This is a genomic window from Polaromonas sp. (genome assembly GCF_012927455.1).
Taxonomy (GTDB): Bacteria; Pseudomonadota; Gammaproteobacteria; order Burkholderiales; family Burkholderiaceae_C; genus Polaromonas.
Map to the genome: position 1 here is coordinate 1 of NZ_JABBPE010000022.1, position 55,943 is coordinate 55,943.

General features: G+C 61.1%; 55 protein-coding genes, 1 tRNA gene and 1 pseudogene (1 of these 57 running past the window's edge). 21 read left to right on the plus strand and 36 right to left on the minus strand.

Going from position 1 to position 55,943, the window contains the following annotated elements:
- Positions 1-284 precede the first annotated feature (284 nt).
- Positions 285-602: a flagellar hook-basal body complex protein FliE gene (fliE, locus tag HHJ18_RS20410; protein WP_296918308.1), complete on the minus strand. Its 318-nt coding sequence runs from the start codon at positions 600-602 to the stop codon at positions 285-287.
- Positions 603-892: 290 nt separating this feature from the next.
- Between fliE and fliF the strand changes: the two genes are divergently transcribed.
- The 13 genes from fliF (at position 893) to fliR (ending at position 12,140) form a co-directional block, all read left to right on the plus strand.
- Positions 893-2,596 (plus strand): flagellar basal-body MS-ring/collar protein FliF, encoded by a 1,704-nt coding sequence (gene fliF, locus HHJ18_RS20415; RefSeq protein WP_296918310.1) that lies wholly within the window; start codon positions 893-895, stop codon positions 2,594-2,596.
- A complete protein-coding gene (fliG, locus tag HHJ18_RS20420) occupies positions 2,593-3,588 on the plus strand; it encodes a flagellar motor switch protein FliG (protein ID WP_296918312.1) in 996 nt (331 codons plus the stop codon). Before fliF ends, fliG begins: the two co-directional genes overlap by 4 nt.
- Positions 3,581-4,372, plus strand: a complete 792-nt coding sequence (gene fliH, locus HHJ18_RS20425) for a flagellar assembly protein FliH (protein ID WP_296918314.1) — start codon at positions 3,581-3,583, stop codon at positions 4,370-4,372. The genes fliG and fliH overlap by 8 nt, the downstream gene beginning before the upstream one ends.
- On the plus strand, positions 4,365-5,786 hold the full coding sequence (gene fliI, locus HHJ18_RS20430) for a flagellar protein export ATPase FliI (RefSeq protein ID WP_296918315.1): 1,422 nt from the start codon (positions 4,365-4,367) through the stop codon (positions 5,784-5,786). Before fliH ends, fliI begins: the two co-directional genes overlap by 8 nt.
- A 30-nt stretch (positions 5,787-5,816) precedes the next feature.
- A complete protein-coding gene (gene fliJ, locus HHJ18_RS20435) occupies positions 5,817-6,281 on the plus strand; it encodes a flagellar export protein FliJ (RefSeq protein WP_296918317.1) in 465 nt (154 codons plus the stop codon).
- Between the two features lie 14 nt (positions 6,282-6,295).
- Complete coding sequence (locus HHJ18_RS20440; RefSeq protein WP_296918319.1) at positions 6,296-7,639, plus strand: flagellar hook-length control protein FliK; 1,344 nt, start codon at positions 6,296-6,298, stop codon at positions 7,637-7,639.
- Positions 7,640-7,769: 130 nt separating this feature from the next.
- Positions 7,770-8,246, plus strand: a complete 477-nt coding sequence (fliL, locus tag HHJ18_RS20445; RefSeq protein WP_296918321.1) for a flagellar basal body-associated protein FliL — start codon at positions 7,770-7,772, stop codon at positions 8,244-8,246.
- A 22-nt stretch (positions 8,247-8,268) separates the two neighbouring features.
- Complete coding sequence (gene fliM / locus HHJ18_RS20450; RefSeq protein WP_296918323.1) at positions 8,269-9,282, plus strand: flagellar motor switch protein FliM; 1,014 nt, start codon at positions 8,269-8,271, stop codon at positions 9,280-9,282.
- A complete protein-coding gene (gene fliN / locus HHJ18_RS20455) occupies positions 9,275-9,727 on the plus strand; it encodes a flagellar motor switch protein FliN (protein ID WP_296918325.1) in 453 nt (150 codons plus the stop codon). Before fliM ends, fliN begins: the two co-directional genes overlap by 8 nt.
- A complete protein-coding gene (gene fliO / locus HHJ18_RS20460) occupies positions 9,724-10,251 on the plus strand; it encodes a flagellar biosynthetic protein FliO (RefSeq protein ID WP_296918327.1) in 528 nt (175 codons plus the stop codon). The genes fliN and fliO overlap by 4 nt, the downstream gene beginning before the upstream one ends.
- 89 nt (positions 10,252-10,340) lie before the next feature.
- Positions 10,341-11,045: a flagellar type III secretion system pore protein FliP gene (gene fliP / locus HHJ18_RS20465; protein WP_296918483.1), complete on the plus strand. Its 705-nt coding sequence runs from the start codon at positions 10,341-10,343 to the stop codon at positions 11,043-11,045.
- A 31-nt stretch (positions 11,046-11,076) separates the two neighbouring features.
- The gene (gene fliQ / locus HHJ18_RS20470; protein ID WP_296918329.1) at positions 11,077-11,346 is read left to right on the plus strand and encodes a flagellar biosynthesis protein FliQ; all 270 of its coding nucleotides are present in this window, start codon (positions 11,077-11,079) and stop codon (positions 11,344-11,346) included.
- Positions 11,346-12,140, plus strand: coding sequence for a flagellar biosynthetic protein FliR (fliR, locus tag HHJ18_RS20475; protein WP_296918331.1), 795 nt, complete (start codon positions 11,346-11,348; stop codon positions 12,138-12,140). The genes fliQ and fliR overlap by 1 nt, the downstream gene beginning before the upstream one ends.
- 132 nt (positions 12,141-12,272) lie before the next feature.
- On the opposite strand, the gene flgL is transcribed toward fliR, so the two are convergent.
- The 12 genes from flgL to flgB form a co-directional block, all read right to left on the minus strand.
- Entirely contained in the window at positions 12,273-13,196 is a 924-nt protein-coding gene (flgL, locus tag HHJ18_RS20480; RefSeq protein ID WP_296918333.1) for a flagellar hook-associated protein FlgL, read from the minus strand.
- Positions 13,197-13,217: 21 nt separating this feature from the next.
- A complete protein-coding gene (gene flgK, locus HHJ18_RS20485) occupies positions 13,218-15,203 on the minus strand; it encodes a flagellar hook-associated protein FlgK (RefSeq protein ID WP_296918335.1) in 1,986 nt (661 codons plus the stop codon).
- Positions 15,204-15,354: 151 nt separating this feature from the next.
- Positions 15,355-17,475: a methyl-accepting chemotaxis protein gene (locus HHJ18_RS20490; RefSeq protein ID WP_296918337.1), complete on the minus strand. Its 2,121-nt coding sequence runs from the start codon at positions 17,473-17,475 to the stop codon at positions 15,355-15,357.
- Between the two features lie 347 nt (positions 17,476-17,822).
- Positions 17,823-18,800, minus strand: a complete 978-nt coding sequence (gene flgJ, locus HHJ18_RS20495; protein ID WP_296918339.1) for a flagellar assembly peptidoglycan hydrolase FlgJ — start codon at positions 18,798-18,800, stop codon at positions 17,823-17,825.
- 8 nt (positions 18,801-18,808) lie between these two features.
- On the minus strand, positions 18,809-19,981 hold the full coding sequence (locus HHJ18_RS20500; protein WP_296918340.1) for a flagellar basal body P-ring protein FlgI: 1,173 nt from the start codon (positions 19,979-19,981) through the stop codon (positions 18,809-18,811).
- 2 nt (positions 19,982-19,983) lie between these two features.
- Positions 19,984-20,679, minus strand: a complete 696-nt coding sequence (locus tag HHJ18_RS20505) for a flagellar basal body L-ring protein FlgH (RefSeq protein WP_296918342.1) — start codon at positions 20,677-20,679, stop codon at positions 19,984-19,986.
- Positions 20,679-21,461 (minus strand): flagellar basal-body rod protein FlgG, encoded by a 783-nt coding sequence (gene flgG, locus HHJ18_RS20510; protein WP_296918344.1) that lies wholly within the window; start codon positions 21,459-21,461, stop codon positions 20,679-20,681. Before flgG ends, HHJ18_RS20505 begins: the two co-directional genes overlap by 1 nt.
- Before the next feature lie 82 nt (positions 21,462-21,543).
- Entirely contained in the window at positions 21,544-22,287 is a 744-nt protein-coding gene (locus tag HHJ18_RS20515; protein ID WP_296918346.1) for a flagellar basal body rod protein FlgF, read from the minus strand.
- Positions 22,288-22,348: 61 nt separating this feature from the next.
- Entirely contained in the window at positions 22,349-23,596 is a 1,248-nt protein-coding gene (gene flgE, locus HHJ18_RS20520; RefSeq protein ID WP_296918348.1) for a flagellar hook protein FlgE, read from the minus strand.
- A 61-nt stretch (positions 23,597-23,657) separates the two neighbouring features.
- Positions 23,658-24,323 (minus strand): flagellar hook assembly protein FlgD, encoded by a 666-nt coding sequence (locus HHJ18_RS20525; RefSeq protein ID WP_296918350.1) that lies wholly within the window; start codon positions 24,321-24,323, stop codon positions 23,658-23,660.
- A gap of 41 nt (positions 24,324-24,364) precedes the next feature.
- Positions 24,365-24,781, minus strand: coding sequence for a flagellar basal body rod protein FlgC (flgC, locus tag HHJ18_RS20530; protein ID WP_296918351.1), 417 nt, complete (start codon positions 24,779-24,781; stop codon positions 24,365-24,367).
- A 30-nt stretch (positions 24,782-24,811) separates the two neighbouring features.
- The gene (gene flgB, locus HHJ18_RS20535) at positions 24,812-25,210 is read right to left on the minus strand and encodes a flagellar basal body rod protein FlgB (RefSeq protein WP_296918353.1); all 399 of its coding nucleotides are present in this window, start codon (positions 25,208-25,210) and stop codon (positions 24,812-24,814) included.
- A gap of 351 nt (positions 25,211-25,561) precedes the next feature.
- Between flgB and flgA the strand changes: the two genes are divergently transcribed.
- The 3 genes from flgA (at position 25,562) to HHJ18_RS20550 (ending at position 27,079) form a co-directional block, all read left to right on the plus strand.
- Entirely contained in the window at positions 25,562-26,275 is a 714-nt protein-coding gene (gene flgA / locus HHJ18_RS20540; RefSeq protein WP_296918354.1) for a flagellar basal body P-ring formation chaperone FlgA, read from the plus strand.
- A 79-nt stretch (positions 26,276-26,354) separates the two neighbouring features.
- Positions 26,355-26,624, plus strand: coding sequence for a flagellar biosynthesis anti-sigma factor FlgM (flgM, locus tag HHJ18_RS20545; protein WP_296918356.1), 270 nt, complete (start codon positions 26,355-26,357; stop codon positions 26,622-26,624).
- Positions 26,621-27,079 (plus strand): flagella synthesis protein FlgN, encoded by a 459-nt coding sequence (locus tag HHJ18_RS20550; protein WP_296918358.1) that lies wholly within the window; start codon positions 26,621-26,623, stop codon positions 27,077-27,079. Before flgM ends, HHJ18_RS20550 begins: the two co-directional genes overlap by 4 nt.
- Before the next feature lie 117 nt (positions 27,080-27,196).
- Here HHJ18_RS20550 and HHJ18_RS20555 read toward each other — a convergent pair whose 3' ends face one another.
- The 12 genes from HHJ18_RS20555 to HHJ18_RS20610 form a co-directional block, all read right to left on the minus strand.
- Complete coding sequence (locus HHJ18_RS20555) at positions 27,197-27,940, minus strand: RNA polymerase sigma factor FliA (protein ID WP_296918360.1); 744 nt, start codon at positions 27,938-27,940, stop codon at positions 27,197-27,199.
- 56 nt (positions 27,941-27,996) lie between these two features.
- Complete coding sequence (locus HHJ18_RS20560; RefSeq protein WP_296918362.1) at positions 27,997-28,692, minus strand: MinD/ParA family protein; 696 nt, start codon at positions 28,690-28,692, stop codon at positions 27,997-27,999.
- A 10-nt stretch (positions 28,693-28,702) separates the two neighbouring features.
- A complete protein-coding gene (gene flhF, locus HHJ18_RS20565; RefSeq protein WP_296918363.1) occupies positions 28,703-31,129 on the minus strand; it encodes a flagellar biosynthesis protein FlhF in 2,427 nt (808 codons plus the stop codon).
- On the minus strand, positions 31,126-33,216 hold the full coding sequence (gene flhA / locus HHJ18_RS20570) for a flagellar biosynthesis protein FlhA (RefSeq protein ID WP_296918365.1): 2,091 nt from the start codon (positions 33,214-33,216) through the stop codon (positions 31,126-31,128). The genes flhF and flhA overlap by 4 nt, the downstream gene beginning before the upstream one ends.
- The gene (gene flhB / locus HHJ18_RS20575) at positions 33,213-34,355 is read right to left on the minus strand and encodes a flagellar biosynthesis protein FlhB (RefSeq protein WP_296918368.1); all 1,143 of its coding nucleotides are present in this window, start codon (positions 34,353-34,355) and stop codon (positions 33,213-33,215) included. Before flhB ends, flhA begins: the two co-directional genes overlap by 4 nt.
- Positions 34,356-34,484: 129 nt before the next feature.
- On the minus strand, positions 34,485-35,126 hold the full coding sequence (gene cheZ / locus HHJ18_RS20580; protein ID WP_296918369.1) for a protein phosphatase CheZ: 642 nt from the start codon (positions 35,124-35,126) through the stop codon (positions 34,485-34,487).
- Position 35,127: 1 nt separating this feature from the next.
- On the minus strand, positions 35,128-35,526 hold the full coding sequence (cheY, locus tag HHJ18_RS20585) for a chemotaxis response regulator CheY (protein WP_296918485.1): 399 nt from the start codon (positions 35,524-35,526) through the stop codon (positions 35,128-35,130).
- 79 nt (positions 35,527-35,605) lie between these two features.
- The gene (locus tag HHJ18_RS20590) at positions 35,606-36,691 is read right to left on the minus strand and encodes a chemotaxis response regulator protein-glutamate methylesterase (protein WP_296918371.1); all 1,086 of its coding nucleotides are present in this window, start codon (positions 36,689-36,691) and stop codon (positions 35,606-35,608) included.
- Positions 36,688-37,356: a chemoreceptor glutamine deamidase CheD gene (cheD, locus tag HHJ18_RS20595; protein WP_296918373.1), complete on the minus strand. Its 669-nt coding sequence runs from the start codon at positions 37,354-37,356 to the stop codon at positions 36,688-36,690. Before cheD ends, HHJ18_RS20590 begins: the two co-directional genes overlap by 4 nt.
- Positions 37,353-38,222: a CheR family methyltransferase gene (locus HHJ18_RS20600; RefSeq protein ID WP_296918375.1), complete on the minus strand. Its 870-nt coding sequence runs from the start codon at positions 38,220-38,222 to the stop codon at positions 37,353-37,355. The genes cheD and HHJ18_RS20600 overlap by 4 nt, the downstream gene beginning before the upstream one ends.
- Positions 38,223-38,497: 275 nt before the next feature.
- Positions 38,498-39,697, minus strand: coding sequence for an HDOD domain-containing protein (locus tag HHJ18_RS20605; RefSeq protein ID WP_296918377.1), 1,200 nt, complete (start codon positions 39,695-39,697; stop codon positions 38,498-38,500).
- 682 nt (positions 39,698-40,379) lie between these two features.
- Positions 40,380-40,455, minus strand: a tRNA-Arg gene (locus HHJ18_RS20610).
- A gap of 227 nt (positions 40,456-40,682) precedes the next feature.
- On the opposite strand from HHJ18_RS20610, the pseudogene HHJ18_RS20615 reads away from it, so the two are divergent.
- A pseudogene (locus tag HHJ18_RS20615) lies at positions 40,683-41,555 on the plus strand (c-type cytochrome); the annotation flags it as partial.
- The gene (locus HHJ18_RS20620) at positions 41,541-41,876 is read left to right on the plus strand and encodes a c-type cytochrome (protein WP_296918487.1); all 336 of its coding nucleotides are present in this window, start codon (positions 41,541-41,543) and stop codon (positions 41,874-41,876) included. The pseudogene HHJ18_RS20615 and the gene HHJ18_RS20620, both read left to right, overlap by 15 nt.
- Positions 41,877-41,976: 100 nt before the next feature.
- Here the strand turns inward: HHJ18_RS20620 and HHJ18_RS20625 are convergent, their stop codons facing one another.
- The 4 genes from HHJ18_RS20625 to HHJ18_RS20640 form a co-directional block, all read right to left on the minus strand.
- On the minus strand, positions 41,977-42,534 hold the full coding sequence (locus HHJ18_RS20625) for a DUF2946 family protein (protein WP_296918379.1): 558 nt from the start codon (positions 42,532-42,534) through the stop codon (positions 41,977-41,979).
- A 4-nt stretch (positions 42,535-42,538) separates the two neighbouring features.
- A complete protein-coding gene (locus HHJ18_RS20630) occupies positions 42,539-43,726 on the minus strand; it encodes an alpha/beta fold hydrolase (RefSeq protein ID WP_296918381.1) in 1,188 nt (395 codons plus the stop codon).
- Positions 43,727-43,741: 15 nt separating this feature from the next.
- On the minus strand, positions 43,742-44,188 hold the full coding sequence (locus tag HHJ18_RS20635; protein ID WP_296918383.1) for a nuclear transport factor 2 family protein: 447 nt from the start codon (positions 44,186-44,188) through the stop codon (positions 43,742-43,744).
- Positions 44,189-44,314: 126 nt separating this feature from the next.
- Positions 44,315-44,737, minus strand: coding sequence for a hypothetical protein (locus HHJ18_RS20640; RefSeq protein WP_296918385.1), 423 nt, complete (start codon positions 44,735-44,737; stop codon positions 44,315-44,317).
- 106 nt (positions 44,738-44,843) lie between these two features.
- On the opposite strand from HHJ18_RS20640, the gene HHJ18_RS20645 reads away from it, so the two are divergent.
- The 3 genes from HHJ18_RS20645 (at position 44,844) to HHJ18_RS20655 (ending at position 46,931) form a co-directional block, all read left to right on the plus strand.
- Complete coding sequence (locus tag HHJ18_RS20645) at positions 44,844-45,443, plus strand: LemA family protein (RefSeq protein WP_296918387.1); 600 nt, start codon at positions 44,844-44,846, stop codon at positions 45,441-45,443.
- Between the two features lie 76 nt (positions 45,444-45,519).
- The gene (locus tag HHJ18_RS20650; RefSeq protein ID WP_296918489.1) at positions 45,520-46,395 is read left to right on the plus strand and encodes a TPM domain-containing protein; all 876 of its coding nucleotides are present in this window, start codon (positions 45,520-45,522) and stop codon (positions 46,393-46,395) included.
- A gap of 5 nt (positions 46,396-46,400) precedes the next feature.
- Positions 46,401-46,931, plus strand: a complete 531-nt coding sequence (locus HHJ18_RS20655; RefSeq protein ID WP_296918388.1) for a TPM domain-containing protein — start codon at positions 46,401-46,403, stop codon at positions 46,929-46,931.
- Positions 46,932-47,063: 132 nt separating this feature from the next.
- Here HHJ18_RS20655 and pdeM read toward each other — a convergent pair whose 3' ends face one another.
- The 7 genes from pdeM to atpG form a co-directional block, all read right to left on the minus strand.
- Positions 47,064-47,747: a ligase-associated DNA damage response endonuclease PdeM gene (pdeM, locus tag HHJ18_RS20660; protein WP_296918390.1), complete on the minus strand. Its 684-nt coding sequence runs from the start codon at positions 47,745-47,747 to the stop codon at positions 47,064-47,066.
- On the minus strand, positions 47,747-50,794 hold the full coding sequence (locus tag HHJ18_RS20665) for a ligase-associated DNA damage response DEXH box helicase (RefSeq protein WP_296918392.1): 3,048 nt from the start codon (positions 50,792-50,794) through the stop codon (positions 47,747-47,749). Before HHJ18_RS20665 ends, pdeM begins: the two co-directional genes overlap by 1 nt.
- Entirely contained in the window at positions 50,791-52,467 is a 1,677-nt protein-coding gene (locus HHJ18_RS20670) for an ATP-dependent DNA ligase (protein ID WP_296918394.1), read from the minus strand. Before HHJ18_RS20670 ends, HHJ18_RS20665 begins: the two co-directional genes overlap by 4 nt.
- Entirely contained in the window at positions 52,464-53,522 is a 1,059-nt protein-coding gene (locus tag HHJ18_RS20675) for a ligase-associated DNA damage response exonuclease (protein WP_296918396.1), read from the minus strand. The genes HHJ18_RS20670 and HHJ18_RS20675 overlap by 4 nt, the downstream gene beginning before the upstream one ends.
- Before the next feature lie 266 nt (positions 53,523-53,788).
- Complete coding sequence (locus HHJ18_RS20680; protein WP_296918398.1) at positions 53,789-54,205, minus strand: F0F1 ATP synthase subunit epsilon; 417 nt, start codon at positions 54,203-54,205, stop codon at positions 53,789-53,791.
- 22 nt (positions 54,206-54,227) lie between these two features.
- Entirely contained in the window at positions 54,228-55,634 is a 1,407-nt protein-coding gene (gene atpD, locus HHJ18_RS20685) for a F0F1 ATP synthase subunit beta (RefSeq protein WP_296918400.1), read from the minus strand.
- A gap of 49 nt (positions 55,635-55,683) precedes the next feature.
- Positions 55,684-55,943 carry the final stretch of a F0F1 ATP synthase subunit gamma gene (gene atpG, locus HHJ18_RS20690; RefSeq protein ID WP_296918402.1) on the minus strand. 607 nt of this gene lie beyond the right edge of the window, so 260 of the gene's 867 nt are visible here — the last part of the coding sequence; its start codon lies off the right edge, out of view; its stop codon occupies positions 55,684-55,686.

Genomic DNA, 55,943 nt, shown 5'->3' on the forward strand with positions numbered 1-55,943 from the left:
GGCCCCCAAAAACCCGGATCCAGACTGCGGGTCGCTTTTGGGTGTTCGCATAACTTCGCTTTGCGAAGTTATGCGAACACCCATCACGAGAACTTTGCTTACTTTCTTTGGCGAAGCAAAGAAAAGTAGCTCGCCTGCCGGGGCGACTCCCGACCAGCCCAGGCCAGCAGAGCAAAAAAACCGATTAAATAGGGCTGTAGCCCAATAGTGACGGGCGCAAGCAGCTATTAATAACATAGCAAAACAACGTGCGATGCGGCCGCCCGGCGACCCCCGGCAATGCTTCAGGCCGGCATGTTCATGATTTCCTGATATGCCGCCACCATCTTGTTGCGCACCTGCAGGCCCATCTGAAAGCCGATGCCTGCCTTTTGCAGGTCGACCATCACGTCGTTCAGCGCGATGCCGGGTTTGCCAAGCTCAAACGCCTCGGCTTGGCTGGAAGCGCTTTGCTGGGCGTCGCTGATGCGGTCCAGCGACTTTTTCAGCTCGCCGGCAAAGCCGCCGCTGGCGAGCTCGCCGCTTGCCGTGGCGGGGCGGTCGGCGGCCTGGGTCAGCGCGCGCATCTGTTGCAGCACGGATTCAATAGAGGTGATCGCCATGGTGTTTTCCTTGGGGCGGCAGGCGCGCCCGTTGCCTGAGTCAATGCCGCAAGCGTAGCAGCGGGCCCGGCGGCGCATCGTGGCAAAAGATGGCAAAAGCCCCGGCTATTCGGCCGATCAAGCGCCGCAACGCACTCGGACAATCAGAGCCAAGGCCCCAGTGCCCTGGCCACAGCCGCCGGGCCAGGCCTTTCACCTTTTTGCCCTCTTTTCCAACACCTGCCGCTGCCGTAAATTTATGCCCTCTGCCCCTTCACTCGTTCCAGCCGCTTCGCCGGACCGCTGAACCCATGAGTACTGCCGCACCCGGCTCCATGCTCGATCAGCTGCGCGCCAACCCGCGCCTGCCGCTGGCCATCGGGGTCTCGGTGGTGGTGGCGGCCGTGGCGGCGCTGTGGTTGTGGAGCCGCACGCCAGACTATGGCGTGTTGTACAGCAATCTGTCCGACCGCGATGGCGGCGCCATCATCGCCTCGCTGCAGCAGATGAACATTCCCTACAAATTTGCCGAGGGCGGCGGCGCCTTGATGGTGGCGGCGGGCAAGGTGCCTGAAGCGCGTCTGCGGCTGGCCTCGCAGGGCTTGCCCAAGGGCGGCTCAGCCGGTTTTGAGTTGATGGACAACCAGAAGTTTGGCACCAGCCAGTTTGTCGAGCAGGTCAATTACCAGCGCGCGCTTGAAGGCGAGCTGGCGCGCTCTATCAATTCCATCTCGGCGGTGGACTCGGCGCGCGTGCACCTGGCGCTGCCCAAGCCTTCGCTGTTTGTGCGTGAACAAAAAAGCCCGAGCGCCTCGGTGGTGCTGACGCTGCACCGCGGGCGCAGCATTGACGAGGGCCAGGTCAGTGCCATCGTGCATTTGATTTCTAGCAGCGTGCCCGAGCTGTCGGCCAAGGCCATCACCGTGGTAGACCAGGCGGGCAACCTGCTGTCGGCGGCCAATTCGGGCGCCCGCGGCCTGGATGTGAGCCAGCTCAAATACACCAACGAAATCGAGCAAGGCTTTATCCGACGCATTGAAGCGATTTTGCAGCCCATGGTTGGCCCGGCCAATGTGCGTGCGCAGGTGACGGCCGATATCGATTTTTCCGTGGTCGAGGCAACCGACGAAAAGTACCGGCCGAACCAGGAACCGGGCACGGCGGCGATTCGCAGCGAGCAGTCAAGCGAGTCAGCCCAGCCGGGCAACAATACGCCAAGCGGCGTGCCGGGCGCGCTGACCAACCAGCCGCAAGTCAACCCCGTCGCGCCGATTTCAACCGTACCGCCGGTTGCCCCCAAGCCCGGCGCTGCGGCTGTGGACCAAATGAAGATCAGCACCGAATTGGGCAACCTGGGCAACCTAAGCAGCCTGGGCGGGCTGGCGCGCAGCGGCGGCAGCGGACGCAAGGACGGCACCACCAACTACGAGCTGGACCGCTCGATCCGCCATGTGCAGCAGGGCGCGGGCGGCATCAAGCGGCTGTCGGTGGCGGTGGTGGTCAATTACCGCTCGGCCGCAGGCGCGCAAGGCAAGCCCACGGCGCAGGCGCTGTCGGCGGCCGAACTGGAGCAGATCCAGAACCTGGTCAAGGAAGCGATGGGCTTTAACCGCGAGCGTGGCGATTCAGTCAACGTGGTGAACAGCCTGTTTGCAACTGAGGTGGTCGAGACGGTTGACGTGCCGGCATGGCGCCAGGCGGGGAATATAGAGATGGCAAAAACTTTGGGTCAATACCTGCTGCTGGGGCTGGCTGCACTTTTTGTCTGGTTTGCCGTGCTGCGGCCACTGCTGCGCAAGCATCTGCAACCGGCAACAGCCGTGGCGCCGCCACTCGGCAAGCAGGAGCCACAGCCTGACATTACCGGCGCCCCAGGCGTTGCCAGCGTGCAGGCGCAAGCCGCACAGCGCGAAGGCCAGCGCCATCTGGACAACGTTCAGTACGCGCAGGACGCCTCCGCCAATGACCCGCGCATGGTCGCCATGCTGATCCAGAACTGGATGGATAAAAAATGATGGAAGTCGGCACACGAAAAAGCGCCATCTTGCTGATGTCGCTGGGTGAGGAAGGCGCTGGCAGCGTGCTGCGGCTGCTGCCGCACAGCGCCGTGCAGGCCATGAGCGAGGCTATGGCCACCCTGTCGCAGGTCAAGCGTGACGAAGTCAGCGCGGTACTGGAAGAGTTTCGCGTGGAAACCGAGCAGTACTCGGCGCTGCATCTGGACTCGGGCAGCTATTTGCGCGCGGTGCTCAACAAGGCACTGGGCGATGACCGCGCCGCCGACCTGCTGCAAGACATTGCCCAGTCCAGCGCATCGGCCGGTGGTATTGAGCGGCTGAACCAGCTGGAGGCCACCGAGGTGGTGGAGATCATTCACGACGAACACCCGCAGATCATCGCCACCCTGCTGGTGCACATGGACCGCCTGAAGGCAGCCGAGGTGCTGGAAAAACTGCCGGAACGGGTGCGCCACGATGCCGTGCTGCGCGTGGCTACCTACGGCGGCGTGCAGCCGTCCGCACTCAAGGAGTTGACCGAGGTACTCAACGACATGCTGTCGGGTGAAGGCGTCAAGCGCGGCCGACTCGGCGGTGTGCGGGTGGCGGCGGAAATTGTCAATTTGATGAGCAGCACGCAGGAAGACGGCGTCATCAAGCATGTGCGTGAACACGACGAGGCGCTGGCGCAAAAAATGATCGATGAGATGTTCCTGTTCGAGAACCTGCTCGAACTCGAAGACCGCAGCGTGCAGCTGCTGCTGAAGGAAATCGAGTCGGAGTCGCTGATCATTGCGCTGAAAGGTGCGGCGCTGGAGCTGCGCGAGAAGTTCCTGAAGAACATGTCGCAGCGTGCCGCCGAAACGCTGCGCGAAGACATCGAAATGCGCGGCCCGGTGCGGGTCTCTCAGGTCGAGAAAGAGCAGAAGAGTATTTTGCTGATCGTGCGCCGCCTGGCCGACGCCGGCGAGCTGGTGCTGGGCGGAAAAGGCAGCGACGCTTATGTCTGACAAGCCCGCCTTGGCTAGAGGGGCGGATGCCGAGAAGTTCGCGCCGCTATTTCCGGACGCGCGTCGTAGCGGCGAAGCCCCGGTGAAGCTGAGCGCCTGGCAGCGCTGGGAAATGACGTCGATTGTCGGCGGTTTGCAGGCTGCTAACACTGGCTTCAGCAACGCTGGTGGCGCGACGCTGGAGCCGCTCAAACCGGTCTTGCTGATTGACGAAGCCGAGCTGACACGTTTGCGGCTGCTGGCCCAGCAGGCCGGCGACAGTGCCGGTCACCGAGAAGGATACGCGCGCGGACTGGCCGACGGCCACGCCGCCGGACTGGCAGCAGTGCAGGCGCAAGCCGCGCAGTTGCAGGCATTGACGCTATCGCTGCCCGGCGCCTTGCGTGGGGCTGATCACGATGTTGCCGACGACCTGCTGGCCCTGGCGCTGGACCTGGCGCGCCAGTTGCTGGGCCAGGCCTTGAAGGCAGAGCCGCAAGCCATGCTGACAGTGGTGCGTGAGCTGCTGCAGGCTGAGCCGGTGCTGATGGGTATGCCGCAGCTGCTGCTGCACCCGGATGACGCGGCGTTGGTGAAAGAACATTTGCCCGACGAGCTGCAGGCCGCTGGCTGGCGCATACGCGTCGATGCCACGCTGCAGCGCGGCGGCTGCCGGGTGCTGGCCAGCAGCGGTGAACTTGACGCAACTTTGCCGACGCGCTGGGAGCGCGTGGCCGCAGCGCTGATCCGCAACGTGACGCCAACCGCTACCTCTTTAGCTTCTACAGGCGCCGGTCATGGCTGACACACCCCGCCCTGTTGCCGCCAACCCGCACCTGGCCGCTTGGCAGACGGCGCTGGGCGAGGCGCGCCACGCGGTCGGCCTGAGTGTGCCGGTGCGCAGCTACGGCCGGCTGACCCGGGCGGTCGGCTTGGTGCTGGAAGCGGTCGGCCTGCGCCTGCCGGTGGGCAGTGATTGCCTGATCGAACTGCCGCCCGGCTATGCACAAAAAACCGCCGAGGCCGAAGTCGTCGGCTTCGCCGGAGATCGCCTCTTTTTAATGCCGCAAAGCGCGGTGGACGGCCTGCTGCCGGGCGCCCGCGTTTACGCGTTGGAGTCGCCGATGGGCCACGGCAAAGGCGCTGGCCCCCGGACCAAGCGCCTGCCGGTTGGTGACGGCATGCTGGGCCGGGTGGTGGACGCCGCCGGGCGGCCGCTCGACGGACTCGGTCCGTTGAAATTTGACCTGGAAGTTCCGCTGGCGGCGGAACCCATCAACCCCTTGACGCGCGCGCCGATTGACCAGGTGCTCGATGTTGGGGTGCGCGCCATCAACGCCATGCTGACTGTCGGTCGCGGCCAGCGCATGGGCCTGTTTGCCGGCTCCGGCGTGGGCAAGAGCGTGTTGCTGGGCATGATGGCGCGCTACACCAGTGCCGACGTGATCGTCGTCGGGCTGATTGGAGAGCGCGGCCGCGAGGTCAAGGATTTTATCGAGAACACGCTGGGCGTTGAGGGCATGGCGCGCGCGGTGCTGGTAGCGGCGCCTGCCGACACCTCGCCGCTGCTCAGGCTGCAGGGCGCCGCCTACGCCACCTGTCTGGCCGAATACTTTCGGGACCGCGGCAAAAACGTTTTACTGATCATGGATTCGCTGACGCGCTACGCCATGGCCCAGCGCGAAATTGCGCTGGCTGTGGGCGAGCCGCCAGCCACCAAGGGCTACCCACCGTCGGTCTTTGCCAAACTGCCGGCGCTGGTGGAGCGCGCTGGCAACGGTGCGCGCAATGCAGAAGGTTTGGGCGGGTCCATCACGGCGTTTTATACGGTGCTGACTGAAGGGGACGACCAGCAGGACCCGATTGCCGATGCGGCGCGCGCCATTCTGGACGGCCACGTCGTGCTGTCGCGCAGCCTGGCCGAGGCCGGCCACTACCCGGCAATCGACATTGAAGCGTCGATCAGCCGCGCCATGACGGCGCTGATTGAGCCCGAGCAATTTGAAGCGGTGCGCAGCGTCAAGCAGATGCTGTCGCGCTACCAGCGCAACCGCGACCTGATCAGCGTCGGCGCTTACGCCCCGGGCCATGACGCGCAACTCGACAGAGCCGTGGCGCTCTATCCAAAAATCGAAACTTTTTTGCAGCAGGGCATGCAAGAGCGCGCCGACTACGCCGCCTCTATTGACCAGCTGCAGGCTTTGTTCCATGCGGGCTAACCGCCTTTCGCATCTGCCAGAGAAAACACCATGACCAAGCATCTACCGCTAGACACCCTGATTGAACTGGCTCAAAGCAAAACCGACGAGGCGACGCGCCGTCTAGGCCAATTGCAGACCGCACAGACCGGCGCCGCCGGCAGGCTAGACATGCTGCTGCAGTACCGCCAGGAATACCTGGACCAGTTGCAAGTGCAGCTGCGCGCGGGTGTGGCGGCGGCGCAACTGCGCAACTTTCAGCATTTCATTGGCACACTTGATGCCGCGATTGAACAGCAACGCGCCGTGACGCTGCAGGCCGACAGCCGTCTTGCCAGCGGGCGCAGTGACTGGCAGCACAGCAAACGCCGCCTCACGTCCTTTGATACGCTGGCTGACCGCGCGCGCCAGCAGGCGCTGATAACCTTGAACAAGCGCGAGCAGAAAGACAACGACGAGCGCACGTCGCGTCGTTTCTACTCTACGCGCAACACCAACTTCGGCCAGCTGGCCTGACCTAAGGAAACGCGATGTCCTTGATTCTTCCGTCCAGCAGCGCGCCGCGCCCATCAGTCCACCCGGCACCCAACGCGCCAGCGCGCGGCGACGCGCCAGCCGAAGACGGCGCTGGCAGTTTTAGTGCAGCCTTGTCGCGTTCGCTGGAACCGGCCGGGAAGGTAGCCGACAAAGACAGTGACAAGGCGGCGCCGGCCAAGCGCCAGGCGGACAAGGCCGAGAGCGGCGTGGAAGATCTGATCAATGCCATGGCCACTGGCCTGGTGCCGTTGGAAAGCCGCATCGTGAAGGCTGTGCCAAGTGAGGGTGGTGCGGCGGCAACGCCGGCCAAAACCCTTGCAGCCAGCGCCGCGTCTGCGCTGGCAGGCCTGACTACAAGCGTCGGGGCAAATGGGCCGGCGGCTGCGGCAGCATTGAACATGGACACCGCCCGACACACCACCCTGGCACCCGCACTGGCCACGGCCATCGCGCCCGCAGCGGGCCCAAACGTCGTAACCAGCGCAAAGGCTGCCGGGCCCAGCGCGCTCACCGCCGTGGCCGACAATGCTACCCTCGCGCTGATTCCCGGCGTCGTTGCAAGCCAGAACGCCGCGCCCGAAAGCGGCTTGGGAGGACGGTCGGAAAAACGCGACAACCAGGGTGTCATTGAATTGACCGGCATGCGTGCCGTCAAAGATGCGAGCGTCGATTTGACAACCGTTCAACCGCATAGCACTGCCAAGGTTTCCGCTGACTTGTCAGCGCCCGCCAGCGAAAGCGTTGCCATCAGTGTGGCCAGCAGCCAGGCTCCAGACGCAGCAAGGGCGGGCACCGATGCCACTTTACCGGGCGCGACCCTGCATGCGCCGCTGCCAGGCACTGCCGCCCTTGCCGGCGCGGGCGCGCCCGAGGCCGCCAGCACAGCGTCGATTGCGCCTGACATGGGCAGCAGCGAATGGGGCAAAGCGCTGGGTCAGCACGTTGTGCACATGGGCAAGGCGGGGCAGCAGGTTGCCGAACTGCAGCTCAACCCTCCCGGACTGGGGCCACTTAAAGTCACGCTAAGCATGAACGACCAGCAAATGCAGGCGAGCTTTGTGTCGGCCCATGCATCGGTGCGTGTGGCGATTGAAGCGGCCTTGCCGCAATTGCGCAGCACGCTGGCGGACAGCGGCATCAGCTTGGGCAACACCTCGGTGAGTTCCGGCAGCCAGCAGCAGCAAGCCTTTGCCGATAGTCCAGGCGAGCAGGCCAGCCAACGCAGCTACCGTACCATCAACGCGCCGGACGCACCCGCACTGGCCACACGCGTTGCCGCCGCGCCGCTGCCCCAGCGCAGCGCAAGCAGTGGAATCAGCGTAGACACCTACGCCTGAACGGGCACCGCGGAGGGCGCTCAAGGCGCCTCGCAAATGCCGGAGTTGACGCGCTTTCCGCCTTGTTTTCGAGCGATGCCTGCAGGCGCTTCTGACCAACAATTACTGTTCAAACTTACACCGCACCCTCATGGCTACCAGCACCCCCGAAGTTACTCCCCCCAAGAAGCGCAAGCTCGGCCTACTGCTGCTTTTGGCGGCGCTTGGCTTGGGGACTGCTGGCGCGGCGGGCGCTTATTACTACTTTTATTATTTGAATAAAGCCCGCACGCCAGTCGTCGCGGCGCCAACCGCGCCTATTTTTGTCGCGCTGGAACCCTTTACCGTCAACCTGCAGCCGGGTGGCCGCAGCCGCTTTCTGCATGTCGGTGTGACGCTCAAAGTGACTGATGCCAAGTCGCAGGCGCTGATCGTGCAATACCTGCCTGAAGTCCGCAGCCGGGTCCTGACCGTGCTGTCCAATCGCCAGGCCGATGCCTTGGTGGCGGCGGCGGACAAGGCACAGCTGGCAGTTGACCTGATGGCTGCGTTGAACCTGCCGTTTGCCCCCACCATGGCGCCGCAAAAAATTGCCAGCGTGATGTTTACTGCGTTCATGCTGCAGTGACGCGGCGCCATGAAATTTACCAATGGCCTTTGAACATGAACTCTCTCAGGAAGAAATAGACGCCCTGTTGCAGGGTGTGACGGGTGAGACCGAGTCTGCGCGGCCAGCCGCCGCAGCGGCGCCCGAGGGACCGCTGGCTTACAAGCTGGGAACCGACGAGCGAGTGGTGCGCGGCCGCCTGCACACGCTGGAGGTCATCAATGAACGCTTTGCGCGGCAACTGCGCAGTGCCATGCTGGTCTTCATGCGCCGCAGCGCTGATATTTCGGTCGGTGCGGTAGAAGTGCAGAAGTACGCCGAGTTCGTGCGGCATCTGCCAGTGCCGGCCAATATCAACATGATCCAGATGAAGCCCTTGCGCGGCACGGCCTTGTTCGTGTTCGATCCGAAGCTGATCTTTCTGGTGGTAGACAATTTGTTTGGCAGCGACGGCCGTTACCACGTTCGGGTCGAGGGCCGCGACTTCACGCAGACCGAGCAGCGCATCATCAAGCGCCTGCTGACGCTGACGCTGGAAAGCTACGGCAGCGCCTGGAATCCGGTTTACCCGCTCGACTTCGACTATGTGCGTTCGGAGATGCACGCCCGGCTGGCTAATATTGTCGAACCCAACGAAATGGTGATTGTCACCACCTTTCAGATCGAGTTCGGCCCGATAGGCGGGGCGCTGACTGTCTGTATCCCTTATTCGATGATCGAGCCGATCCGGCCGCTGCTGTCCAACCCGCTGCAAGACGGCTTTGAGGTGGACAAGCGCTGGGTCAAGGATCTGTCGCAACAGGTGCAAAGCGCCGACCTGGAACTGCGCGCCCATTTCCTGACGTTCCAGTCGAGCATTGGCCAACTGCTGAAACTGCAGGTCGGCGATGTACTGCCCGTCGAGATTCCAAGCACCATTGTGGCCAAGGTCAATGGCGTCCCTGTCATGGAATGCGGCTACGGCACCTCCAACAGCCACTATGCCCTGCGGGTGAAAAAGATGATCAACCACCAGGGCAGTGACCCGAGCAAGGACAAGGAAAGCGATCATGAGTGAAGTCAACAAGCACAACGCCGAGGTTGAGGCAACAGACGCAATGGATGACTGGGGCAGTGCGCTGGCCGAACAAGCGTCGTCACCAGCAGCCTCACCGGTGCAGACCGCCGCGGCAGCATCGCGCGCCGCCGGTGAGCGCGTGTTTCCGCCGCTGCAGGGCAGTTCGGCCACCAACATTGCCCCGGGCGACATTGACCGGGTGATGGATGTGCCGGTGCAGCTGACCGCCGAACTCGGTCGCACGCGCATCACCATCAAGAATTTGTTGCAGCTGTCTCCCGGCTCGGTGGTCGAGCTGGACGGGCTGGCGGGCGAGCCTATGGATGTATTTATCAACGGCTACCTGATTGCGCAAGGCGAAGTTGTGGTGGTGAATGAAAAGTTCGGCATTCGCCTGACCGATATCGTCATGCCGGCCGAACGTATCCAGAAGCTGAACCGATGAAGCCACGCCACCTTGCGCAATTGGTGCGGCTGGCGGCTGCTCTGCTAGCCGGCCTCAGTTTTGCTGCCAGCGCGGCGCTGCCGACGGTGCCCACGCCCGCGCCTGAGCCGGTCCGCTCATTCGCCGCAGCCGGCCTGCTGCAGGCTGGCTTCGGCCTGGCGCTGGTGCTGGCGCTTATTTTTGCGTGTGCCTGGGCGGCGCGACGTTTTGGCCTGTTGCAGCAAGCCGGCAGCGGCCGCCTGATCAAGGTAGTGTCCAGCGCCATGGTCGGTCAGCGTGAGCGCGTGGTGGTGGTCGAAGTGGGCAGCACCTGGCTGGTGCTGGGTGTGGCGGCCGGTCAGGTCCGAGCGCTGCACAGCATGCCGGCCGAAACCCTGTCTGAAGCGCATGGGGCTGCGGCCGTGAACGCCACAAGTGGCATGAGCGGGCGCTTTGGCGCAGGCGTTTTTTCACAGAAGTTGCTGCAATCGATGGACAAGCTGAGCACGCTCAACAATCTCAACAAGCTCAAAAAACAGGACTGAAAAGCATGCTGCCGGTTTATTCCCAGCCCGGGAGGTGCTTTTTTTGGCGCGCTCGTCTCGCCTGGCAACTCTTCACGCTGACGCTGCTGATGGCACTGCCGCCGCTGGCGTCCGCCCAGGGTCTGCCGGGCATCGTCAACACGCAGGGGCCGGGCGGCAGCCAGACCTGGTCGCTCAGCGTGCAGACACTGGTGCTGCTGACCTCGCTGTCTTTCCTGCCGGCGCTACTGCTGTCCATGACCAGCTTCACGCGCATTCTCATCGTGCTGGGGCTGCTGCGAACGGCCATGGGCACCCAATCCGCGCCGCCCAACCAGATTCTGGTGGGACTCTCGCTGTTCCTGACCTTTTTTGTTATGTCGCCGGTCTTTGACAAGGTGCACAGCGAAGCCTACAAGCCGTTTTCTGAAAACCGCATCTCGGCAGAGCAGGCGCTGGAACGGGGGGTTCAGCCTTTCAAGCAGTTCATGCTCAAGCAAACCCGGGAAGCCGATCTGGCGCTGTTTGCAAAGCTGGCCAAGGTCCCGCCCATGGAAGGGCCGGAGCAAGTGACCTTGCGAATTTTGCTGCCAGCCTTTGTGATCAGCGAACTCAAAACCGCTTTCCAGATCGGCTTCACCATCTTCATTCCCTTCCTGATTATCGACCTGGTGGTCGCCAGCGTACTCATGTCCATGGGCATGATGATGGTGCCGCCGGCCACCATTGCACTTCCGTTCAAGCTGATGCTGTTTGTGCTGGTGGACGGCTGGCAGTTGCTGATAGGTGCGCTGGCCCAGAGTTTTTACACCTGAGCCCGGTTCCCCCTAAAAAGAACGCACTGAAATGACACCTGAATCAGTCATGTCGATGGGCTACGAGGCCATGAAACTCTCGTTGCTGTTGGCTGCGCCCTTGCTGCTGGTGGCGCTTGTCACGGGCCTGATCATCAGCCTGTTTCAGGCAGCTACCCAGATCAATGAAATGACGCTGTCTTTCATCCCCAAGCTGCTGGCGGTGTTTGCCACGCTGGTGATTGCCGGGCCGTGGATGCTCAACCTGACGCTCGACTACATGCGTAATCTGTTCTCCTCGATTCCGCAACTGGTGGGCTGATGCCCGCCGTTTTCTCGGTCACTTCAGAGCAGCTGGGCATCTGGATGGTGGCTTTTCTCTGGCCATTTGTGCGCATGCTGGCACTGATTAGCACAGCACCAATTTTCAGCGAGGCCGCCGTGCCGCGCACCGCCAAGGTAGGCCTGGCTGCCCTGCTGGCGATTGCCATCGCGCCCACGCTGGGCGCCCTGCCCGCAGTCCCGCTGGTGTCTGCGGGCGGCTTCTGGATTTTGATTCAGCAGGTGCTAATTGGCGCGGCCATGGGGTTTTCGATGCGCCTGGTCTTTGCCATGGTGCAGGCCGCCGGTGAATATGCCGGTCTGCAAATGGGTCTGTCTTTTGCATCCTTTTTTGACCCCACCAGTGGCGGCACGACGATGGTGCTGGCACGCCTGCTCAACGCCTTGGCGATGCTGCTTTTTCTGGCATTCGACGGTCACCTGATGCTGATCATGACGCTGGCCGAAAGCTTTCACGCGTTGCCGATTGCCGACGCACCACTGGCCGCTGGCGGCTGGTTTTTGCTGGTGACGGCAGGCAGCCAGATTTTTTCGGGCGGCCTGATGCTGGCGCTGCCTCTGATTGCCACCTTGCTGACCATCAACCTGGCCATGGGCATCCTGAACCGGGTGTCGCCGCAGTTCAGTATTTTTTCCGTGGGCTTTCCGGTCACGCTGCTGGCCGGCATGTTTCTGCTGCAATTGTTGATGCAGTACCTGGCACCCTTTCTCGCGCCGCGCTTTGCCGCCGGCTTTCCCTTCATGCTGGAGTTTTTGCAAGGCCTGCGGCGCTAGCGCCCACCGCCGAAGGTCCAGCCGCCGCCCCGGGTTGCTACGTAATTAATAGCTGTTTACGCCCGTCAGATATGGGGTAGAGCCCTATTTCATTAGGAAAATTGCGGTGTAGCACGTTCAGCAAGCGGCAAGCTACAAGTAGTTGAACAAAGCAATCTGCTGAATCTTGACAAAGGTTTGCTGGCTCGCCTGCAGCGCGGTCTGGCGCTGGTAAAACTCGGCTATCGCGCTGGCATAGTCCAGGTCCTGCAAGTCAGACAGATAGCTCTTGTCGAAAAGCGTGCGGCTGTCGCCCGTGACGTCCAAGGCATCGAGTTCCTGCAGGCGCGAGCCGACCGAGGAACGCACCGTCAGCACGTTGTCGTGCGCCATGGTAATTTCGCGGTTGGCCTTGCCCAATGCATCCATCATGTTCTTCTGAGCTAGTGCGCCGGCATTGTCCACAGGTGTTTTCAGTGCGGCGATCACCGTGTCGAGGGTCGCGAAAACGTCGGCACCGGCACTCTGAAAAATACTGCGCCCATCGTCCGTACCGGCCATCTGCCGCGACACATCCACTTGCATCAGACGTTGGCCCTGGTCGCCAACATAGCTGACGCCGACGGGACTTGGCTGGCGCACGAATGGCGCTGTGCCGCTCTTGAAACCGGCGAACAAAAACTGTCCATTGCCGTCGTCACTATTGGCCAGTCCCTGCAACTGGTCCAGATTGCTTTGCAAGGTGGTGGCTATGGTCGCGCGATCGGCATCGGTCAGCGTGCCGCCGGCCTGGATTAGCTGCGTCTTGACGGTTTGCAAGACAGTCGTGACGCTTTGCAAGGCGTTTTCTTCCATCGACAGCGTCTGCCTGGCCTGCGCCCGGCTGGCCGCGTACTGCGCATTCACCGCGATCGACTGCGACACCGCCAGCACACGGGTGGCGCCCAGCGGGTCGTCCGACGGCGCCAGAATCTTGGTGCCGGCGCCAAGCTGCTGCTGCACACGCAACAGGTTGTTTTGCTGCGCGCCCATGGCGGTGCGGCTTTGTTCGTAAAAAGACTGGGTGCTGATACGCATCGTGAACTCCTTAGGTAGCGCTTAGTTGATGCCAAGCACCGCGTCAAACATGCTTGAGGCGGTCTGTATCACTTTGGCATTGGCCTGATACATCTGCTGAAACATCAGCAAATTAGCGGTTTCTTCGTCCTGATTGACCCCCGACACCGACTGCTGGGCAGAGCGGATTTGCGTTGCCAGGCTGGTCTGGGCAGCGCCAGAAATCTGGATCTGCCGAGCTTTGTTGCCGACCGTGCTTACCAGTTGCCCGTAGGCGTCGTTGAAGCTGGCGGAACTGTTACCGATAGTTTTCTTGTTTTGCAGCGCCCCGAGCAAAAGGGCATTGCTTCCATCGGACACGCCACCGGTGTTTGCCTCAATGGTGAAGGTGTCGCCGTCGGCTGGCGTACCGCTGAATTTAAACGTGATGCCGCCGAAGCTCACCGTGGATCCGGCCGAATAGGTCACCGGCGTACCCGCCGCATACGGGCTGCCGGCAGCGGGCGCGCCATTTGCCAGCGTCACCGTGACGGCCGCTCCTGCGGGAAACCCCGACAGCTGATTCAAAGCGCCGTCATAAGTCAAGGTCACCTTGGCAGCGAGAGGCGTGGGCAGGTAGTTCGCGTCTACCGTTCCCGCGCTGATCGATGCGCTGCCCTTGTTGCCAAACGTACTGCCTGTGACGACGGGCGAGGCGGCTGCCACCTTGGCCGGATCGGAAATCAGAACCGCCAGATCGCGCGCACCGGTGCGGGTGGGCTGGATCAGGAATGAATCACCGGCTGCGGCAGCGCCGCTGCCCAGAGTAAGCGTTATGCCGTCAAAGCGGGTGGTGTTGGCAGGCGCTGCGCCCGGAAAACCGGCCGTAAGAGGAATATCCTGGTTGTCCGACAGTCGCGTAAGTTTGTAGGCGGGTCCGGCCGTAACGTCCAGCCGATAGTCGCTGGTGGTCAATTGACTGCTGTCTGCAAACGACGGCGTCAATGCGAGGTTGCCGGTGTTCCTGCTGTTCGAAAGAACACCCGGAGTTGCCTGGGAAAAGAAGTCGCTTCCCAGCACACCCTTGAGATCAACCCCGAGTTTTTGCTGCGCATTGAAGGAGTCTGCCAATGCAATGGCGATGCGGCCCAGGGAATTTTGCGCAGTCGCCAGCGTCTCGTTGCGAAATTGCATCAACCCGCCCAACGTGCCGCCGGAGACCATGCTGCTCTGCAATTCCACAGCCTTGCCGGCGGCATTCACCGCTGCCACGGTAGTTCGGCCCGGATCGCTTGATGAACTGACGGCGGCCAAAACGGTAGCCTTGTCGCCCAGCACCAAGGTTTGCCCATTGCCAATGAATACGTTGTACTGGCCGCCGTCCTGCACGACGAGCTTGGTGCCCACCAGCTTGCCGAGGTCACTGACCAACTGGTCACGCTGGTCAAGCAGGTCATTGGGGGCCTGGCCGCCTGCCGCGTTGCTGAGCATGGCAACCTGCTTGTTCAGACTGGAAATCTGCTGGGCATAGGTGTTGATCTGATCGACGCTGCCGGAAATCTGCTCGTTGACATTGGCGTTGAGGCGGGTCAGGTACTGGTCCATCGATCTGAACTGGTTGCTGACTGCCTGCCCGGAACTGATTAATTGCTGGCGCGCGGATGGGTCGGCCGGGGTATTGGCGACCGCCTGCACATGGGTGAACAGCGTCTGCAGTTGCGGCGCCAGGCCGGCCGCCTTATCGGCCAGCAGGTTATCAATCTGGCTGATCTGCGTGTAATAAGTAGTCAGCGACTGGTTCGCCGACTGCGCCTGATTGAGCTGCGATGTCAGGTACTGGTCGTAACTGCGGGTGACGTCAACAACCTTGGCGCCACTTCCAAAAAAACCAACACTGGGACTGTAAACACCACCGCTCGATGCAATCTGGGCAGATTGGCGACTGTAGCCTGCGGTGTTGACGTTTGCCGTGTTGTGGCCAGTCGTCACCAGGGCTGCCTGCGCGGCGTTCAAGCCGCTAAGCCCGGTAAAAAACATGCTGTTTGACATAAACCTGATCCTCTAAAACTACGACTGGAACTCCGGCAGCCTTTTGAAGGCCCTATGGTAGATGACGACAACTTCCATCAAAAACTTGAGGGCGAATGCGCAATATAGTTGCGACCTTCTATGACCTCACGGAAAGCTGCCAAGCGACAACTCAAAATTCTTCCCATTCACCCGCACCGGAAGCGCCTGCCACGGCAAGCTGGGGAGTTGCCGCCTGCTTGCGTTGCGGCGCGGTTATAGCCGGTTTGGCGCATGGCGGCTGCTTGGGTGCCGTGCGCGCAGGGACGGGTGCCACGCCCGAGGCCGGGGCCATTAGGTTGCGCTGCTCCTGATCGAGCCTGAACACACTGACCACCTGCGACAAGCCGCTGGCCTGCTCTTGCAGTGAGGCTGCTGCCGCAGCAGCCTCTTCAACCAGCGCGGCGTTTTGCTGCGTCACCTGGTCCATTTGCGTGATGGCCTGGTTGATCTGCTCGATGCCCGAAGTCTGCTGCTGGCTGGCCACGCTGATCTCGGCCATGATGTCGGTGACGCGTTTGACGCTGATCACGATCTCGTCCATGGTCTTGCCGGCCTCGGCTACCTGCTTGCTGCCTTCTTCAACCTTGTCAACGGAGTCGCCTATCAGGGTCTTGATCTCTTTGGCTGCTGCAGCGCTTCGCTGGGCGAGGTTTCTGACTTCGGCGGCGACCACGGCAAAGCCTCTGCCCTGCTCGCCGGCCCTTGCCGCTTCAACGGCAGCATTCAAGGCCAGGATGTTGGTTTGAAAGGCGATACCGTCGATCACGCCTATGATGTCGACGATCTTTTTGGACGAGCTGTTGATGGCGCTCATGGTGTCGACTACCTTGGCTACGACTTGCCCTCCTTTGACCGCTACGTTTGAAGCGGATTCGGCGAGCTGGTTGGCCTGGCGGGCGTTGTCGGCGTTTTGCTTGACAGTACTCGTCAACTCTTCCATCGACGCGGCGGTTTCTTCAAGCGAGCTGGCCTGCTGCTCGGTGCGCGACGACAGGTCCATGTTGCCGGCGGCGATCTGGCTAGAGGCTGTGGCTATGGTGTCGGTGCCGCTGCGTACTTCGCCGACGATTTTCACCAGCCCTTGGCGCATCGCCTCCACGGCACGGGTAATGACGCCTATTTCATCGCGCCGCCCCGAGTCCAGCGACTGGAACAAATGGCCGCCCCCGATCGCCTGCACATGCTGGCTCAACAGACTCAGGGGTTGCACGGTACGCCGGATGAACACCATTGCGGCCATTCCCATAATCACGGCCGTCACTGCGATGAAACTGCCCAGCCATATCATTTGCCGGTACAGAGCGGCCAGGGCCTCCGCTTCCGGCACTTCCGCGACGACCAGCCAGCCGGTCTCCTGACTCTTGACGACACTGGCAAATCGCTCCGCCTTGCCGCCCGGCGTCAGAACCGCAGGTGCATGGGCAATTCGGTCACTACCAGCGCCCGTCACGATAGCGAGCCATTCGCTGGCGCCCGCAGGCAAAATCTCCGCAAGTTTTTTCCCTGCTGAGACGGGATGGAAGACCAGCGTCGCAGCGGCCGGACCGCCACGCGGATCGATGATGTAAAGACCTCCGGTTTCGAAGATTCTCGTCTTGTCTACCGCCTCGCGCAGAAATGCCTGCTGCCTGGAAATGTCCAGGCCAACGTAGAGCACGGCGACCAAGCGGCCAGCCTCGTCGCGGACAGGCTCGTAGATTGTCATGAAGGGACGGCCGAACAGCGTGGCTCGCCCTACAAACTTGCGTCCGGCACGCAATTCCGCGTAGGCCGGACTCTTGCGATCGAGCAGCGTGCCCACGGCACGCTCGCCATTTTCTTTCACGACCGAAGTTGTAATCCGTCGAAAATCTTCGCCTTGAACCACGAACACTGTCGCATTGCCCCCGGGGAAATCACGCGAAAAGCTGTCGACCTCGGTCGTGCTGTCATTGAGGGGGCCGCCGAAGTTGGTCAGCGTCCCCGCCGCTTCATCGACGAGGGACAGCGTCGGTCCAAACTGTTTGCGATAAGCAGCAAATGAATTTTCAATGGCCAGCCGCATCGTCTGATCGAAGATGTCAATCGACTGCGCAATGGCGGAGGCTTTGGCGTGGGCATACTGGGCCGTGCTGACTTGTTGCTGTGAAGACGCGAGTACGTAAAAAAAACCTAGAACGGTCAATGTCGCAGCCAAAATGACCGCGGACCCAGTGAGGGCCAGGGACCGCGTTAGCGATTTGAAGGACCGCGACGGGGATTGATTATTCATGCACAACTCCAGGCGCAGGACATTCAAACGACCACAGCCAATAGATGGAGCAAAGCGCGACTCGGAAATTTCGCTTGGCTGCCGGCCGGGACATACGCCTTTGCGGTGAAAGCGCCAATAGGCGACGTGTTTCCCGCATAAGGGTTGGGTTACTGTTTGTCGCGAGCATAAGCACTCCTTTAAACAATGATGGTGACGCGCCCTGTCACGCACCCAGTGAGTCTGAATAGCAGCGCCGTTGACATTGGACTACCTCTGTTTATCGGTCAACTATGGGAAGAACTTTAGTTAAAGAAAACAGCCCTCCCGTCACTTGTTGGCCCTTGAATCGCCTCCCGCCACAAAAGCTAAGTCATCTGCTTCATGATGCGAACTAGCTTTCCACCATATTCAGGATCCGTGGCATAGCCGGCGCGCTGCAGACCATGCGCCGCCGCAGCCGGGTCCTGCGTTGCCAGCACATTGGAGTAGCGCGGATTGGTGGCCAAGAATTTGGCGTAGTCTGTAAACGCTTCGTCATAAGAGCCATAAGCACGGAAAGTGGCACGGGTTTTTTGCGCCACGCCATCGACGTATTCGGTGGTTGTGGTCTCGGCCACCGGCCCCTTCCAGCTTTTGTCAGCCTTGATGCCGAACAAGTTGTAGCTGGGTGTGCCGTCCTCGGCGCGAATTTCGCGTCGCCCCCAGCCCGACTCCAGCGCGGCCTGCGCCATGATTAGCTGTGCAGGAACCCCGCTGGCTTGGCTGGCACGCTGCGCGGCTGGCAGCATGCGCGTCACGAATTGCTCGACATGCGCCTGCGGCAACACACTGCGGCTTTGCGTGGCTTGTGCAGTGGCGGCCTCGTAGAACGAGAGGCCGGGCGTGGCCCGTGAAACGGGCGCAATCTTGGGCGCCAGTGCGCCAAGTGCGCCAAATTGCCCGACTGGCGGCATACCACCCTGCCGCGCCACGCCCGGTGCGAGTGCGGCAGCATCCCCACCCATCGAACGGCTGAGCTGCGCCAACATGGCTTCGGCCAAACCCAGCCCACGGCCAGAAAGATTCTGCGACAGCTGCTGATCAAGCATGGCGGTATAGGTTTTTTCCTGCGAGCTGCTGAACATGCCGTCCGAGGGCGTCGCTTCGCGCATGCTTTTGAGCATCATCTGAAGGAACATGACTTCAAACTGCTTGGAGGCCTGCTTCATGCCCTCTTGCGGCGATGAGCGAACGGTACGCCGCAACGCATCGACGCCCTGCACGTCCAGCGACAGGCGTTGATCAAGCACACCCGAGCCGGCGGGATTTATGCCATTGAGGTTGGAGAGTCCAGCGCTAGCCATGAAGCACCTTAAATAATTTCAAGCTCGGCACGCAGCGCCCCTGCCGCCTTCATGGCCTGCAGAATGGACACCAGATCCTGCGGATTGGCGCCCAGCGAATTGAGTCCCTTGATGACATCTGCCAGCGAGGCACCACCGCGCACGACTTGCAGCGCACTGCCAGCCTGATTGAGCTCGATCTGCGAGCGCTGGGCCACGACGGTGCTGCCGCCAGAAAGCGGGCCGGGCTGGCTGATGACAGGTTCGGTATTGATCACTACTGTCAAATTTCCATGCGCCACGGCGCAATCCTGAATCCTCACGGCCTGATTCATCACGACCGACCCGGTACGCGCGTTGATGACGACTTTGGCGATGGCCTGCTCGGGCGCAACATCGATATTTTGTATGCGCGCCAGGAAGCTGACACGCTCTTCGGGCCTGGCCGGCGCCGTGACCTGAATGACACGGGCGTCCAGTGCGGTGGCGGTGCCGGCGCCGAGGTTGCGGTTAATCGCATCCACGGCCTTTTGCACGGTTCCAAAATCGGTGGTGTTCATTTCGAGCAGCAAGGTGCCATCGCCGCCCAGGGGCGACTCCACCGCCCGCTCGACGATGGCGCCGGCGGGAATCCTCCCGGACAGCAGCTGGTTGATCTTGACCTGAGAGCCGCCAGCCGATGCGCCCGCGCCACCGATCACCATATTGCCTTGCGCGAGTGCATAAACCTGGCCATCGGCCCCCTTCAGGGGCGTCATCAACAAGGTGCCGCCACGCAGACTTTTGGCATTGCCCATGGACGAGACGGTGATGTCAATGTTCTGCCCGGGCCGCACAAAGGGCGGCAAGACGGCCGTCACCATCACGGCGGCCACATTTTTCAATTGCATGTTGGTGCCGGGCGGCACGGTCACGCCGAGTTGTCCCAACATATTGTTCAGACTCTGCGTGGTGAAAGGCGTCTGCTGGGTCTGATCGCCGCTGCCATCCAGGCCAACCATCAGCCCGTAGCCGATCAGCGGGTTGTCGCGCACGCCCTGAATGCTGGCAAGATCTTTCAGCCGCTCGGCCTGCGACGGCAGAGCAACAACGGCCAGTAAGGCAAGAAAAGCCAGAGGAACCAGACGCAGCCTGAAGCCTGCTACAGCCGCGATCTGAATTTTTCTGCGGTGGCGCTGCAGTGGCGGGCGTAGGATTTGCATGATCAAAAGGGCAGCACGTTGAGAAAAATGCGCTGCAGCCAGCCCATGGTTTGCGCTTCGTCGATGTAGCCTTTGGCGCTGTATTCGATCCGGGCGTCAGCCACCTGGGTGGAGGCAATCGTGTTGTTGGCGCTGACGGTGCGCGGGTTGACCACGCCCGAGAAGCGGATGAACTCGGTGCCTTGGTTGATCAGCATCTGCTTTTCGCCGCTGACCAGCAGATTTCCATTGGGCAGGACGTCGGTGACCGTCACGGTGATGACGCCATTGAAGGTGTTCTTGGCGTTGGCCCCGCCTTTGGCGCTCATGGCGTTCTTGCTACTAACGGTGGCATCTTGCGAACTGGAGATCAGGCCCTCAAAAATCTTCGGAATCACGCTGAGGTCCAGACTGGCGCTGCCGCTTCGGCTGGCGTCCGCCGCCGAGTTCTTGCTGGCGTTGACGTTTTCGCTGACCAGGATAGTCAGGATGTCACCGATATAGCGCGGCCGCCTGTCCTCAAACAAGGCCTGCGAACCGAAACCGGTGCGGTAAATCGCCCCATTCACGGGCGCGGCCGGTCGGATCTGCATATCAGCACGGGCTGTCATGGGCTGATGCACCAGCGGCTCGCGCGGAATTTGCGCGCAGCCGCCCAGCAGCAGACTGCTGGTCAACAGCTGCAGCATGAGCCGATAGCCCGCGGACAGCCTGGACATTACAACTGCGCCAGTCGTGCCAGCATTTCATCGGAAGTTTTAACGACCTTGCTGTTGATTTCGTAGGCCCGTTGTGTCTGAATCATGTTGACGAGTTCTTCAACCACGTTGACGTTCGATGACTCGACATAGCCCTGGCTGAGCGTGCCGGCGCCATTTTGGCCTGGCGCGCTCTGGTTGGCCCCGCCTGAAGCGTCGGTTTCAACATACAGGTTTTCGCCATTGGCCTGCAGACCGGTGGGGTTCAAAAATGTAGACAGCTGGATCTGGCCGACCTGCACGCTGGCGGTGCTGCCAGCCTGGACCACCGACACCGTGCCGTCACGGCCAATTGTCATGCCGGTGGCGTTTTGCGGCAGCGTGATGGCAGGCTGCACCGGAAAGCCGCTGGCGTTGACCAGTTGACCATTCTGGTCGGTTTGGAAGGAACCGTCGCGGGTATAGGCGGACGTGCCGTCCGGCATCAACACCTGAAAAAAGCCGTTGCCGTTGATCGCCACATCTTTGATGTTGTCGGTTTTGGTTGGATTGCCTTGGCTATGAATGCGCTCGGTTGCCACAATGCGCACGCCGGTGCCCAGTTGCAAACCGGACGGCATGCGGGTCTGGTCCGAAGTCTGACCACCACTTTGGCGCAGGTTCTGGTACATCAGGTCTTCAAAAACCGCGCGGCTGCGCTTGAAACCGGTGGTACCCACGTTGGCCAGATTGTTGGCAACAACGTCGAGCTGTGTCTGCTGGGCATCAAGACCGGTTTTGGCAATGGAGAGAGAGCGAATCATGGGGAGTCCTGAAAAGTGGTCTAGCCCTGGTGGCTATCAGATCAAGGGAGACAAATGTCTGGAAATTTGGCAGCCTAATTGTTTAGCTGTTTGACAGCAATTTGTTCGCCTGCTGATCATTGCTTTCGGCGGTCTGCAGTGTCTTCATATGCATTTCAAAGCGACGTGCGTTGGCAATCATGTCCACCATGACCTCGACCGGATTGACGTTGCTGCCTTCCAGGGTGCCAGTCAGCAGCCGCACAGTAGAGTCGGCCTGGGCAGGCGCAACACCGGCCCGCATGCGGAAAAGTCCATCGTCGCCACGCACCAGATCAGCGGCCAATGGGTTGACCAGCTTCAGTCGCCCCACTTCAGCAGCGCCGACCGCGGGGTCGCCTGCGCCAATAGCGCTAACCACGCCCTCGCTAGTGACCACCAAGGCCGATCCGGGCGGCACGGCCAGCGGCCCCGCCTCACCTGCGACAGGCCGGGAATCCATGGTCGTCAACTGGCCGTCCGCGCCGACCTGAAGATTGCCCACGCGGGTATAGGCTTCGCTGCCATCGGGCAGCTGCAGCGTAAGCCAGCCATCACCGCGCACAGCCACATCGAGCGCGCGCCCGGTCTGCGTCATGGGACCGCTGCGCATGTCAGCACCGGGGGTTGAGGCCACCACCATGGCTCGGGTCGCGGCTTCAACGCCCACCACCGGAACAGCGCGAAAATTGTTGATTTGGGCGCGAAAGCCGGGTGTTGACACATTCGCCATGTTGTTGGCGACCGAAGCCTGCTGCTCCATCGCCTGTTTGGCACCACTCATGCCGACATAGATCATCCGGTCCATAGCTTTTCCTTTTTTTCCTTTTTGCCGCGATGGCCAACTCGGTCAGCCGGCCATGCCGGGATCAGCGCATGTTCACCAGTGTCTGCATAACCTGATCTTGTGTCTTGACGGTCTGGGCGTTGGCCTGGTAGGTGCGCTGGGCAATGATCAGATTGACCAACTCGGAAGTCAGGTCAACGTTGGAAGCTTCGAGTGCGCCTGAAGTCAGCGCGCCCAGCTTGGTACCCGCGCCTGGTGTGCCGGTCAAGGGTTGGCCCGATGCCGAGGTCTCGGCCCATACGTTGTCGCCTTTGGGTTGCAGCCCATTTGGGTTCACAAAAGAAGACAGGACAATCTGGCCCAGGGCCTTGGCCTGCTCATTGGAGTATTTTCCGGTGACGGTGCCATCCTGGTTGATGGCAAATGAAGTCAATGTGCCAGATGTGTAGCCGTCTTGAGTCAGCTTTTTAACATCATTGGCGTTGCCGAATTGGGTGGTGCCGGTCACGTCAACCGCGAATGCCATGGGGCCGGAACCGTTGCCAAAATCCAGACCAGCGAACGCTATTGATGGAGCGGACGTCAGATTGCCATTGGTATCGAAAGTAAGTGTGCCTTGCTTGCCGGCAACCGGCGCGGCGGGAGGCGCAGTGGCAAGAGCCCCTCCCGAAGCAAGCGGCTTTCCATCTGCGGTGGCGTAAGCATCCCACTGGTTGGATGCAGTTTTCACAAAGAATGTAGACAGCTCATGGGAATTACCCAGCGAGTCGTAGACCGTAACCGCATTGGCGTAGTTATAGGTGGTGGAATCGTTGGCATCAAAGGCGGTGGCAGCGGGAATGGCCGCGCTGCGCGAGTCTAGATTGAACTGGGCTGCGATGTTCTGCGTCGAGTTCGGCTGCATGGCTGTCGTTGGCAATTGCAGCGGCGCTGGACTGCCGCCGGCAACGCTGCCGTTGGCCCCTACCGGATAGCCAGTCAGTTGCATACCGCCTGAATTGACGATAAAGCCGTCCTTGTTCATGTTGAACTGGCCATTGCGCGAATAAGCAATCTCACCCCCGGGGCTGGCCAGCCTGAAGAAACCATCCCCATTGACAATTGCCACATCCAGCGCGCGTGAACTGGTTTGCACCGCGCCGGACGTGAAATTTTGTGACACGCCGGCCACCTGGGTACCCAAACCGACCCGCGAACCGGCATAGACATCAGAGAACTGGGCAGTGCCTGACTTGAAGCCAATGGTCCCGGAGTTGGCAATGTTGTTGCCTATGACATCGAGATTGCTGGCGGAGGCATTCAGACCGCTAACGCCTTGTGCGAAACCCATGGTATTTCCTTTTGTCTTGAAATTGACGTTTGAATAATTGCGACTGGCGAATGAGTCGAATTCAGAGAATTAGCTTGACGTCGCTGAGGCTGGCTTTGCGGCCGGCACCCAGATCGAGTGCAACGCCGTTGGCTTGCTGCGCCACGCTAGAAACTTTTGCGTAGGTCAGCGTACTAGCCATCACTTTGGAATCGCCACCCAACGCCCCTACGTTGACGGTGTAGACACCAGCGGCAGCGGGCGCCCCGTTGTCTGCCATGCCATCCCATGACAGCGTTTTGACTCCTGCGGGCAAGGCGCCCAGGTCAAGGGTGCGAACAACCTCTCCGGCGGCATTGGTGATGCTTACTTTCACTGTCTCTGCGGTACCGGTCAGGTCGACGGCGAACGGCACCTCGAGGCCGGGCTTGAGGGCCAGCTCGCTGCCCGGAACTAGCACCGTGCGGCCAATCAGATTGGCCGATTGCAGCACCTGGCTTGAACCACTTTGGGCCAGCAGTGACTGGAACGCACTGTTGAGTTTTTCGATGCCGCTGACGGTGCTCATCTGCGCCAGCTGCGAGGTCAGCTGGGCATTGTCCAGAGGATTGAGCGGGTCCTGGTTATTCAGTTGCGTGACCAGCAGCTTAAGAAAACGCTGTTCACTGTCGGCGCCGGTACCCGTTGCAGCAGTCAGCGCGCCAGCACTTCCAACGCTGCCGGCCGGTGTGGTTGCAGTCAAGGCCATAAAAAGTTTTCCTGTGAAGAGAATGTGGGCGGCGGACGACGTTATTGACCGATCGTCAGGGTTTTCAACATTAATGTCTTGGCGGTATTGAGCACTTCAACGTTGGCTTGATAGGAGCGGGATGCCGAAATCATATTGACCATTTCTTCAACCACATTAACGTTGGGCATAGTGACGTAACCCTCGGCGTTGGCCAGTGGATTCTTCGGGTCGTGCAGCATGCGCAAGGGCGAGGGATCTTCCACCACACGGGCCACCTTCACGCCGCCAATAGCCTGACCATTGGCCGGCATCATCTCAAACACCACCTGACGCGCGCGATAAGGCTTGCCATCGGGACCGGACACACTATCGGCATTGGCCAGGTTGCTGGCGGTCACGTTCATGCGCTGGGATTGCGCCGTCATGGCGGAACCCGCAATGTCAAAAATGCCAAGTGAACTATTGGTAATGGGCATGGACTGCTTTCGCGTCGCTGTTTAGCGCTATTACTGCACCGCTGACAGCAACGATTTGATTTTTGAACTGAGCACCGTCAGATTGAGCTCATAGCGCATGGCGTTGTCGGCAAATTTGACGCGCTCAACATCCATTTCCACGGTATTGCCGTCAATGCTTGACTGGTTGGGCGTGCGGAACAACAAATCGCCCTCGCTGAGGGCCTGCGCCTCGCTAGAAATATGGCGGGATGAGGTACTGGTCATAGTCATGGACTGCCTGCCCCGCTCTACCGCTTGTGTTAGCTTGCTGCTGAAATCGAAGTCGCGCGCCTTGAAATTTGGCGTGTCGGCATTTGCAATATTGGCTGACAAAACTTCTTGCCGCCTTGCCCGCAGGTTAAGTGCCTCCTGATGAAAGCGCAGCGCCGAATCCAGCTTGTCTATCATTTCTTTTCCATCGTTTGAGGTCTTTTTCCCGGGGACACCCGGGCGATCCTGGTGAAAATAATTTTAGGGACACCCCAGGCTGTCAATTACCCGAACAGATGGACTTTCAAGGCCCAATTCAATGCCGCTTGCAGCTGTTTGGAGTGGAGAATTTCACCTTGAACCAGGGTGTCTCAATCGGTTGAGCAGGACCCGGATTGCAGCGCAATTCAAGCCGTGGCGCAAGCCCACCTTGCCTAGAATAGTTACACGCAGGCCTGTCACGTATTTCCACGCGAAGTGATGACGTAGTTACCCGGTTGCCCGCTAGAGATTTATTGGTATGCGTTGATTTTTAGAGGAAATCCTGAAATGCCGCTGCACAGAACCCTGCTCAGCTTTGTTGCGCCAGCCCTGTGCTGGGTGCTGGCTGCGATGCCGGCGCGCGGCGCCACGCCGCCGTCAATGCAGCTCTCGGGCAGCGCGGGTTCGGCGATCGAGCAACTTTTATTGGTGCAAACGGCAGGCTTGCCAGGCAAGGTCAGCATCGCCCTTGATACGCCGCGCTTGGGCGCACTGCCACCTTGCGTGGCACCCGAGGCGTTTTTGCCGCCTGGTACCCGTCCCTGGGGACGTGTTTCGGTGGGGGTGCGATGCGACGAGAACCCGCCGTGGACCCGCTATGTAGCGGCTCACATCGCGGTAGTGGCCAGCTACTATGTCGCGGCGCGACCGATCGCTGCGGGGCAAGCGCTGACGCCTGCCGATGTTACGGTTCGTGAAGGCGATCTCGCGGCGCTTCCAGCCAGTGTGGTGGTCGATCCGGCGCAACTGAGCGGCGTGGTCGCCTCGAACCGCATCGCTTCAGGGGCGCCGATACGACGGGAGTTGCTCCGCGGCGTGGTTCTGGTGCAGCAAGGGCAAAGCATCAAGATTGTGACGCGTGGGGCAGGCTTTGTGGCCAGCGCCGACGGCAAAGCGATGACCGATGCCGCAGTCGGTACGGTCATTCAGGTAAAGATTCAGGGAGGGCAATTACTCAGTGGCATCGTCCAGACGGACGGCAGCGTCGAACGCACCAACTGATTTTCAGTAATTTTTTGACAACTGCTAAAGTTTTGAGCTGAACCGCCGTTATACCGGTGAGATCCCTGAGGAAACCATCATGAAAATCGATCAAAACGTCACTTATTTGAAGAATGTGCCTGGCTCAGCCCCGTCGGTGACGACCAGAAACAGCCTCAATGGGCCGGCGTCTGCCGTGGCGACCCAGGCGCAACCCTTGCTGCCCTCGACCATTGGCGATTTTGATGCTGGCCGCGTCGCACAGATTCGCGAAAGCATCAGCGCCGGCCGCTACCAGGTCGATACCGCCAGAATCGCCGACGGCCTGCTTGCGAGCGTGCGTGACCTGCTAAGCAATCGGTCATCATGAGCAGCCTTTTACTCAATCACCTGACGCAGGAGCATGCCGCTGTTGGGGCATTCCTCGAATTGCTGGATGAGGAAGCCGCCGCTATGTCGCATGGCGACTTTGCCGCCTTGCCTGCGCTTGCGGAACGAAAGTCACAGCTGATCGAGCAGGTGGCGTTGTTGGATCATCAACGTGAATTAGAGCAAATTAGTTTGGGTTACGCGGCTGATCGCAGCGGTGCGGAATCCGTCGCGGCGGCTGGAGGCGAAGTACTACAAACCGCGTGGCGGAACTTGCGGGAACTGGCAACGCAGGCCCGTGAGCACAATCACCGCAATGGAGTGATGGTTCATACACACCTGGATTTCACCCGCCAGTCCATCAGTTTTCTGAAAGCAAGAGGTCAGCCATTGTATGGACCGGACGGCACGCACCACACTGGAACCGGCCAGGGCAACAGTCTGGCCTCGGGGTGAGCGCTGCGTTCAGACAGGCAACCGCGTTAATTCGCACTATCCGGTCAACCTACTTTCAGGTCAGTTCGAAAGTCTAATGCAGGGCGTGCCGGCCGAAAGGGTCAGGGGCTCTGGTCGCTAAAGGTGTTCGCTTAACATTCCACGCAAGCGACTGATCACCTGGCTATGCAACTGGCAAACGCGCGATTGAGTGACTTCCAACACAGCACCAATCTCGCGCAGATTCAGTTCCTGCTCATAGTACAAACTCAGCAGCAGACGTTCGCGCTCGGGAATGGCCTCAATGGCTTCCACCAGCTTATGCCGCAAGCCGCTTTCAAGTAATCGCTCCAGCGGCCCATTGCTGCACTCCCGATCGCTGCCTTCGCCGCGGCACTGCTGGTCGAGAAAACTGTTCTCCTCGTCGTTGCGATCAAAGTCTTCGTAATACACCAGCTGGCAGCCATGAATCTCCTGCAAAAGGTGCTGATAGGCCGGCAACGGCAGTTGCAGTTCCTGCGCGATCTCGCTCTCGGTGGGTGCGCGTCCAAGCTTCTGCTCCTGCACCTGAACCGCTTTTGCAACACCACGCGAGGACTGCCGCAGGCCACGTGATACCCAATCGTTGGCGCGCAGTTCGTCCAACATGGCGCCGCGAATGCGCTGGCTGGCGTAAGTTTCGAATTTCGCGCCCTGATCATCCTGATAGCGACCAGCCGCATCCAGCAAACCCATCATGCCCGCCTGAATCAAGTCATCTAACTCGACGTTGGCGGGCAGTTTAGCGATCAGCTGCAAGGCCAGGCGTCGCACCAGTGGCGTGTATTCGGTCAGCAAATGGGCGGAGCCTGATGTGTCTATCTTTCCCTGAGGGGTGTACATTGAAAGTCACTCCTGCTTTCTTAACCAGTGGGGGCATTGCATTTTCGGCGGCTGTATCAATGCATCGCCAGTACGGGCCTGGCATCGTGGCAAGCGGCCGCATTTGCCGATCCTGACGGCGGGCGGCTTCGCGCCGGGGGCTGCGGCCACTGCAACAAATCAGATGCAATCTGACGAAAGTCCACGGCTGCAGGGCTACTCTTGAATGCCTCAACGACCGCCAAATTGAGACGCTGGGCTTGCGCCAGAAGCGGATCGGCCCTGACCCAGCCCGCCGGCTCAAGCGCCAACGCCAGGTAGCGGCTGCCAGTCTGTGCCAGATTGGCCAATATGCGCTGCGCTTCGGCAGCGTCGGTTACGCCGTTGACCAGCACGCGCAGGCGCTGCAGCGCATGAGCATGATGCAACTTCTTGATACAGACATAGGACGCCTTGATCGACGACGCATTCGCGCGCAACACCACCACCACATGATCGGCCTGCGCGGCCAGGGGTGACAGTGTGCCGTCCCCGTCGAGCACGGCATGAACCATCACCAGCCGACCCTGACGCCGCACCGGCGTGCTCTGAAGCCCCCTGCGCTCGTCGAGCAGCAGCACCTCCTGACCCTGCTGCACCAGCGCTGCAACGAGGTTGCGCGCAACGCCTTCCACGTCAGCTGGATCGCTGGCCAACACGGCCACGAGTCTCCCCGGGTTGCCGGCCATCAGGCGACGCAGGCCATCGGCTTGATCGGTCACGAATTTCTTCACGGTGGCGCCCTTAACTTTGCGCCGGTGCCAGATCGGACCGTGGCGAAGCGGCCGCGCCCTCGGTCTCCAGCGCATCCAGCAGTGCAAACAGCTTTCCAAGACCTTCGAACAGCGCGAGCCCAGGCACGGCCCGGTCAGGACGAACGGATCGACCAGCCAGTTGCGCCAACACCTTGCGCGCCGTGTCCGCCCATGCGTCCTGCGCACGCTGCAAACGAAACACCGTGGTGCAAGCCTGTCCGGCAATCAGCAGACGCTTTGGCAGGTCAGAGCCATCAACCGCAGCGCCATCTCCGAGCAGAGGAATACTTTGATTAAGCAGTTTGAAGTACGGTTCGGCAGCGGCGCGCCACGCTGGCCACTGCGCTATTTGCTGCGCTGTGGCCTGGACGCCGGTACTGGCCAGCACGTAGCTGTGGGCGAGCGCTTTACCGCTATCTACATCCACAATTCGCCTGATGACACAGCGCAGCGTCAAAGGCGCCGCGTCTGCGTGCGCGCTACTGGCCTGGGAATCAGGACGCAGGCTGACCAGTGCCTCTGCCACCGAAACCAGTGCGGACTTTTTACGGAACAGGACGGGCTCCGAAGCGCCAAAAGCGAGCCCTGCGGCCAGCTTGGCCAGCGTGGCCGGAGCGCCGCTGGCGGCAGCGGCGATGCGCTGGCTACCTGTCGCGGTTGCCGCCCATTGCAGCCCGCCGGATTGCCACGCCCGCATCAACTCGGACGCAGGCACACGCGCCAACAGCTGGATGACGGGTTTTTCAGATTTTTGCTGTTGCACCCCACCATGCGGTTCGGTCTTTGCCAGCCACTGAAACGGCGCGGCCAAGGGCAGGCCGGTACGATCAGACAGCGCCAGATGGCTAAACAGCGAATGACCCTCAGCACGCTGACCAAGGGTCAGGGAGATCTCACCGGCAACCGTCAACACGTAGTTGCTGCAACTGACCTCGCTGCCGGTGCGTGCCTGCAAAAGCAGGGTTTTTGCGATCGCCTTCTGCCCGACCTGACCAGCGGACAGCTGGCGCCAAAGGTCCCGGGTCTCATCAAAACCGATCTGGCCGGCGCTGAGCGCGCTCGCGTTGATTGTCAGTTCCTCTGCATTGTGGGTGAGCGCACGGATTAATTGGTGGCATTGCAAACGCAGCCGTGCACTGACGGCCTCTGCCGCAACCACGCCCGCCTCATTGCCGGGCGCCGACGGCCGTTCGCCTAGATCAGCCTCGCCGGGCACAAAGAAGGCGCTCGGGCTTTTGGCCTGAAAAACGCTGTCAACCAATGCGCTGCGGTCACCGAGGGCAAGGTGTTCCGGAACCTTCTGGCCGCTGGAAACATAGTGAACCGGCAAGCGATGCCGAATGGCCATGTCGATCAGCACGCCCGGGTGCGTGGCTTCATCAACTTTGGTGAAGATGCAGCCCACCAGGTCGTTCGCGCTGCCAGCTTTCTCGCTACGGCGGTAAGCCTGGACCACTTCGTTGAGTGTGTCGCCATGACTGGTCGCATTGAGCAGCAGCAGGCGCTTGACCGGCCGACTGGCGCCGCATAGCATGGCGATTTGCTCGGACACGGCGCGGTCGCGTTGGCTCCTGCCAACCGTGTCAATCAGCACCATGTGCTTGTCTCGCAGATCCGACAGCACCAGTTCGAGATCAACCGCGTCTTTGACGGCATGCACCGACACGCCGAGGATCTGACCATAGATGCGCAACTGCTCATAGGCGCCAATCCGGTAACTGTCGGTCGTGACCAGCGCAAGTTTTTCAGGACCAAAGCGCATGACGTAACGCGCAGCCAGCTTCGCGGTGGTAGTGGTCTTGCCAACCCCGGTCGGTCCCATGAGCGCAAAGACGCCACCTTCATCCATCAGCGCGTCTTCGTTTTCAAGAATGGGAAGCTGGCGCGCCAGGGTCGACTTAACATAGGCCAGCCCCACGGCATAGCTCTGCCCGGTGGGCAGGTCGGCCAAGATATCTTTGGCCAGGCGGGCACTGAAACCTGCACCCAGCAGGGTACGCAGCAGGTGGCCACGCACCGGGTCACGCCTTTGCGCTTCGTTCCACACAATGCCGGCCAACTGCTCTTCAATCATGCCGCGCATCGAATGGATTTCGCGCAGAACGCAGGCGTCATCGCCGACGCCCACGCCCACGCCCACGCCCATGCTGGTGATATTTGGCGCAGAAGGCAGTGCGACCGCCGGCGGGTGCGGCGCAGCCATTGGCTCGGGCACAACAACTGGTGCCGCCAAAGTCGGCTGAACCGTGACTGATTCTTCCAGCATGGCCACGATCTCGACGCCTTGGTCAGTCACACGGTTGGACACAATGATGGCGTCGGGTCCCAGCTTTTCGCGCACCAGGCGCAAAGCCTCGCGACTTGAGGGCGCGACGATCGTACAGGTAGCCGTATTGGCTTGCAGATTGGTGTTCAAGCTTTGCTTCCGATAGTGCTGGTCACTTTGATGGTGCGGGTATCTGGTATTTCAGCGTGGGAAAGTACCTTGAGCTGCGGCAGACTACGCCGTAAAAAACGGGCCAGCAAGACGCGTAGCGGATGCTGCACCACCAGAACGGGTGTCAATCCCAACTGTGCCTGACGCGCCATCGCCACTTGGGCCTCACGCAACAGGTTATCTGCCAGGCCGGGCTCCAGACCATTGCTGTTACTAAGCGCCTGCAACAAAATGCGATCAAGCGACCCATCGAGGCTGATGACCTGCAGCTCTTCATTGCCCGGGAAAATCTGCTGGACAATCGCGCGCCCCAGCGCCAGTCGGATCAGCGAGGTCAATTCCGTCGTATCCGTCACAGCAGGTGCATTTTCGGCAAGCACGTCCAAAATGGTCCGCATGTCCCGGATCGACACGCCCTCGTCAAGCAAGTTTTGCAGCACCTTTTGCACGCTCGTAAGTGACAAGGCCTTGGGCACCAGGCCTTCGATCAGCATGGGCGATTCCTTGCCAATGCGGTCTAGCAACTGCTGCACCTCTTGGCGCCCCAACAACTCGGCCGCATGCGTATGAATCAAGTGATTTAGATGCGTCGCCACCACAGTGCTGGCGTCGACAACGGTGTAGCCGTAGATCTGAGCTTGTTCGCGCAAACTGGCTTCAATCCAGATCGCTGGCAGGCCGAAAGCCGGGTCTTTGGTAGGCGTGCCGGGTAGCGTCGCGCTGACTTGTCCCGGATTGATGGCCATCCATTGACCAGGTGTTGCCTCTCCCTGTCCGATCTGCACGCCTTTGAGCTTGACCACATAGGCGTTTGGCTTGATCTCCAGGTTGTCGCGAATATGCACCACGGGCACCAGAAACCCAATGTCTTGCGCGAACTTCTTGCGAATACTTTTAATGCGCCCCAACAACTCGCCGTTTTGTGCGCTGTCCACCAGCGAAATTAGTCGGTAGCCCACTTCAAGCCCCAGCGGATCCACCAGCGTCACATCGTCCCAGCTGGCTTCCTGCGCCTCCACTGTTGCCGGCGCGGACGACGGCGCGGCGGCAACGAGGTCCGCACCGCTTGCCTTGCGCTGCATGACGCGCCGCCCGAACCAGATCAGGCCACCAGCAATGATCAGGAACGCCAAGTTTGGCATTCCCGGAATCAATCCCATCATGCCGATGACGCCCGCCGTAAGGAACAGCACTTGCGGATTGGCAAAGAGTTGGCCGGTGAGTTGTCCGCCCACGTCCTCATCGGTGGTGACGCGCGACACGATCACACCGGCTGCAGTTGAAATGACCAATGCCGGAATTTGCGCCACCAGACCATCGCCAATCGCCAGCAGGGTGTATGTCGTGGCCGCTTCCGAGAACCCCATGTCGTGCTGGGCCACGCCAACAATCAGGCCGCCAATGATGTTGATGACCAGAATGAGTAAACCCGCGACCGCGTCGCCGCGGACAAACTTGCTGGCACCGTCCATTGAGCCGTAAAAGTCAGCCTCCTGTGCCACTTCGGCGCGACGCTTGCGTGCGACGTCTTCGCCGATCAATCCGGCATTCAGATCAGCGTCGATCGCCATCTGCTTGCCGGGCATGGCGTCTAGCGTGAAGCGCGCACCGACTTCGGCAATACGGCCGGCACCCTTGGTGATCACCATGAAGTTGATCACGACTAAAATTATGAAGACCATCACGCCGACTGCAAAGTTGCCGCCCACCAGAAAATGACCAAAAGCCTCGATCACTTTACCGGCAGCGTCCGGGCCGGTGTGCCCTTCCATCAACACGACGCGGGTGGAGGCGACGTTGAGCGACAGCCGAAGCAGCGTGGTGAACAGCAGCACCGCAGGAAAGGCCGCGAAGTCCAGCGCCTTCATGGTGTACATGCTGACCAGCAAAACCATGATGGACAGCGCAATATTGAACGTGAACAACAAGTCCAGTAAAAACGGCGGCAGTGGCAGAATCATCATGCTGAGAATCAGAATGATCAGGACAGGACCTACCAGCCCCTTGCCATTGCTGCCTGCCAACATTTGCTTGGGCAGACGCAACCATGAATTGAGCACCGTCATGCGGTAGTCCCCAGGGGATCAAGTGATTCTGGAACTGGCAAATTCTGGGGAGCACGCGGTGCGGTGCCGCCTTCGCTCAACTGGTGATTGAGCTGATACGCCCAGGCCAGCACTTCGGCCACTGCGGCATACAGGGACGCAGGAATTTCGTCGCCCAGTTTGGTGTGGCAGTACAGTGCCCGGGTCAGTGGCGCGGCCTCCAGAATCGGAATCTTGTTTTCTTCGGCCATGGCGCGAATGCGTAAGGCCACCAGATCAGCACCTTTGGCAACCACGCGTGGCGCGCGCATTTCCTTGTCATGGTATTTCAGGGCGACCGCAAAATGGGTGGGATTGGTAACGATGATGTCGGCCTTGGGCACTTCGGCCATCATGCGGCGCTTGGCCATCTGCTGCTGCTGCCGGCGGATCTGCGCCTTGACCTGCGGATCGCCGTCGTTTTCTTTTTGTTCCTGCCGCAAGTCCTCGCGCGACATGCGCAGCTTGCGATGGTGGCTCCACAGCTGGTAGGGCACATCGATGAGTGCCACCAGCAGCAAAGAACCAATGATGAGCGCGCAAGTCAGGGCCACCAGCTTGAGGGCATGCGGCAGTGCCGCATGCACCGGCTCGCTCATCAGCGCCATGATATCGCTCACTTCGGCCGAGATGACCCACCATGCAACGCCGCCGACCAGCAGGGACTTGACGATGGTCTTGACCAGTTCAGCGAGTGATTCGGTCGAAAACATGCGACCAATTCCGGCCACAGGATTCATTTTTGAGAAAGTGGGCGCCAACGATTTGGTTGAAAACAGCCAGCCACCGAGCATCATGGGCGCCACCAGCGCAGCCACCAGCATCATGGCCAACAGCGGCATCAGTGCCTGCAGCGCGTGCAACACTGCTGTGCCGGCTTGCACCATCATGTGAGAGGCATCGAATGCTGAGGCCCGCTCAAATTGCAGGCCATTGCGCAAGGCGCTGCTGAAATGCCCCCCCATCATCGCGCCCATGGCCCACAAGCCGCCCATGCCGGTCACCAGCATCACAAACGTGACCAGCTCGCGAGAGCGTGCAACTTGCCCCTCCTCACGAGCTTTTTCCAGACGCGCGGGCGAGGCGGGTTCTGATTTTTCAAGGTCACTTTCTTCCGCCATCAATGCTCCGGATCACCAAGCGCAACAGGCGCCCGATGTCAAAGATTATTGGGGCAGCGGCCTTGAACCGATAGGCCAAACAAGCCAGCGATAGACCTGCTCCTTGCGCAATCAGGATTTCGCCGACTATTAGAACCCGAGGCTGGCCAAAAGATCGTCCACCTGGTTCTGATTTTCGACCGCATCCGGATTGCCCGTCTTGGTTTGGGGCCCGTTGAGCAACCCGCTGTTCGCTTCCATCCGCTTTTCAATCGGGGTGTTGTCAATCAAAAGCTGCAACAGCTGGGTTTCTATGTCCTGGATCATGTCCATCATCTTCTTGACAACCTGGCCGGTCAGGTCCTGGAAGTCCTGCGCCATCATGATCTCCATCAACTGCGCATGGGTCGCACTAACCTTCAGCGGCACCGCGGACAGGTAACTGCGGGTATCGATGACCAATTCCCGCGCATCGTCCAGCGCTAGCGCGCTTGAAAACCAGACATCCCAGCGCGCTGTCAGGCCACTGGCCTGCCTGGACAGGTTTTCCTGAATCGGCTGCGCAATATCAACCGCATTGAGCGCCCGCTCTGCCGCGCGTTCTGTCATCTGGGCCACATAGTTGAGGCGTTCACGCGCGTCGGGAATTGCTTCAGTCACGCGGGCAATGCCCTTGTCAAGGCCCAGCTCACGCATGCCTTCGCGCATCTGGCGCGCCAAATGGCCGATGCGATTGACCAGCTGCTCGGCCGAATCGCCAACGATCGGATTGGACAGTGCTTCCTGCGCCATATCAAACACTTTCTTTCGCAATTTTCTCAAATATCTTGGTGATCTTTTCTTCCAACGTGATGGCTGTAAACGGCTTAACCACATAGCCATTCGCTCCAGCCTGGGCAGCGGCAATGATGTTTTCCTTTTTCGCCTCTGCAGTCACCATCAATACCGGCAGCTTGCGCAGCGAAGGATCAGCTCGAATAGCCTGCAGCATAGCCAGGCCGTCCATGTTGGGCATATTCCAGTCGGACACGACAAAGCCGTAGCCGCCGCCTTTGAGCTTTTCCAGACCGGCTGCGCCGTCCTCGGCCTCGTCAACATTGACGAATTCCAGTTCTTTGAGCAGATTGCGAATAATCCGGCGCATCGTCGGAAAATCATCCACAACCAGAATTTTGATACTTTTATCTACCACGTCCAACTCCACAAATTGACTATCAACTTAGGCCTTCAGCGGTGCATCCGCGTAACCAGAAACCTTGTTGCGGCTGGCTTTAAACCCGGGTGGTTCTCTCACCCAATGACCTCAGGTGCGCTATCACTCGCTGGCTCATTTCTGCCAGCGGAACGACCTCGCTCGCTGCGCCGAGAGCAATCGCTTCGCGCGGCATGCCAAAAACCACACAACTGGGCTCGTCCTGTGCCAGCGTAAAGGCACCCGCCTGATGCATGCGCAAAAGGCCTTCAGCGCCATCACGGCCCATGCCGGTCAGAATCACGCCGATGGCATTTTTGCCTGCGTGCTTTGCCGCTGAATCAAACAAAACGTCAATAGATGGGCGATGCCGGTTCACCGGCGGCTCCTGGTCCACTTGCACAACGTAATTGGCACCGCTGCGCGTAAGAGACAGATGAAATCCGCCTGGCGCAATGTAGGCATGGCCGGGCAATATGCGTTCACCATGAACCGCCTCCGTCACAGCGACGCGGCACAAGCCGTTAAGACGCTGGGCAAAAGAATTGGTAAAGCCGGCGGGCATGTGCTGCGCAATCAGAATGCCCGGGCTGTCCGGCGGCAGCGGCTGTAACAGTTCCCGGATCGCTTCAGTGCCACCGGTAGACGCACCGATGATGATGAGCTTCTCGGTGCTTAGCAAGGGACTGCGCAGCATAGGCGCGTCGGCAATTACGGATAGCCCGCTTCCGTTCGCCGCTCGTTTAACGGGCAGGATGCGGGCAGCGGCAGCAATACGGATCTTGCCAACGATCAGGTCCGTGTAGGCCAGCAGGCCATCACGTATGCCCAGGCGTGGCTTGGTGACAAAGTCGATCGCCCCCAGCTCAAGTGCGCGCAGCGCAGCTTCCGATCCGCGCTCGGTCAAAGAGGACACCATCACGACCGGCATGGGCCGCAAGCGCATTAATTTCTCGAGAAACTCCAGTCCGTCCATGCGGGGCATTTCTACGTCCAGCGTCATGACGTCAGGGTTGTGCTGCTTAACCAGATCGCGGGCAACCAGCGGATCGGAGGCGGTTGCCACTACGGCCATGTCAGCTTGGCTATTGATGATTTCCGTCATCAGGCTGCGTATCAGCGCGGAGTCGTCGACACACAAGACCTTGATTTTTTTTGTGGTCATGGCGTTGCCGGGCACCTTTTTGCAAAGTCCCGAAGAAGGCCTGCTTTGCCCAGTTCCGGTTCCAGATCCAGCTTCCTGCGGCCGCGCTGCTTTAGCAATGCCTGCACCAGTTCCTGTTCCTCGCGCTGAACCATCAACGTGTCGTCCTGGCGTCTAAGCTTTCGCACAGTCACCTTGCCAGTTCCGGGAAAATAGTTGATGCGGCGGGGCAGCTTGCCGCGCAGATCCTGGGCAGCTATCCGGACCTGCTCCATCTGAAGGTAACGGAGTACGAAATCGGCGTTACGGTCACCGATATTAAGCATTGACATATTGGCCAGCACCGCGCCGCCACCGAAGACCTTCGCTTCAAGGCGCTCGCGCCTGGCCCCGGCCTTGAACAGTGCATTGAGCAGCACCTCCATGGCGTAGCTGCCATAGCGCATGGCAGCGGCCTTCTCCCGCGAGTTCGGATCCGCATCCGGCAGCATGAAGTGGTTCATGCCGCCAACACCGGCGGTACTGTCGCGTACACAGGCTGAAACGCACGAACCCAGTACGGTGGTTAGCACCATGTTCTCGGCGGTGATGTAGTACTCCCCAGGCAATAGCTTGACGGCTGAAATCTCCAGCTCGCGATCAAAGTAGTGGCGCGTGGCAAGCTGCTCGAGGTCAAGTGCAATCATGCGGCCACCTTGGTCCGCTCTGAAGCAAGTTCATAAACCGTCTGACCCCGCAACCGGAGTGTCCGGCTGGCAAACGAGAAATTTTCAGAATGCCCGGCAAATAGCAAGGCATGCGGCTTCATCAGCAGCGCAAAGCGCTCCAGAATTTTCGCTTGCGTAGGCTTGTCGAAATAAATCATGACGTTGCGACAGAAGAGGGCGTCAAACGTGTCGTTTAACGCCCATCGCGGATCCAGCAGATTGAGCCGCGAGAACTTGACCATCGCCGCGACTTCCGGTCGTATCCTGACCAGACCCGCCTGCGCGCCTGAGCCTTTTAGAAAAAACCGCCTGAGGCGCTCCGGCGACAGCTTGCAGACTTGCTCCATCGTAAAAACGCCTGCCATTGCCTTGGTAAGCACCTGTGTATCAATATCTGTTGCCACCACACTGGCAGAGCTGGCACGACTGCCCAACGCCTCAATCAGCGTCATTGCAATAGAGTAAGGCTCTTCCCCGGTAGACGCCGCTGAGCACCAGACGGTAAGGGGCTGCGAGCAACTGCGGGCGTGCTCGGCCAGCACAGGAAAATGATGCGCCTCGCGAAAAAACGCTGTCAGATTGGTTGTCAGGGCATTAGTGAACAGCTGCCACTCAGCGCTGTTGGGGTCGGACTCCAGAAAGCTCAGGTATGCGGAAAACTCCTTCAGCCTGAGTTCCCGCAAGCGCCGCGCCAGGCGGCTGTACACCATTTGACGCTTTTGCGCGCTCAGCGCTATTCCGGCACGTTCATGAATGAGTGTGCGTATTCTCGAAAAATCATGGTCAGTAAGAAGAAAATCGGGACTCACTGAGGATGGCTCAATACTGCGCAGGGTAGTGTTCATAGGCTTTGATGTCGTGGCGCGCGCAAATTAACCATCTCCGGTTTTTCGATCTATTTGCCATCTCTCCCATGCGGGTTGAGCAACGAAGACATGCTCAATGTACACAGCCATGGCTTGGTGCCATGCACCGAAGAGCCATCAAAAAGGACCGCTCTTTAGCTCTTTACCTGTCCGATTGAGCGCAAGCCCTGTTATCTAGCATTGATTACAGATTTTTTAGCGCCTGCTCGTCGACTTGGTGCAGTAGCGAGCGCGCTACTGATAAGGCCGAAACACTAAAGCTTGATGGTCTGCGCCCACGCGAGTGCCGCCAGATGCGCATGGTTAACATGCTCAGCGGTCATGAACAACGCATCTGCGAACTCTGACGCGCAGCCATACTCCCGCTCGCAGGCTTCCGCGAGCGCCAAAAATGGCCCATACACGCCATCCCGCGTAACGAGGGCTTGCGCAATCGCCTCCGGTAACGTGATCTGCTTCAGGACATCCTGGACTGGAATTCCCAGAAACTGATCCAGCAACGAAAACATTCCCACGATAAACAGGTTTTCCGCTTCGCTTTTGGAAAGCAAGCCGCGACCCAGCAATTCTGTAAATCGCCCGCGAATCATGGCCGCTTGCAGCAAGGCGGGTGAAAAACCGACCGGATTGGTCGTCGCAAGTAGTAACGACAGCCATCGAAGAAAGGGCGTGTAACCCAACATCGCGACCGCATGGCGTAGCGACTGAATTTCCACATCTATGCCAAAGCCGGCGGAATTGATATAGCGAAGCAACCGGTACGAAAGGACTGCGTCATGCTTCAGAAGTTTTTCCAGTTCACGCACATCGGCGTTTTCCTGGACCATTTGCATCAGTTGCAAAATTAGCACCGATTGCGGACCAAGCTCTCCTGGCAGGCTCGGCTTGCGTGGAGTCGAGCAGAGATCTTTGAAGAATCCGTTCAACCCCATAGGGGCACAGGCATCGAACTCCCGCCAGCCCGCAAACTGATCCACCAACACAGAGATTTGAGGCTGTGACTGCTTGACGAGGCGGCTTATCGCAGTCAGGTCTGTATGCCTGAGGCCAAGCTCCACGTAGGTCAAAAGCGCAAGCAAGCTCTCGTTTGATTCAAGGAAACCAAGGTCAGCATCGCACAGCCCCAAGCCAAAGCCGCGCTCGTGTAACGACCGGGCAACAGTTAAATCGATCCCATCAACCAGATCCCTCCGGTCCAGCATCAATACAGTCTCAGCGGGCGCTATGACTTGCAGGGTTTTCGCCGACACCCCGACTGGCCTTGCATCCAGAAACAGCAAGCCCAATGGCGCGCCACTGGCACGCTCAGCGACAAGTGCAAGAAGTTGATCCAGGTCGCCTTCCTCCGGCAGACCGCTGCTATTTTCCTTTTTTTGCCATGCCAGCTTGTAGCCTTTGACCTGCTGTTGAGGGCCAAGAAGGGGTATTCGGACAAGATACTTATCTTCGGACATCGAGTTTCAAAAAAAAATAGCGAGAATTAAGTTCCGTGTCGTCATTGACAAGTTACGACCGTTGACTTCACGCAGGCCGCTGAAGGAAATTACATGAGCATGCGAGACCGCGTGGTGCCTAAAGATCTCGAGCCTCTCTGCCCCTTCACCCGCGCCAAGGACGCCGAAAACCTGCAGATTTTTTTCGCCTAAATTTTCCGACTTAGACACTCAGCGTCAGATTTTTCATTTTTGATGGTACGGAATAGTTAGCGAAGTGATTGTCCAAAGAACATAGAAATCATCTTTCTTCTTTCTTAATCGGCAGCTGCACAGTGACGCATCAGTTTTGCTACCCGTGCTGACCCGTTGCCTCGGGTAAAAAATGTGGCTATCCACCAAACGCCGGCATGCCCCAGACATCGTGGTCCGGCGAAATTCCGAAATCACCAAACTGCTTGCACTGACCGGCGTGAAGGTAAAACTACTGGCGCAAGAGCCTATGTGATCGTCATCCACCAGAGCAGGCCGCGCGTGTCCACCAAGAGGTCCAGATGCGCGTCAGGTTAATTAAAGAAGCCGACGTCAAACCTGACTAATTGCTTGCCGCGCCCTGCGGACAGAGGCGCTGCGTTGTGTCGACAGAGATCTGAAGGTGAATGAAGTCCGGGTCAGGCCCAGTGGTCTGCCTGAGTCATGTAATTGGTGCGGCTGGCGGGGATCGAACCCACGACCCTTGGCTTCGGAGGCCAATACTCTATCCACTGAGCTACAGCCGCAACGCTGAAAAATAATTTGCACCCAAGTCCGGGACGGACATAAACCTCGGGCGGCGGAATCTGGGCGCAGGTTGGTCGCTGCACGGAGTAACTGATTCTATCAGCCAGGCTTGAGCTGCCCGACTTCGCAGACCCCCCGCTATAATTGAAAGTTGCCGGGCAAACAAAGCAGCAGTGCATCACTGCTGCCTAAATTGCCCCCTGAAATCCAGTTTTTTGAGGACGCCATGAGCGCAAACGACCACACCACGGCCCACGAAGAAGCCCATACCGGCCCGATTAAAACCCCCAAGCAATTGTTGGCGGCGGTTTTTTTCTCTTTCGTCGTTCCTGTTTTCGCCATCATCGGGCTGGTTTTTTATGTCAGCTCTGCCAACAAGCCCGAAGCGGGTGCGGCAGATACTGAAAAAGCCCTGACACAGCGCATTCAAAAAATCGGCATGGTTGAAATCCGCGATGCCAACCGCCCGCTCAAGTCCGGCGAAGACGTGTACAAGGCCCAATGTGTGGCGTGTCACGCTAGCGGCGCGGCGGGCGCCCCCAAATTCGGCGACAGCGCCGCCTGGGCACCGCGCATCCAGACCGGTTTTGAGGCGCTCTGGAATTCGGCGCTCAAAGGCAAGGGCGCCATGTCGGCACAGGGCGGAGGCGACTTCGCTGACCTCGAAATCGGCCGCGCGGTTGTGTACCTGACGGCAGCTGCCGGTGGCAAGTTCGCCGAACCCGCAGCGCCTGCCAGCACGGCCGCCGCGCCCGCAGCAAATGCTGCACCTGCAGTTTCCGCTCCCGCAAGCCCACCGGTCGCCACAGTTGCAGCGCCAGCAGCGGCCAGCCCCGCCGCACCCGCTGTCACTGTGGCCGCCGCTGGTGCTGGCGAATCCCTTTACAAAGAGCTGTGCGTCACCTGCCATGCCACGGGTGTGGTCGGTTCCCCTAAGTTTGGCGACAAAGCGGCTTGGGCGCCCCGCCTCAAAACCGGTCTCGATGCGCTGACTGCCAGCGTCGTCAATGGCAAAGGCGCGATGCCGGCAAAAGGCGGCTCGGTGACCGCAACCGACGCCGAGATCCGGGCCGCCGTGCTGTACATGGCGGCGGCTGCGGGTGGCAAATTTGCCGAGTCCGCAGCGCCAGCCGCTGCCGCTCCAGCAGCCCCTGTCAAGGTCGCGGCGGCGGGCGGCGGTTCTGGGGCGGGCGAGGCCTTGTACAAGCAGGCCTGCGGGACTTGCCATGCTGCGGGTATCGCCGGTTCGCCCAAGTTTGGCGACAAGGCGGCCTGGGCGCCACGCATCAAAACCGGGCTGGACACCCTGACCGCCAGCGCCATCAAGGGCAAGGGCGCCATGCCGCCCAAAGGCGGCTCGTCTGCATCCGATGCCGACATTCGTTCAGCCGTCGAGTACATGGTGGACGCCGCCAAATAAGCCGCTGCAACGCGCCATCAAAAAGCCGGTCAATGACCGGCTTTTTTCTTAAATCAACAACAAATTAGGGCTGCAGCCCAACAAATACGGGCAGAGCGTGCTACTTTTTTTGTAGCAACTGAGGACTTGGCACATAACCGAAAAGCGCCGGCAGATCACACGACTGCCTTGCTTCGGGCTGCCACAGGCCCTGCTCCACGGCATCGGCCGCGTGCGTCATGTCCAGTGTGTGGACCAGGCCAAAACCGAGATCGGTTTGCAGGTAGAGCCGCCCCGCTTCGTCCACCACACAGTGCTGCACGCTGGCCGGTCGGCCGGTGTGCGCGGTCACCGCAAAGGCGGGTGCCGGATCAACGCGCCAGATCAGCGGCGCGGCCTGCAGCTCCACATAGACGCGCTGCGGCCCGTTCTGAAAAAACCACTGGCCGCTCGCGTCGCTCTCGTAATTGCGGGCAATGAAGTCGATCAGCTTTTCGTGCCTGAGCAGCGAGCCCTTGCCAGGTGCGCCAGCCTCGGTTGAGGTGGCGGCAAAAGGCCCGGCGGCCTGCGCCCGGTCGTCGCGCATAAACCAGTTGCCGCGCGCGTCCAGCCCGAGCCAGCCATAGCAGTGGGGAACGTTGGGCCACTTGGCGATGGCTTGGCGAACAATGTCATCCATGAGGCTATTTTGCGCCGCTGCTGGCAGACGTGATGGCGCCGGGGTTATGCAGCGGCGCCTCAAGCTGCGCTGCCAGAAAGGCCGTGACGGCCTCAGGCATGACACGCACTTGGCCGGGAAAGGGTTGCGACGGGAAACCCACATGGCCGCCCTGTGCCGGCTGCCAGAGGGTGACGTGGCTGCTGGTGTCACGGGCCTGCGGCAGACTGGAGGCCGGAACAAAGGGGTCGTTCAGCGCGTTCAGCACCAGGGCCGGCACGGCCACCTTGTGCAGATGCGGCTTGGCTGACGCCCGCGCCCAGTAGTCATCGGCATCTTTAAAACCGTGCACCGGGGCGGTGAACACATTGTCAAATTCATACAGATCACGCGCCGCCAGTAGCCGCTGGCGGTCAAACAGGCCGGGATGCTGCTCCAGCTTCTGCAGCGCCTTGGGCACCATGGTCCTGAGGAACATGCGGGTGTACACCTGCCGGTTAAAGCCCCGGCTGATGGCCCAGCCGCTGGCCGCCAGATCCAGCGGCGAGCAGACCGAGGCAAGGCCGGCAACCAGCTGCCTGGCCTCAGCGCCCGACTCGGCGGCCCAACGCATCAGCGCATTGCCACCAAGGGAAATGCCTACGGCCAGCACCGGTCCCGTGTGACGGGCGGCAAAGCGCCGCAAAATCCAGTCGATCTCGGCGAAGTCGCCCGAGTGGTAGGCGCGCGGCGCCAGATTCAACTCGCCGGAGCAGCCGCGAAAGTGCGGCACGGCGCAGGCCCAGCCACGGCTGCGGGCGACGTCGGCAAAGGCCTCGGCATAGTGGCTGGCCGACGAACCTTCCAGGCCGTGGAATACGACCAGCAGCGGCCGCTCTGACTGCGGCAGCCGCAGCGCCGGGCCGTCCCAAGCAAGGCCAGCGCCCTCGGGAGGCAGCGCAGCGCACGCAGTGGCAAGCGTGGGGGCATCAGGCCGCAGCGCCGGGCCGCCCCAAGCAAGGCCAGCCCCCTCGGGGGGCAGCGCAGCACACGCAGTGGCAAGCGTGGGGGCCACATCCTCCAGCCAGTCGACATCAACGAAGTCGTTGTCGGGTGTGGTCCAGCGTTCGCGCTTAAAAATCGGCGCTTGCTCCAGGAAACGGCGCGAGCGCAACGCCGCCCAGATAGTCTGCAAATTGCCGCCTGGAAGCCACCAGGGCGCTACATAATTCATAGCTGACCACACCCGTCAATGAAGGACTGGCGGGGTTTCTGACACTTCCTGCATCTCGCGCGGCGTGCCCGGGCTGGCATGGTGCGCGACCATGCGCCAGCCCTGCGCTGTCTTGTGGTAAACGTTGGTGGCAATCACGTAGGCGTGGCGCGGGCCTTCCTCGGTCAGCAATTCAACGCGCTCAAGCACGTTGTGCACGCTTGAGCTCATGGCATCCACCTTGCGTACCTTTTCGGCCTGGGCCCGAATAGTGCCGTTGGAAAACATGGCGTCAAAAGTGGCGCGTATAGCCGCCGCACCCACTGCGCGCCCGCCTCCTGGGTGGACGCAAACAATGTCGTCCTCATCGGCCCAGCAGGCCATCAGCTTTTCGAGATCGCCGTTTTGCAGTGCTTCGTAAAAAGCCGCCTCTATGTCGTCGGCATTGCCGCTGCTGGCGGGAGGGACTTTCGATTTGGCCATGGGTTCACTCAGAAGGGAGGACGCAGCGCGTCCGTTTGCTTGAATCTGCTTGTTTCTACTGGTGATTGTGCGCGCCATCGAGCCAGGCCTGCACCAGGCGCTGCATCGGGCTGGCCAGCCCGCGTTTCAGCGCCTCGGGCAGCGCCCCGGCGCATGGGGCATCACCAGCACCAGCGTTTGCACCCCGCAGCGCCTGAACCAGCGTGCCAGCGCCGGCAATTGCCCGGGCGCTGGCGTCCAGAGTGTGCGCTGACGCCCGTGGTGTAGCCGCGGTGGTTCAAACATGATCAGGCCGGTGTGCGCCGGCAAAGGCCTGGCCGCCCAGTCTTCTATCGCCGAGGGGCCGGTCAGCGCAATGCCGACCTGCGCTAGCCCGCTGCGCATGGTCTCGGTCGCCAGCACTTCGGTATGCGCAAACCGGCCGCTGCCCAGCAAGCGGCGAAGCACTTCGTTACCCAGCACGCCGGTGGCGCCGGCGACCAGCAGGCGCGGTTGGTCCAGCTGCTGGCCGCTTTTGGCCGGACGCAGCGCGGCCTGCAAAGCCTTCAAGGGACTTCCTGAAGAAGCGGCAAAAGATGACGCGCAAGGCGAGGATATAGGCGTGGCCGACATGCGACTATGGTAGTGTCAAGGCTTGAATTTTGGAGACCTTTTCATGACATCACGATTCTTGACTTTGACGTTTGCAGCGCTGCTCAGTTTGCTGCTCACGGGCTGCGGCTACAACGATTTTCAGCGGCTCGACGAGCAGAGCAAATCGGCCTGGTCCGAAGTACTCAATCAATACCAGCGCCGCGCCGACCTGGTTCCCAACATCGTGGCCACGGTCAAGGGCGAAGCGGCTTTCGAGCAGGACACGCTGACCAAGGTGATTGAGGCGCGCGCCAAGGCCACGTCGATTCAGGTGACGCCCGAAACGCTGAACGACCCGGCCGCTTTCAGCAAGTTCCAGGCGGCGCAGGGCGAGCTGGGCAGCGCCTTGAGCCGGCTGATGGTGGTGAGCGAACGCTATCCCGACCTGAAAGCGAACCTGGGGTTCCGCGATTTGCGGGTGCAGCTTGAAGGCACCGAAAACCGCATCACCGTGGCGCGCAACCGCTTCATCCAGACGGTGCAAGACTACAACGTGCTGACGCGCAGCTTTCCCAACAACCTGACGGCCATGGTGTTCGGCTACAAGGTCAAGCCCAACTTTGCCGTGGCCAACGAAGCGCAGATTTCCACGCCGCCAACGGTTGATTTCAACAAGAAATAATCCCTTGTCACCCCACACCGTGCGCAGTTTTTTGCAAACTTTGCTGCCGGGCAGACGGCTGCTAGCGGCCCTTCTGATGGCGCTCTGGCTGCCGGTCGGGTGGGCGCAGGGCGTGCTGCCGGTTCCGCCGTTGACCGCCCGTGTCATGGACAGCACCGCCACCCTTAACACCGCACAGCTGGCTGCGCTGGATGCCAAGCTGGCGGCGTTTGAAAAGGCTAGAGGCGCGCAGCTGGTGATGCTGATGGTGCCGACGACCCAGCCCGAAGACATTGCCGCTTATGCGCAGCGAATCGGCGACAGCTGGAAAATTGGCCGCAAGGATATTGGCGACGGCTTGCTGCTGGTGGTGGCCAAAAACGACCGCACCGTCCGCATCGAAACCACCAAGACGCTGGAAGGCGCAATTCCCGACCTGGCAGCCAAACAGATCATCGACAACGCCATTACCCCGCGCTTTAAACAAGGCGACTTTGCCGGCGGACTCGATGCTGGCGCCGACCAGATCATGGCGCGCATCAGCGGCGAAAACCTGCCGATTCCGCAGCAAAGTGGTTCCAGTCGCCGTAGCAGCAGCGGCGGCGGCGGCGGCTTTGACTGGACCACGCTGGCGGTATTTTTGTTTTTTGCCGTACCAATAGGCGGCCGCGTGCTGTCCAGCGTGCTGGGCCGCAAGCTCGGCTCGGTCGCCACCGGCGGCGCCGTCGGCTTCCTGGCCTGGCTGTTCACCAGCAGCTTGCTGATTGGCGGTATCGCCGCGCTGGCGGGCCTGGTGTTCGCGCTGATTTCCGGACTGAGCGGCTTGGCCGGCATGGGCCGCGGTCGCTCGTCGGGTTGGGGCGGGCCCGGCGGATTCGGCGGTGGTGGCGGGTTTGGTGGCGGCGGTGGGGGCGGCTTCGGCAGCGGCGGGGGTGGCAATTTCGGCGGCGGCGGCGCCTCGGGTAACTGGTAAGCGCGATGAACAAGCTGGCACTTCTGAGCAAGCACCTGTGGTTGGACGCATCCGACAGCCAGCGCGCCATTCCGCCCGATATGCTCAATCGCCTGACAGAACGCGTGGCGGCCAGCGAGCAGCGCCACAGCGGGCAGATCCGCATCTGTGTCGAGGCCTCGTTGCCCACCAGTTATCTGTTGCGGCTGAACGCTGAAAACACCCTGAGCGCTTTGGTACGACAGCGCGCTGTCATGATGTTCGGCAAGCTGGGCGTCTGGGACACCGAACACAACAACGGCGTGCTGATTTATCTGCTGCTGGCCGAACACGCGATTGAAATCGTCGCCGACCGCGGGCTGATGCGCCATGTGGACGCCGCGCAGTGGCAAGCCATGGTGGCGCGTATGGCCAGCGCCTTTAAAGACAAGCGCTATGAAGACGGGCTGACGCAGGCGCTTGAAGAAAGTTCGGCGGTGTTGATGGCGCACTTTGCTCGAAGCGCCGCGGCGCGCGACCATCCCAACGAACTGCCCGACACGCCGCACCTGGAATAGCGGCAGCGCCAGCGCCGGGGGCGCAGCAGCCGCTGCGCGCCTTGTTAACTGCTATTATTTTAATAGCTATTAGCGCCCATACCACATGGGCTAGAGGCCTATTTGATCACTTATTTCGGGCTAAACGCGCCTTCAGCGCGCGGGCGGCAAGCGCCAGACTGCCTGCCCGCCCACTGCATACAGCGTGCGCCCGGGCTGCCGCACAAGCTGCATGCCGCCGGTGAATTCGCCAAAGGCCGGCAACACGGCGCAGCGCGCCTCAAAACTGAAGCAGGCCAGTCGCAAATGCGCGCGGCCCGCGCCATGCAGACTCAGCGCCGGATGCAGATGGCCGGCCAGTACAAAGTGCGTGGCATGGTGTTGGGGATGGTGGCAGGCGGCAAAAGGCCCGATGGTCCAGGGTTCATCGACGCTCTGGATGCCCAGCGAAAGCGGCGGATCACCGGCGCGGCTGTCGTGGTTGCCGCGCACCAGCGTGCAGTCCAGCGCCGCATGGTTGGCGCGCCACGCCGCCAGCGCCGCCAGCAGCGTGGGCGTGCGGGCTTGCGCCGCATGCAGAAAGTCACCCAGAAAGACCAGCTGCGCGGGCTGGTAGTGATGCAGCAAGGCACTCAGGCGCGCCAGGTTTTCGCGCGTCGTGCCGCTGGGCACGGGCTGCCCGAGCGCGCGGTAAGTTGCCGCCTTGCCCAGATGCAGGTCGGCTACCCACAGCACGCGCCCGGCAGGCCACCACAGCGCATGTTCGGGCAGCAGCCACAGCGTTTCGCCGGCGCAGTCAATCGCCAAGGGGCGGCCCAGCGCGCTATCGGGCGGCATCACAAACCGGGCCGGCGGCCCGCGGCACGCCTGGGCGCACGGGCTTTGCCCGGTGGTGGTTTGTCGGCGCGCGTGCCCGACAGCGTGTCCTGCGAGAACGCCAGGCTCAGGCGCAGCTGTTCAGCAGCCGATGGCGTTTGATTGCCTGACGACTGCGGCGCCTGGCTGGCCTCTGGCGTGCCGTCAGCGGCCCGGTCAAGCTGCGCCACCATGCGCGCAATGCGCTCGGCCAAATTTTCATTGGACAGTTGCTCGCGAAAGCGTTCCACCATTAGAGGAAAGGCAAACGGCGTGGGCCGCGCCAGCGTTTGCACAAGGAGCTGCTGCGTGGCCATGTGAGCCAGGGTGGCGCGCAAGCGGCCAATTTCCAGCTCCTGCGCCAGCAATTCCTGCTCGGCTTGCAGCAGCAGGCGATTGGTCGGGTCGTATTTTCGAAACACCTCATAAAACAGCGACGAGGAGGCCTGCAGCTGCTTGTTGCTGCGCTTTTCTCCAGGGTAGCCCTGAAAAATCAAGCCAGCCACGCGGGCGATTTCACGAAAACGCCGCTGCGCCAGCTCGCTGGCGTTCAGGCTGGCCAGCACTTCTTGCAAGAGATCGCCCCCACGCTGAATGTGGTGCCCCCACGGTCGCTCGCTTCGCGTAGCTTCCTGCCCCCCGAGGGGGCCGCTGCGCCTGCGGCCCGGCGAAGCCGGTTCCGCGGCCCCGGCTGGCTCCATGCAGTCCTCATACTCGCCTGGGGTGTAGCCGTCCGGCGTTAGCACTTGCGGAAGCAGCGTCGGCCAGTCCACTTCGGTGGCGCTGAGCAACTCGAAGCCATAGTCGTTGACAGCGATCGAAAAAGTGCGCGGCTGGCGCTGCGCCACGCGCCAGGCCAGCAGATTGGCCAGCCCGAGGTGCACCGGTCGGCCGGCGAACGGGTACAAAAACAAATGCCAGCCCTCGCGCGTTTTCAGCACTTCGGCCAGCAGGCTGTGCGGCGTCGGCAGCGCCGACCAGCGCTGCTGAATCTCCAGCAGCGGCCGCACGCGCTGCAGCTCGGGCGTGTCGTATCGGCCTTCTTTGGCCAGGGCCAGCTGCTGCACCACCGCGTCGGCCAGCGTCGTCGAGAGCGGCATGCGCCCGCCGTTCCAGCGCGGCACCGCCGGGCGCTTGCCGCTGGCGCGGCGCACCCAGGCCGTCATCTCGTGGATGCGAACCAGTTCAAGCAGCCGGCCGCCAAACAGAAAGCAGTCAGCGGGCTTGAGACGCGCGGCAAAGCTTTCTTCGACCGTGCCGATCTTGGCGCCGCCGACATACTGCACCGCCATGCTGGCGTCACTGACGATGGTGCCGATGTTCGAGCGGTGACGCCGCGCCAGCCGCGCATCGGGCACGCGCCACACGCCCGCTTCGTCCGGCACGGCGCGGCGGTAGTCGGGATAGACCGCCAGCGAGGGTCCGCCCTGCGCGACGAAGGACAGGCACCAGTCCCAGTTTTCTTGCGACAGCTGCGCGTAGGCCGCCGTGCTGCGCACCTCGGCCAACAATTCGGCGGGCACAAAGCCACCGCCCAGCGCAATCGTGACCAGGTGCTGCACCAGCACATCGAGTGGCTGCGCGGGCGATGCGCGCGACTCAATATGCCCGGCGGCAATCGCCGCGCGGGCGGCAGCGCCCTCGACCATCTCCAGGCTGTGCGTGGGCACCAGTGTGACGCGCGAGGGCCGGCCGGGCGCATGGCCCGAACGCCCGGCGCGCTGCAGCAGCCGCGCCACGCCTTTGGGCGAGCCGATTTGCAACACGCGTTCAACCGGCAAAAAATCGACGCCCAGATCCAGGCTGGAGGTGCAGACTACGGCCTTGAGCGCGCCGCTTTTCAGGCCCAGCTCTACCCACTCGCGCACCGCCCGGTCGAGCGAGCCGTGATGCAGCGCGATCAGCCCGGCCCAGTCGGGACGCGCCTGCAGCATCGCCTGGTACCAGATCTCGGCTTGCGAACGCGTGTTGGTAAACACCAGCGTGGTGCTGCTTTTTTCAATTTCTTCAATCACCTGCGGCAGCATGCTGAGGCCCAGATGCCCACCCCACGGAAAGCGTTCCACGCGCGCGGGCAGCAGCGAATCGACGAGCAGTTTTTTGGGCAGCTGGCCCTGCACCAGCACGCCATCGTCGTGACCCAGCAGGGTGCGCATCGCTTCCTTCAAATTGCCCAGCGTCGCCGACATGCCCCAAACTGATAGTGCCCCCACGCTTTTCACTTCGTGTAATGCGCTGCCCCCCGAGGAGGCGCTGCGCCTGCGGCCCGGCAAAGCCGGTTCCGCGGCCCCTGCTTGCGCATGCGGGAGCGGAAGTCGAACCCCCACGCTTTCCACTGCGTGTAGTTCGCTGCCCTCCAAGGGGACTGGGCTGGCTTGGGCTGGCCCATCGGAAGAGTTCCAATGCTTTAGCCGTGCTAAAGCCAGCTGCACCTGCACGCCGCGCTTGTTGCCGAGCAACTCGTGCCACTCATCGACTACGACCAGCTTCACGGCGCCCAGCACGTCCCTGGCATCGGCGCGGGACAGCAGCAGCGACAGGCTCTCGGGCGTGGTGACCAGCACGCTCGGCAGGCGCTGGTTCTGCGCGCTGCGTTCAGCCGCTGGTGTGTCGCCAGTGCGTGCGCCGGCGCTCCAGTACATGAAACTTGACGTTCCATCGTCATTCACGGCGGCATTCAACACCTCAAGCGGCAGCTGCAACGCACGCAGCGTGTCAGCCGCCAGTGCACGCATCGGCGTGATCCAGAGCACGGTCAGCGGCGCTGCCTTGACGCTTCCCTCTCTTGCTACGCTTTTAATAGCTGCTTGCGCCCGTACCGTATGGGCTAGAGCCATAAAAGACATCAAGGCACCGAGCCAGACGGCATAGGTCTTGCCGGCGCCGGTCGTCGCATGGAGTAAACCAGAATGGCCGTCGCCAATTGCTTTCCAGACGTCGCGCTGGAATTTGAACGGCGTCCAGCCGCGCGCGTCAAACCAGGCATCGAGGGCCTTTTTGACCAGTGGTTTTGCCGACCTGGTTGTCATGCTTTGGCCGGCAGCAACGCAGCCAGCGTCTCCAGGGTATCGGCCTCGGCCACCGGCTTGTCCTCGCGCCAGCGCAGCATGCGCGGAAAGCGCACGGCAATGCCGCTCTTGTGGCGCGGGCTGCGCGCGATGCCTTCAAAGCCGAGCTCGAACACCAGTGTCGGTTTGACGCTGCGCACCGGGCCAAAGCTTTCGAGCGTGGTCTTGCGGATGATGGCATCGACACGCGCCATTTCGGCGTCGGTCAGGCCCGAATAGGCCTTGGCAAAAGGCACCAGCTTGCGGTCTGTCTGCCCTTCGGGCTCGCTCCATACTGCGAAGGTGTAGTCGCTGTAAAGGCTGGCGCGTCGGCCGTGGCCGCGTTGCGCGTAAATCAGCACGGCATCGATGCTGAGCGGGTCAATCTTCCACTTCCACCAGAGCCCGGCCTCCTTGGTGCGGCCGACGCCGTAGAGGGCCTGGCGCTGCTTGAGCATCATGCCTTCAACACCCATGGCACGCGCCGCTTCGCGCTGCAAGGCCAGGCTTTGCCAGTCGTCGCCGTTCAGCATCGGGCTGGGCCGCAGCGTGGGATGCTGCAGCTCGGTCACCAGCGTGTCGAGCAGGGCCCGGCGCTCGGCTTGTGGCAGCGCCCGCAGGTCACGCTGCTGCCACTCCAGCAAGTCATACGCCAGCAGCACGACCGGAATGTCGCGCAGCAGCTTGGCCCCCAGCGTCTTGCGGCCCAGGCGTTTTTGCAGCTCGGCAAAGGGCTGCACGCGGCCCGCGCTCCCCGGCAAAGTTTCATCGCTGCGCCAGACCACGATTTCGCCGTCGAGTACCGTGCCATCGGGCAGCGCCTCGCCCAGCTTTGCGAGTTCGGGGAAGCGCTCAGTCACCAGCTCCTCGCCGCGCGACCACAGCCAGACCTGACCGGCGCGCTTGACCAGCTGGGCCCGAATGCCGTCCCATTTCCATTCAATGATCCAATCCGCCGGCGCGCCCAGCAGGCTGTCGAACTGCTGCAGCGGCTGGTTGAAGGGATGGGCAAGAAAAAACGGATAGGGCTGACCGCTGGTTTGCTGGTTCAGCTCGCCGCTGCTTTCCGGCGCAATCAGCGCGGCATATTGGCCGGCCGAGGGTTGGCCGCTGATGTGCGTGTAGCCCATCAGCCGCTGCGCCACCCGCTTGGCGTCAATGCCGCCGACCGCTGCCAGCGCCTGCGTGACCTGCAGCCGCGACACGCCGACGCGAAAGCCGCCGGTGATCAGCTTGAAATAGACCAGGCGCTCGTCCACGGCCAGCAGGTTCCATTGCGCGCGCAGGGTGTCTGGCAAGGCTTCGGGCAGCTCTTTTCGCAGCGGCAGCAGGTGCCGCTCTATCCACACCGCCAGGCCCAAATCGTGCGCGCCGCTGGGCGGTGGCAGCAACAGCGCGATGGTTTCGGCGAGGTCGCCGACCGATTCGTAGCTTTCGTCAAACAGCCATTCGGGCAACCCAGCGGCTTGCTGTGCAAGCCCGCGCAGCAGCTTGGTGGCCACCAGCTGGCGTGGCTTGCCACCGGCCAGAAAATACACGGCCCAGGCCGCATCTGCGGGCGCGGCACTTTGCAGATAGCGTTGCAGCGCGGCCTGTTTGGCAAGACTCGACGTGGTCGCGTCAAGCTCGCGGTAAAGGGCCGCAAATGCTTTCATGAAGTGGCGTCGCGGGCAGGCTGGATGGCATCCACGGGCTTGCCGGAGTCGCGGAGCACGGCAGCCTGATCGGCCACATCCTCACCGCCGTATTCGGTCTTGAAGCCCTGCGCATCAAGCCCCCGCTCGCGCAGCCAGCGCACCAGCACCGCAACGCTGCCATGCGTGACGAAGACGCGCTCGGCGCCCGTGCCGTCAATGGCGCGCTGCAGGCTGGGCCAGTCGGCGTGGTCTGACATGACAAAGCCGCGGTCCACGCCACGGCGCCGCCGCGTGCCGCGCAGCAGCATCCAGCCGCTGGCAAAAGCGTCGGAGTAGTTGCCGAAGCGGCGCATCCAGGGCGACCCCTGCGCGGATGGCGGCGCCAGTACCAGCGCCTGGCTGATCGCTGCCGAGTCAGCTTGCGCGACCGTCTGCGTGGCGGGCAAATTCACCCCGGCTTCCCGGTATACCCGGCTCAAAGGCTCGACCGCGCCATGGGCAACGATGGGTCCAATGCTGGCGTCGACGCCGTGAAGAATGCGCTGCGCCTTGCCAAAGGCGTAGCAAAACAGTACCGACGCGCGTCCGGCAGCGGCATTGCCGCGCCACCATTGATTGATGTCGGCAAACAGTTCGGCTTGGGACGGCCAGCGGTAAATCGGCAGGCCAAAGGTCGATTCGGTAATAAAGGTATGGCAGCGAAGCGGCTCGAACGGCTCGCAAGTGCCGTCACCTTCCAGTTTGTAATCACCCGAGGCGACCCACACTTCGCCGCCGTGCTCGACCCGCACTTGCGCCGACCCCAGCACATGGCCGGCCGGGTGCAGCGAAATACGGACGCCGTTGTGCAGCACCGGCTCGCCATAAGGCAGTGTCTGCAGCGTGATCTCGCCCAGCCGGCTGCGCAGGATGCCCGCGCTGTTGGCGTGCGCCAGATAGCGTGCATGCCCCACGCGCGCATGATCCGAATGGCCGTGCGTGATTACGGCGCTTTCAACCGGTCGCCAGGGGTCGATATAGAAGTCGCCCGCTGGGCAATACAGGCCTTCCGGCCTCGCCACGATCAGGTTCATGTGCAGGGGGTGTGAAGTGTGAAGGTGTAGAGAGGAAATTAAAGTCGCTGTTTCGGCTGTGAGCAAAAACCTAGATTTTGATCCTAGCGCCAGCACCGACTATCCGCTGAACGCGGGCAAGCCCTTGGCCTGTCAGCAGGGACTTACAACGCGCCCAACCATGCGCAGTGCCCATAAAAAAAGCCCCCGACTTGCGTCAGGGGCTTGATGCAGAGTTCCGTTGCCGAATCTCTGCGTTTGCAGACAGCGGTCTGCGTTGATTGCTCTTATTTTTTCTGGCGGTATTTGCGCAGCGCTGCAATCTGCGCGGCCATCACAGCCAACTCGGACTGGGCCATGGCAATGTCGATATCGGTTTTGGCATTTTTCAGGGCTTCTTCGGCCGCTGCCCGGGCGGTTGTGGCCTTGGCTTCGTCCAGGTCCTTGCCGCGGATGGCGGTGTCGCTCAGTACCGTCACGCAATGGGGCTGCACTTCCAGCAGGCCGCCGGCGACAAACACAAACTCTTCCGTGCCATCGGCTTTTTCAATGCGAACCGCACCCGGTTTGATGCGGGTGATCAGCGGCGTATGGCGCGGGTAGATCCCCAGTTCGCCGGCCTCGCCGGGCAAAGCCACAAATTTGGCCTCGCCGGAGAAGATGGACTCTTCTGCGGATACAACGTCGACGTGGATGGTGTTCATGAATGCTCCTTAAAGAAGTCGATCAGGCGACTTTCTTCGCCTTCTCAAACGCCTCATCAATCGTGCCGACCATGTAGAAAGCCTGCTCGGGCAAATGGTCGCACTCGCCGGCCACAATCATCTTGAAGCCGCGAATGGTTTCGGCCAGGCTGACGTACTTTCCGGGCGAACCGGTGAACACTTCAGCGACGTGGAAGGGCTGCGACAGGAAACGCTGGATCTTGCGGGCACGCGCGACCGCCAGTTTGTCGTCGGGGGCCAGTTCGTCCATGCCCAAAATCGCAATGATGTCGCGCAATTCCTTGTAGCGCTGCAGCGTGCCTTGCACGGCGCGTGCCGTGTTGTAGTGGTCTTCGCCGACCACGGCTGGTGACAACTGGCGACTGGTCGAGTCCAGTGGATCGACCGCCGGGTAAATGCCCAGCGAAGCGATGTCTCGGCTCAGCACCACGGTGGAGTCCAGATGGGCAAAGGTGGTGGCAGGCGATGGGTCGGTCAAGTCATCGGCAGGCACGTAAACGGCCTGAATCGACGTGATCGAACCGACTTTGGTCGAGGTAATGCGCTCCTGCAGGCGGCCCATTTCTTCGGCCAGCGTCGGCTGGTAGCCCACGGCGGAAGGCATGCGGCCCAGCAGTGCTGAAACTTCGGTACCGGCCAGCGTGTAGCGGTAAATATTGTCGACGAAGAACAACACGTCGCGACCTTCGTCACGGAAGGACTCGGCAATCGTCAGGCCGGTCAGCGCCACGCGCAGACGGTTACCTGGGGGCTCATTCATCTGGCCGTAGACCATGGCCACTTTGGACTCACCGAGGTTGTCGAGATTCACCACGCCGGAATCAGCCATCTCGTGGTAAAAGTCGTTGCCTTCACGGGTACGTTCGCCAACACCGGCAAACACGGACAGACCCGAGTGCGCCTTGGCGATGTTGTTGATGAGTTCCATCATGTTCACGGTCTTGCCGACGCCGGCACCGCCGAACAGGCCAACCTTGCCGCCCTTGGCGAACGGGCACACCAGGTCGATCACCTTGATGCCGGTTTCCAGCAGCTCTTGCGAAGGGCTCAATTCGTCGTAAGCCGGAGCCTTGCGGTGGATGGAAGCGGTCAGCGTCTGGTCGACCGGGCCACGTTCGTCAATCGGAGCACCCAGCACGTCCATGATGCGGCCCAGCGTGGCTTTGCCCACGGGCACCGTGATAGGCGCGCCGGTGTTGTACACGATGTTGCCGCGACGCAGGCCGTCAGAGGTGCCCAGCGCGATGGTGCGGACAATGCCGTCGCCCAATTGCTGCTGCACTTCCAGCGTCAGCGCCGAGCCGTCCATCTTGAGCGCGTCATAAATCCTGGGCATCTGGTTACGCGCAAATTCCACGTCCACCACCGCGCCAATACACTGAACAATCTTGCCTAGAATCTGAGCCATGATTGAATCCTCTTTCCGTTCTTTAAGTCTTTAAATCTGGTGTGGCGGATTAAACCGCTGCAGCACCGGCAACGATTTCCGAAAGTTCTTTCGTAATCGCAGCCTGACGTGTTTTGTTGTAAACCAGCTTGAGCTCGTCAATCACGCTGCCGGCGTTGTCGGTCGCGGCCTTCATGGCCACCATGCGGGCTGACTGCTCGGACGCCATGTTCTCGGCAACGGCCTGGTAAACCAGCGCTTCGACAAAACGAACCATCAAATCGTCGATCACGGTTTGCGCGTCCGGCTCGTAGATGTAGTCCCAGCCAT

Bases quoted from the DNA above. Each gene is read 5' to 3' on its own strand.
- HHJ18_RS20440 (WP_296918319.1), top strand. From the start codon at position 6,296: ATGTCCTTGATTCTTCCGTCCAGCAGCGCGCCGCGCCCATCAGTCCAC.
- flgG (WP_296918344.1), bottom strand. From the start codon at position 21,461: ATGATTCGCTCTCTCTCCATTGCCAAAACCGGTCTTGATGCCCAGCAG.
- fliP (WP_296918483.1), top strand. From the start codon at position 10,341: ATGGCACTGCCGCCGCTGGCGTCCGCCCAGGGTCTGCCGGGCATCGTC.
- HHJ18_RS20505 (WP_296918342.1), bottom strand. From the start codon at position 20,679: ATGTCCAGGCTGTCCGCGGGCTATCGGCTCATGCTGCAGCTGTTGACC.
- atpD (WP_296918400.1), bottom strand. From the start codon at position 55,634: ATGGCTCAGATTCTAGGCAAGATTGTTCAGTGTATTGGCGCGGTGGTG.
- fliF (WP_296918310.1), top strand. From the start codon at position 893: ATGAGTACTGCCGCACCCGGCTCCATGCTCGATCAGCTGCGCGCCAAC.
- HHJ18_RS20490 (WP_296918337.1), bottom strand. From the start codon at position 17,475: ATGAATAATCAATCCCCGTCGCGGTCCTTCAAATCGCTAACGCGGTCC.
- fliM (WP_296918323.1), top strand. From the start codon at position 8,269: ATGGCCTTTGAACATGAACTCTCTCAGGAAGAAATAGACGCCCTGTTG.
- HHJ18_RS20670 (WP_296918394.1), bottom strand. From the start codon at position 52,467: ATGAAAGCATTTGCGGCCCTTTACCGCGAGCTTGACGCGACCACGTCG.
- fliI (WP_296918315.1), top strand. From the start codon at position 4,365: ATGGCTGACACACCCCGCCCTGTTGCCGCCAACCCGCACCTGGCCGCT.
- HHJ18_RS20650 (WP_296918489.1), top strand. From the start codon at position 45,520: ATGGCGCTCTGGCTGCCGGTCGGGTGGGCGCAGGGCGTGCTGCCGGTT.
- flgB (WP_296918353.1), bottom strand. From the start codon at position 25,210: ATGATAGACAAGCTGGATTCGGCGCTGCGCTTTCATCAGGAGGCACTT.
- HHJ18_RS20625 (WP_296918379.1), bottom strand. From the start codon at position 42,534: ATGGATGACATTGTTCGCCAAGCCATCGCCAAGTGGCCCAACGTTCCC.
- cheZ (WP_296918369.1), bottom strand. From the start codon at position 35,126: ATGGCGCAGGAAGCACTGTCCAATCCGATCGTTGGCGATTCGGCCGAG.
- flgJ (WP_296918339.1), bottom strand. From the start codon at position 18,800: ATGGCTAGCGCTGGACTCTCCAACCTCAATGGCATAAATCCCGCCGGC.
- HHJ18_RS20600 (WP_296918375.1), bottom strand. From the start codon at position 38,222: ATGAACACTACCCTGCGCAGTATTGAGCCATCCTCAGTGAGTCCCGAT.
- flgM (WP_296918356.1), top strand. From the start codon at position 26,355: ATGAAAATCGATCAAAACGTCACTTATTTGAAGAATGTGCCTGGCTCA.
- HHJ18_RS20655 (WP_296918388.1), top strand. From the start codon at position 46,401: ATGAACAAGCTGGCACTTCTGAGCAAGCACCTGTGGTTGGACGCATCC.
- fliL (WP_296918321.1), top strand. From the start codon at position 7,770: ATGGCTACCAGCACCCCCGAAGTTACTCCCCCCAAGAAGCGCAAGCTC.
- HHJ18_RS20500 (WP_296918340.1), bottom strand. From the start codon at position 19,981: ATGCAAATCCTACGCCCGCCACTGCAGCGCCACCGCAGAAAAATTCAG.
- HHJ18_RS20605 (WP_296918377.1), bottom strand. From the start codon at position 39,697: ATGTCCGAAGATAAGTATCTTGTCCGAATACCCCTTCTTGGCCCTCAA.
- HHJ18_RS20525 (WP_296918350.1), bottom strand. From the start codon at position 24,323: ATGGCCTTGACTGCAACCACACCGGCCGGCAGCGTTGGAAGTGCTGGC.
- flgE (WP_296918348.1), bottom strand. From the start codon at position 23,596: ATGGGTTTCGCACAAGGCGTTAGCGGTCTGAATGCCTCCGCCAGCAAT.
- flgA (WP_296918354.1), top strand. From the start codon at position 25,562: ATGCCGCTGCACAGAACCCTGCTCAGCTTTGTTGCGCCAGCCCTGTGC.
- pdeM (WP_296918390.1), bottom strand. From the start codon at position 47,747: ATGCCGCCCGATAGCGCGCTGGGCCGCCCCTTGGCGATTGACTGCGCC.
- fliQ (WP_296918329.1), top strand. From the start codon at position 11,077: ATGACACCTGAATCAGTCATGTCGATGGGCTACGAGGCCATGAAACTC.
- HHJ18_RS20635 (WP_296918383.1), bottom strand. From the start codon at position 44,188: ATGGCCAAATCGAAAGTCCCTCCCGCCAGCAGCGGCAATGCCGACGAC.
- HHJ18_RS20555 (WP_296918360.1), bottom strand. From the start codon at position 27,940: ATGTACACCCCTCAGGGAAAGATAGACACATCAGGCTCCGCCCATTTG.
- flgK (WP_296918335.1), bottom strand. From the start codon at position 15,203: ATGTCAAACAGCATGTTTTTTACCGGGCTTAGCGGCTTGAACGCCGCG.
- fliO (WP_296918327.1), top strand. From the start codon at position 9,724: ATGAAGCCACGCCACCTTGCGCAATTGGTGCGGCTGGCGGCTGCTCTG.
- HHJ18_RS20620 (WP_296918487.1), top strand. From the start codon at position 41,541: ATGGCGGCGGCTGCGGGTGGCAAATTTGCCGAGTCCGCAGCGCCAGCC.
- HHJ18_RS20550 (WP_296918358.1), top strand. From the start codon at position 26,621: ATGAGCAGCCTTTTACTCAATCACCTGACGCAGGAGCATGCCGCTGTT.
- flgL (WP_296918333.1), bottom strand. From the start codon at position 13,196: ATGCGTATCAGCACCCAGTCTTTTTACGAACAAAGCCGCACCGCCATG.
- fliJ (WP_296918317.1), top strand. From the start codon at position 5,817: ATGACCAAGCATCTACCGCTAGACACCCTGATTGAACTGGCTCAAAGC.
- flhA (WP_296918365.1), bottom strand. From the start codon at position 33,216: ATGACGGTGCTCAATTCATGGTTGCGTCTGCCCAAGCAAATGTTGGCA.
- fliN (WP_296918325.1), top strand. From the start codon at position 9,275: ATGAGTGAAGTCAACAAGCACAACGCCGAGGTTGAGGCAACAGACGCA.
- fliR (WP_296918331.1), top strand. From the start codon at position 11,346: ATGCCCGCCGTTTTCTCGGTCACTTCAGAGCAGCTGGGCATCTGGATG.
- HHJ18_RS20515 (WP_296918346.1), bottom strand. From the start codon at position 22,287: ATGGACCGGATGATCTATGTCGGCATGAGTGGTGCCAAACAGGCGATG.
- HHJ18_RS20680 (WP_296918398.1), bottom strand. From the start codon at position 54,205: ATGAACACCATCCACGTCGACGTTGTATCCGCAGAAGAGTCCATCTTC.
- HHJ18_RS20665 (WP_296918392.1), bottom strand. From the start codon at position 50,794: ATGACAACCAGGTCGGCAAAACCACTGGTCAAAAAGGCCCTCGATGCC.
- fliG (WP_296918312.1), top strand. From the start codon at position 2,593: ATGATGGAAGTCGGCACACGAAAAAGCGCCATCTTGCTGATGTCGCTG.
- fliE (WP_296918308.1), bottom strand. From the start codon at position 602: ATGGCGATCACCTCTATTGAATCCGTGCTGCAACAGATGCGCGCGCTG.
- flhB (WP_296918368.1), bottom strand. From the start codon at position 34,355: ATGGCGGAAGAAAGTGACCTTGAAAAATCAGAACCCGCCTCGCCCGCG.
- cheD (WP_296918373.1), bottom strand. From the start codon at position 37,356: ATGATTGCACTTGACCTCGAGCAGCTTGCCACGCGCCACTACTTTGAT.
- HHJ18_RS20645 (WP_296918387.1), top strand. From the start codon at position 44,844: ATGACATCACGATTCTTGACTTTGACGTTTGCAGCGCTGCTCAGTTTG.
- HHJ18_RS20675 (WP_296918396.1), bottom strand. From the start codon at position 53,522: ATGAACCTGATCGTGGCGAGGCCGGAAGGCCTGTATTGCCCAGCGGGC.
- HHJ18_RS20630 (WP_296918381.1), bottom strand. From the start codon at position 43,726: ATGAATTATGTAGCGCCCTGGTGGCTTCCAGGCGGCAATTTGCAGACT.
- fliH (WP_296918314.1), top strand. From the start codon at position 3,581: ATGTCTGACAAGCCCGCCTTGGCTAGAGGGGCGGATGCCGAGAAGTTC.
- HHJ18_RS20590 (WP_296918371.1), bottom strand. From the start codon at position 36,691: ATGACCACAAAAAAAATCAAGGTCTTGTGTGTCGACGACTCCGCGCTG.
- flgC (WP_296918351.1), bottom strand. From the start codon at position 24,781: ATGCCCATTACCAATAGTTCACTTGGCATTTTTGACATTGCGGGTTCC.